This is a genomic window from Vibrio sp. 10N.222.47.A9, assembly GCF_963872585.1.
GTDB classification, from domain to species: domain Bacteria; phylum Pseudomonadota; class Gammaproteobacteria; order Enterobacterales; family Vibrionaceae; genus Vibrio; species Vibrio splendidus.
The window spans coordinates 57,672-115,342 of record NZ_CAWNBB010000034.1; the positions used below are offsets into that span (position 1 = coordinate 57,672).

Sequence of the window (57,671 nt, forward strand, 5' to 3'; positions counted from 1 at the left end):
AACGCATAACATCCTTCATGGATACATCCTCGCGTATCTCACCAAGGTGAGAGTCATAACATCGTTCACGGGATATGTACTTTGCATGGCCCAAAATATAATGGCCGAGTTCATGAGCCAGCGTAAACCGCGCTCTTTCTTTAGTTTCACACTGCTTTACATCAATGCTAATTTCATTTTTGGTAAAGTCGATAGCTCCAAGAACACCTTTTGGTAAGTGGGCGTCTAACACCAATGATAATGCATAATTCTCGCTAACAAATTCGGAAAGTTTATTATCTTGTACGTAACCTCTAAAATAGCCAATAGAATCCAAGAGAAGTTCACTTTGGGATTCTATATGCGAGCTATCCAAATACGGAACTAATGTTTGTAGTTCAGGCTTAACCGTCCGAATAGAACGGGTTGACTCAAGCTGAGGATTGGAAAGGTCAGATATAATGAGCCTATCGAAAAAATCAAACGTTGAGTTTGTATAGGACGAATCAAAAAAATAATAACAATCGAAACCTTTACCAATAAAATCTTGTTGTTGAAGCGCTAGATTTATTGAAGCTCGCTCCGTTGCTTTAATAGTACGTCCTATAGAAGACGGTGAACGGGTCAAAACCCATTCACTATTTCCAGAATCAAAATACCGTAAAAGCCCTATCCCTTTAGACTTAGAATACTTAAAAGATCCCTCTTGGAATGCGTTTGTGGAGGCTACGATCCCCTTGATGTTAGCTCCCGAAACCTGTTGTACTTTCGCGTAAAACTCCTCGACATCATCAACTGGCACACGGTGGTTATAATTTTTACACTCAATTAATACCAGCACCGAATAGGTTTCTTGCCCGGGAAGATAAACCTCAATTGATACATCAAAAATTATATTTTTTTCTCGGTCACGAGAGAAATAACCTTTCTGTGTGAAAATTTTGCAATAGTCTTTGTGTGCCCAAAATTGCCCGTTGGCAATTTCCTTAGAGAACATATCGAAAATAGCGGCTTCTAATTCATCACCCTTTCTAACTGTATTCATTCATCACCATAGAGCTAGACAGTTCTTAGTCCGTTCAATTCTGTAATAGTGGTTATGCCAGCTAATAAACAAGAATAACTGTATTTAACCCTATATGATTGTTAATCATTCTATATTTTTTATCCAACAAGTTACATTGAATTTGCGTGCGCATGATAAGAATTGTCGATAGAAAAAATGTTTGTAACTCTAATAAGAAGAAAGTTAAGGAAGGCTCAAAGCGGACGCTGGATGCACGTCCATTGAGAGTGCTATTCCCTAAACTATACAAGCTTCTTCAAGGTCGATTTCAAAATCAACGGGCGGTAGGTTTACTAAGTGCTTGTTCGTTGTGTTTAGTAGTTCGACTTTCGGGGACCTCCCTACTTCGTTTGTGTAGATGGTCGCTAAGTAAAGCTTGTCTGAACGGTGGAACGCATCGTGAAAGCTCACTTCTTTGTTTAGCAAGCTGGTGAGCAATGGTTTGGTTACCGGAATGTAAGCCCACTTAATGCATTGGCCGTTGTCGTAATCCCCACTCCAATACACCATAAACCTTTGGGTATTTTCATTCTTAACCGTGAGACGTCTTGATACACTTCCAGTAGTTCCAATTTACCTAGCTGTGTGCCTGTTGGGAGTAAGTTCATTGCTCGTTCCTCATCTTTCTAACGTTGCCTATCAAACCTTGCCTATAATTCTATAGCTAAATACTGTTTTTATATACAGTTATTTGGGCGTATTTTGATATGCCGGTTCGAAATCGAAAAGGCGGCAGCAACAATCCATGAGGAAGACGGTGGCTTAGGCGATCTTCCAACCACGAAAACGTTTGTCTCCATTAAGTTCTAAACTATAACGATTAATTACACTTCAGCCCTTGTTTAACCTTTTATTGCCTCCATATTTTCCATACAATCCTAAGCGATTATAAATAAAAACAATTTCAATTTCGGAGTCCTCATGAGCGACGTAAAGCACTGTAATTTATTGATTCTTGGTTCTGGCCCTGCTGGCTATACAGCTGCAGTTTACGCTGCTCGTGCAAACCTAAACCCAGTACTGGTTACCGGTATGCAGCAAGGTGGTCAGCTTACAACCACAACAGAAGTAGAAAACTGGCCGGGTGATCCTGAAGGTTTAACGGGTCCAGCTCTAATGGATCGCATGAAAGAGCACGCAGAGCGCTTTGAAACAGAGATCCTGTTCGACCACATTAACGAAGTCGACCTTTCAAACCGCCCTTTCCGTCTTAAAGGCGATTCAGGCGAGTACACGTGTGATGCGTTGATCATCTCAACGGGCGCATCAGCTAAGTACTTAGGTTTAGAGTCTGAAGAAGCATTCAAAGGCCGTGGCGTTTCTGCTTGTGCTACATGTGATGGTTTCTTCTACCGCAACCAGAAAGTGGCGGTTGTGGGTGGTGGTAACACCGCTGTTGAAGAAGCACTTTACCTGTCTAACATCGCATCTGAAGTTCATCTAGTTCACCGCCGTGACACGTTCCGCGCTGAAAAGATTCTAGTGAAGCGTTTAATGGACAAAGTAGAGAACGGCAACATTGTTCTTCACACTGACCGCACGCTAGACGAAGTTCTAGGCGACGACATGGGCGTAACGGGCGTTCGTATTAAAGATACTCAGTCTGATAAGACAGAAGACATCGAAGTAATGGGCGCATTCATTGCTATCGGTCACCAACCAAACACTGAAATCTTCAAAGGCCAAGTCGACATGAAAGATGATTACATCATTGTTCAGTCAGGTCTTGAAGGTAACGCAACGCAAACCAGCATCCCAGGCGTATTCGCTGCGGGTGACGTAATGGACCATAACTACCGCCAAGCAATCACTTCTGCTGGTACAGGTTGTATGGCTGCACTGGATGCTGAACGCTTCCTAGATGGCCTTAACGATAAGTAAATCTGAGATTGCAGATTTGATTATCGGTGCTCTCGCCTCAGTAGATGCAGGGCGTCATCACATTTTGTTGTAAATCCCTAGAGCCCAGTGGTATATCCACTGGGCTTTCTTTTGTATACTAGCCGCCCTCAACAAATAATAATTATCATTAAGCCTTCATAATGGATAAGAAAAAACAACGCAGCTTGAACAAGTGGCTTAAGCAACAGAGTAAGTTAGCGAAACGCTGGCTTATGATTGCGATTAGCCTTGGCGTACTTTCAAGCGTGTTCTTAATTGCTCAAGCAGCGCTTCTCGCCTCTATTCTTCACCAGCTGATCATCGAGAATGTCGATAAATCTGAACTGGTTGGTCATTTCGCAGGCTTGGCATTATCGGTCGTTGGCCGTGCTGGCTGTACATGGGGACGTGAAATCGCAGGTTATCGCTGTGGTGAACAAATCCGTGTCTACATCAGGCAACTCATCCTAGATAAATTACGTGAGTTAGGACCTGCTTACATTAAGGGTAAACCTGCCGGTACGTGGGCAACGCTGTTGCTAGAACAAGTAGAAGACATGCAAGACTTCTTCTCTCGTTACCTGCCTCAGATGTCTCTGTCGGTAATGATTCCATTCATTATTTTGGTTGTGGTATTCCCAGTAAACTGGGCAGCAGGACTGATCTTCTTGATTACTGCTCCACTGGTGCCGATGTTCATGGCACTTGTTGGCATGAAAGCGGCCGATGCAAACCGTAAAAACTTCAAAGCGCTGCAGCGTCTTTCAGGTCACTTTTACGACCGTTTGCAGTCAATGACAACCATTCGTCTATTTGATCGCACCAACGCTGAAACAGAGGTACTTAAAGGTGCATCTGAAGTGTTCAGAACGCGTACCATGGATGTGTTGAAAATCGCTTTCTTGTCTTCTGCGGTACTTGAGTTCTTCACGTCGATCTCTATCGCGATGACGGCGGTTTACTTTGGTTTCACTTACATCGGTGAGCTTAACTTCGGCCACTACGGTGCAGGCATTACGCTATTCGCTGGTTTGTTTATCCTTATCTTAGCGCCAGAGTTTTACCAACCTCTGCGTGACTTAGGTACTTTCTACCATGCGAAGCAACAAGCGGTTGGCGCAGCCGAAAGTATTGTCGAGTTCCTAGAAACAGACATCACTAAGGTTAAATCAGGCGACACTCAACTCGATCCGGCTCAAGGCATCAATATTGAAGCTACCGACCTAAAAGTGTTAAGCCCTGAAGGTGTTCAATTGGTTGGTCCTATCTCGTTCGCATTGAACACTCGCCAGTCGACTGCGTTAGTTGGCCCAAGTGGTGCGGGTAAAACAAGTTTGATCAACGCCATCCTCGGTTTCATGCCTTATGACGGAAGCTTGAAAATCAATGGTATTGAATTGCGTGACCTCGACTTAGCCTCTTGGCGTAAAACCATTAGCTGGGTTGGTCAAAACCCGTTGCTACTGCACGGCAGTATTCGTGACAACGTCACGCTAGGTAAGCATGATATCGCTGACCAAGTTGTTGAGAATGCACTTGAGCAATCATTTGCCAGCGAATTTGTAAACGAGCACGGCTTGGATTATATGATTTCTGATCGCTCTGGTGGCCTTTCTGTTGGTCAATCTCAGCGTTTGGCTCTGGCTCGCGCAATGATTCAAGACGGTCAGTTCTGGTTATTAGATGAACCAACAGCCAGCCTAGATACTCGTAGCGAACAGTTAGTGATGAAAGGCATCAATAGCAATATTGAAAACCGCACTGCCCTACTTGTGACGCACCAACTCGCTCCTCTTAAATCAGTCGATAATATTCTGGTGATGCGCGATGGTGGTCTGGTTGAACAAGGTCATTACTCTCAGCTTTCGACTGCGGGTGGTTTGTTTGAAGAGATGCTGAACGCGAACTTAGCTCAACAAGATAATAAGGGTAATTTAGATGCGTGATTTACTGCCTTACCTGAAACTCTATAAAAAGCATTGGTTTGGCCTATCGCTAGGCATGCTATTGGCTTTTGCAACTCTGTCGGCTTCTATCGGCTTGCTAACGCTATCAGGCTGGTTCATTTCAGCTTCTGCGGTTGCAGGCCTTACGATTGCACGTGAAACCTTCAACTACATGCTGCCGGGTGGTGGTGTACGTGGTTTGGCAATGAGCCGTACTGCGGGTCGTTGGGGTGAACGTGTTGTCAGCCACAATGCAACATTTAAACTGTTAACTGATTTACGTATCTTCTTCTTCAAGAAGCTGGCTCCGCTGATCCCAGGTCGTATTTCAAACCTTCGTGACGCAGACCTACTCAACCGCTTGGTTGCAGATGTAGACGCCATGGATCACGTGTACTTGCGCTTAGTAAGCCCTGTGACGGTGGGTGTGTTCGGGATCATCTTCCTGACTCTGTTCTTGATGTGGTTCGATAGCTCGCTTGGTTTGATCTTGGGTTCTATCCTTCTGATCATGCTGTTGGTTTGGCCAATCTTGTTCTACAAATTGGGCAAGCGTAACGGTGGTGAACTGACACAGAACAAAGCGGATCTTCGTGTGACTACGCTAGATTGGATTGAAGGCTACAGCGAACTGACTCTGTTCGGTGCTGAAGAGCGTTACCGTAATGCCATTCTAGAAACGCAACGCAAGCTGATGGCTAATCAGTTTGTGAATGCTAACCTAACCGGTATGGCTTCAGCAGCACTAATGCTGTTCAACGGTCTGACGCTTGTTCTTATGCTTTGGCTTGCGGCTGACGGTGTGGGTGGTAATGCACCAGACCCGTTCATCGCGCTAATGGCGTTCGCTACTATGGCAAGTTTTGAACTGCTGATGCCTATCGCAGGCGCGTTCCAGCATTTAGGTCAAACTCTGTCTTCAGCTCGTCGCTTGAACGAAGTGATTCTGTCGGAGCCTGAAGTTCAGTTTGCTGAAGAGAAACTCGACATCAACAAGCCGCTTGATATTACGTTCTCAAACGTGACGTTCAACTACCCTGACTCTGAACGCAGTGTTCTGAACGCTGTAGACCTAACGATTCCTGCCACGCACAAGGTTGCGATTGTTGGTCAAACGGGTTCTGGTAAATCGACTCTGATTCAGCTTCTGACTCGTTACTGGGATCCTAAAAAGGGCTATATCTCAATCGCGGGCATTGAACTGACGCAGTGGAATGAATCGCAACTTCGTGAATCAATCAGTGTAGTAAGCCAGCGTGTCGACATTCTAAATGGTACTTTGCGTGACAACTTGTTGATTGCAAGACCAGAAGCTACCGATGATCACTTAGCGAATATCCTAAAAGACGTTGGCCTAGAAAAGCTGCTTGAGAATAACGCACTTGATAGCTGGTTAGGTGACGGTGGTCGTCAACTGTCTGGTGGTGAGAAGCGCCGTATTGGTATCGCACGCGCGATTCTTCATGATGCCCCTATCCTGCTTCTAGATGAGCCGACAGAAGGCTTAGATAAGCAAACAGAACACAGCATCATGACGCTGTTCGAGAAGCACTTTGAAGGCAAGACGGTTATCTTCATTACGCACCGTTTGATTGGTCTGGAAACGATGGATTCTATCGTTCTGATTGAACAAGGCGAGGTTGTTGAGCACGGTTCTCATGAATCGCTGTTAAACGAAGCAGGACGTTATTTCCAACTTCGTCAGGCAATCTAGCTCCTCATAAGTTATAAAGAAAACCATTCAAAGCCCGAGTTTATACTCGGGCTTTTTTGTGTCTGTGATTCTCCTGAACTACACCCTTATCCAATCAAACTTGGTCAGTCACTTACAATAAGTACTGACCTTGATGCCAGTACCCAAAGAGCTGAAAAGCGACAAGCGAACGACCCTGCGATGGTTAAATTTATGGAGCAGTACTTCCCTACTCGTGCAGCCCTTAAAGCTAAGTTCCCTGGTTACCCGAACAACTAATTTGGGTTCATAACTCTAACTAGCACGCACAAAAAAGCCGAATGTGATAATCACATTCGGCTTTTAAATTACGAGTTAGTGCTTAAAGCTTGAAGCGGCTGATTTCGCTCTCTAGCTCGTGAGACAGTTCAGACAGCTGAGCAGCTTGCTCTGCAGCTTGGTGCGCTTCGTCTGCTAGCTCGTTAGATACGTCACGGATTCCCTCAGTGTTACGAGTAATCTCAGACGTTACTGACGCTTGCTCTTCTGCAGCAGAAGCGATCTGTGTTGCCATGTCGCTAATGCGTTCAACAGCAGCGTGGATTTGCGTTAAGCTTGCAGCCGCTGAGTTCGCGTCATCAACACTGGTTTCAGCAAGACTACGGCTATCGTTCATGATGCTAACCGCTTTGCCTGTTGTACCTTGTAGCAACTCAATAGTTTGCTGAATCTCTTGCGTTGAACCGTGTGTACGTTGGCTCAGAACTCGAACTTCATCCGCTACAACCGCGAAACCACGACCTTGTTCACCGGCACGTGCTGCTTCAATAGCGGCGTTAAGTGCAAGTAAGTTCGTTTGTTCTGCAATACCTTGAATATTAGACAAGATAGCGTTGATGCTATTACCGTGCTCTTCAAGTTCTAGGATCACGTTAGTTGCGATTTGAACTTCTTGAGCAAGGTTTTGGATAGAGCTTTGAGTCTGTGTCACTTGACCAGTACCGTGCTCACACGCGCCAACCGCTTCAGATGAGTTCTGTGCAGTGTGGTCTGCGTTACCCGCGATCTCTTGTGTTGCTGCAGCCATTTCGTTAACGGCTGTTGCTACCATGTTGATCTCGTCTTGTTGCATTTGGATACGAGCACTACGTTCTTCAGCTTGAGAAGCCGTCTGACGTGCTTGGTTACCTAGCGCAGCAGATACTTCGCTTAGCTTGATCACCATGGTGTGCATGTTGCCTACAAAACGGTTGAAGTTTTCAGCAAGCTTACCAATCTCGTCATCGCTCTTAGGCTCAAGACGTTGAGTAAGGTCACCCTCACCTGAAGCAATTTCTTCCAGTGCCGCTGAAACACGGTTTAAATCGCGGAATAGGAAGCTCACTAACCAAGACACTAATACGATTACGATTAACGTAATAATGACCGCCGTTGTGATCAACTGAGTAAGTAGTGTTGAGTGGTTCGCTTCTTCTGTTGCTTTGTCCATCTGAACAGCGAAGACCCAGTTAGTGTTAGGCACCTTCGTGAAGTAAAGCAGCTTCTCTGCGCCGCGCTCTTTGATGATCTCGATGCTACCCGTACGCACTGCGTTCTCGATAATTGGCATAGAGATGTCGTTTGAAAGCTGGCTTACCGGCTTCAAACTTAGTGCTGAATCTGGGTGCGCTAGGAATGTGCCGTCAGAGGCATCAATTAGCATTGCGTTCGCATTGTCACCAACATCAAGGCTGATTACATCGTTCACTAGTTGGTCGATAAGTACGTCTGCACCCACTACACCAACAAGTTTGCCGTTATGACGCACAGGTTCTGCAATTGTTACTAGCAATGCTTTAGTGATTGCATCTTGGTAAGCAGTGGTAATGATTTGCTTACCTGCAGCGTTTGCTTCTTGGTACCAAGGACGTTGACGAGGATCGTAACCAGCGCGATTACGTTCAGGATGTGAACGGTACATTCCGCCTTCTGGAGTACCTAAAAAGATATCGTCAAAGCCACCCGCTACACGAGCTTGCTTAAGGAAAGGAACAACATCATCCTCTCGTGAAAAGTCATTAAATGCTGATGCGATATCGGTGCGGATATCAATCCAGTTTTTAATACCTTCAGATGCTGCTTCTGATACGCTTTCAGCTCGCAGGTATACGCCATTACGAGTCTGTTCAAATAATTGGTTTGCTGATAACCAAGTTAACGCTGTTGCCATAACGACAACAGCAGATAGGCTAGCACCTATTAACTTCTGCTTAAGTGTTAGTTTCATGTCAAAGTTTCACGAGTAGTGGGAAATCTCGCGCATACTACCCAATATCAGTATTAAATTCGAGCGATTTTATAATTTAATAACGTAATATAATTTTAAGCAAACCATTGGCTTATCGAATGTCAATTACTTGGCTAATCGCCAAATTTAAGACGTTATTTTGAAGGTAATCCCATCGAAATATACTGTTCTCTAGACTGTAAAATAGATACAAAAAAGGCAGGAGAGTTTCCTCTTCTGCCTTTCTTTTTATTTTATATTCGACTTCAACCAAATGGAAAGTCGATTAACGATCAGTCTATCGCTTCTCGGTGCGCATACCCATTAGCAAGCTAACACACATCAGTAATAGAATGATGGTGAATGGCAATGCCGTCGATATTGCGCCCGCTTGTAGAGCCTGTACTGCTTCAGTACCACCAACCCACAATAGAGCTACTGCAATCGCACCTTCTAGGAACGCCCAGAACACACGTTGAGGTACAGGCGTATCCACTTTACCACCAGCAGTGATGCTGTCGATAACTAGAGAGCCTGAGTCAGACGATGTAATGAAGAATACTAGAACTAAGATAACCGCAATGATTGATAGCAGCGTACCGAACGGTAGAGCATCAAACATTTGGAACATCGCTAGTGATACATCAGTCAAACCATCTTGACCAAGGATACCAACGTTATTCACGATTTGGTCAATCGCCATACCACCAAATACTGACATCCAAATGATAGTAACAGTCGTTGGAACAATCAGAACCGCTGTGATGAACTCACGAACCGTACGACCTTTAGAAACACGCGCGATAAACATACCTACGAATGGTGACCATGAAATCCACCAAGCCCAGTAGAATACAGTCCAACCGTGCATCCACGCTTCATCTTCACGACCATGAGGGTTACTCAAAGGAATGATGTTTTCAACGTATGCCATAAAGGTTGTTGGGATAGAACCTAAACTCACCGCATAGCCGATTAGAGCCACTAAGATAAGCAGTAGGAAAGCAACCAACATGTTGATGTTACTGATAACTTTAACGCCGCCATCAATACCGCGAAGCACTGACACGACCGCTAATAACGTTACTACAGTTATAACAACAACTTGTAACCCTAAGCCAGCCTCGATTCCGAAGACATGTTGAATACCACTTGCTGCTTGTTGTGCACCTAAGCCCAGCGACGTCGCCAAACCAAACAGCGTTGCAAGAACCGCCAGAATATCAACAATGTGACCAGCCCAACCCCACGCTCTATCACCCAAGATTGGGTAGAAAATAGAACGAATAGAAAGAGGCAATCCCTTGTTGTAAGAGAAAAACGCAAGTGACAGTGCTACTACGCCATAAATCGCCCAAGGGTGTAGACCCCAGTGATACATGGTTGCACCTAGCGCTAACTTAGCAGCTTCTGGTGTATTTGGTTCAACACCTAACGGAGTTTCAAACCAACCCGTGAAGTAAGCCGCTGGCTCAGCCACACTCCAGAACATCAAGCCGATACCCATACCTGCGGCAAACAGCATCGATAGCCAAGAGAAGAATGAGTAATCTGCCGTCGCATCAACACCACCAAGGCGGATTTTACCATACGGAGAAACAATTAAGCCTAAGCAGAAAACAACGAAAACATTACCCGACCAGATGAAAAGCCAATCAAACGAATTGATGATCTGGCCTTTAACGCCATCTAGTGCTGCCTTTGCTGAAGCGGTATCTGTAATCAGAATACCGATCAGGAACAGAGCAATAAGTCCTGCACTGATACCAAATACTGGGTTATGAACATCAAAACCCCATTTTTGGACGTTATCTTGACCGACAGTGTAATCCGTACTGTCGATACTGTATTTATCTATACCTTTAGTCATTATCCCTCTCTACGGAATACTAATAGGGTCTATTGACCTCGTATTCCTTACTTACCTGCGACTTAATCACAAACTCGAACATACAATCCAAGTAGTACAAGCTGTTGTCACAATAATTCAAATACTTGGATGTCTGAAGTTTAGCAGGTTAACTTATTGTTTTCAGTAAACCAGAATCGGTTCGATTAATTTTCCAACAAAATTCACGAAATCACTTAAGTATATGACGAAAAAAAGGCCGACCCCGTCGACCTTTATTCAGAAAATACTTTTAGCTCAAAGCATTTTGCTGGTTAACTAATTGATTTTCAGTTCGTAAACCTAACAATAAGCTTAGGCACATAAGCAATAATATGAACGCAAATGGTAGCGCCATTGATACCGTTCCAGCTTGCAGTGCTTGAATGGATTCCGTACCGCCAACCCACAATAGAACGGCTGCAATCGCACCGCCCATCAACGCCCAAAATACACGTTGAGGAACAGGGGCATCCACTTTACCGCCAGAAGTAATGCTGTCGATAACTAATGAGCCTGAATCTGACGAGGTGATGAAGAACACCATAATCAAACCAATCGATACTACAGAAAGCATAGAACTCATTGGCAGCGCATCATAAGTGTGGAATAGAGAAAGCGTAATATCTTGCAAACCATTCACGCCTATCTCACCCACCTTGTTCGCCACTTGATCAATCGCGATACCACCGAAAATAGCCATCCAGATGATGATTACTGTCGTTGGGATGAACAATACAGCGACGATGAATTCACGAATAGTACGACCTTTAGAGATACGAGCGATGAACATACCAACGAATGGTGACCAAGACATCCACCAAGCCCAGTAGAATACCGTCCAGCCTTGCATCCAGGTTTCATCATCACGACCATGAGGATTACTTAGAGGAATAAAGTTTTCAATGTAGCCCATTAGTGCGGTTGGGATTGCTTTAATACCCGCCATACCACCAGCGATCGTCACAAAGATAAGTAAACCCAAAGCAACCAACATATTGATGTTACTCAGAACCTTTACACCACCGTTAATGCCGCGAATGACTGACATTGTTGCTAAGAAAGTAACCACTGCGATAACAACTAGTTGCATTCCAATACCACCATCGGTACCAAACACATGGTTAATACCACTGGTCGCTTGTTGTGCGCCTAGGCCCAATGATGTTGCAAGGCCAAATAGTGTTGCCAATACCGCCACGATATCAACAATATGACCAAACCAACCCCAAGTTCTATCACCTAATAGTGGGTAAAAGATTGAGCGAATTGAAAGCGGTAAGCCTTTATTGAATGTGAAGAAAGCGAGGGCTAGAGCAACAACAGCGTAAATCGACCAACCGTGAAGACCCCAGTTGTAGATGGTTGCACCTAATGCCAACTTAGCTGCTTCAGGAGAATAAGCTTCAACACCGAGCGGTGTTTCATACCAACCTGTGAAGTAAGCGACGGGTTCAGCTACACCCCAGAACATCAGGCCAATACCCATTCCTGCGGCGAATAACATCGACATCCAAGACAGGTTAGAGTGCTCTGCTTTGGCATCATTGCCATCAATACGTATCTTGCCATACGGGGAGACAATGAGGGCAAAACAGAAGATAACGAAGATGTTAGCTGCCCACATGAAGAAACCATCGAAGTTACCGATGACTTTCCATTTGATTCCATCCAGTGCCGCTTTTGCGGTTTCTGGATCTGCGACTAGAAGTGCAACCAAGAAGACAATGATCGCTCCTGCACTGATTCCAAATACTGGGTTATGAACATCAAAACCCCATTTCTGAACGTTATCTTGTCCTACTGTATAATCGGTATTTTCAATACTATACCTATCTTTTACAGGCTCCATGCTTCCTCTCTAATTGGTAGCGCACAGTTTGCAACATTGCATTCTGCACCTAAATTTCGAAAAGAAGAATATCAACCTGTCGCAAAAATACTAAAAAAACCTCCAAAAAGCAGGGCTAAATTACACATTTAGTAATTAAATTACACATTTAGTGTCATTTAGCGTACGATTACTCCACAAGCCCCGAATTGACAGCGTACTTAGCAAGCTCTGCCGTAGAGTGAATATCCAGTTTATGCTTGATGTTTTGTCTGTGGGTTTCAACCGTTCGGTAACTGATATTCAAACCCTTCGCGATCTCTTTACTGCTCTCCCCTTTTGCGACTAATTTCAATACCGCTTCTTCACGCCTGCTCAATGGATTTTTCACAGATTGCGTGGGAGTAATCGGCTGAGTAAACAAATTCTGCGTCACTTTTTCACAAAAATAGGTCGAGCCTTGATTGACCGTTTTGATCGCTTGCACCATTTTTTCAGCCGAAATCTCTTTCAACATATAGCCGACTGCGCCCGATTGCATCACCTTCATGATGTATTCACGGTTGTTATGCATAGTCAGCATCAACACCTTCGCTTCTGGGTCTTCTTCTTTAATCAGATGGGTCGCATCAATGCCGTTCATGATAGGCATACTGATATCCATCAACACCACATCAGGGCGCAGAGACTTAACGACCTCAACCGCTTCTAATCCATTACTGGCCGTACCTATCACGCTAATATCTGGCTCAAGTTCCAATCTCGCCATAAAGCCATCCAGTACCACTTGGTGATCGTCAGCGATCACAACTCGAATAACTTCACTCATTCATTAATCCCTCTAGTGTCAGTAACACTGTAATTTCCGTTCCAAGGCCAATCTCACTCATCAGCTCAAAATCACCACCAATGAATTCCACTCGCTCTCTCATGTTACGCAGACCGATCCCTCGTTTTTCCATCGCTTTATAGGTGTTGAAACCGACACCGTTGTCTTGGATTAGAAGCTGTAACACGTTGCCAATTTGTTGTGCGATAACCGTTACTTTGGTCGCTTGTGCGTGTTTCTCTATATTATTTAGGGACTCTTGCACCACTCGATATAAGGTCGTCGCGGCCTCTGATTTCAATTTTCCGGGCTGAGTACTAAACAAGGTTTCAACCGTAATGCCCGAGTGCGCCTGAAAATCTAATAACAACGAAGACAGCGCCGCTTCTAAGCCTATATCATCCAAAGAACTTGGGCGAAGTTGATGCGAGATGTGCCTCACCTCTTCGATCGCTCGCATCAATGAATGCTGCGACTTATTCAAATGCGCTTTGAGGTCTTCATTTTGTAACTTATTACCAAGTAGTTCTAAGTGGCAACGACTTGATACTAATAATTGATTAATACCGTCATGTAGCTCTCGCGCTAAATGCTTCTTCTCGTCTTCTTGGAACATCACCGTTTTATGGGCGAGCTCTTTTAAATTATTATCCGCGATTCGATGTTCATGCATGTTAATGGCCAACGTCAGCACGATAATAACCGCCACCGTCACGCTAAGAATCACCACAATAGAGAAGAACGTGGTTTCAATATTCTTGTTGATCGCAGCCTGCATCGAAGCCACTTCTTGGTGCACGTCTTCAATATACAAACCCGTGCCAATCATCCAATCCCAACGCTCTAGCCAAGCGGCGTAACTCAGCTTAGAGACCACTTCCCCAGTCGAGGGCTTTTGCCACAAATACTGGTGGAATCCTCCTCCGGTTTGCGCCTCTCTTAGCAGAGCTTCTATCAGAAAGTCGCCATCTTCATCTTGCAATTGAAGCAGATTTTTTCCAATCAATTCCGGCTGTATTGGATGAACCAAATTGGTTCCGTGGCGATCATATGCGAAGAAATAACCATCAGAGCCATATCTAAGTTTAGACAATATGGTTCGAACTTCTTTTTTGGCTTGGGCTTCTTGGATATTTGGATCGTTATAGATGTGTTCAATGGCGTCGAATGCGAGGTCGACCGTGTCTTTGAGGGCGTTTTCACGCGACTTGATTAAGCTGTCTCTGAAGATCTCAACCTCTTTCGCACCCAACGTCTTGGTTTGGTGTAACGAGATCCAACTTATGCTCGCCGTGACCAGTAGCAACGGGAGTAGCGTCAGCAAAATCAGCTTAGCTTTTAGAGGCATTCCTTTCCCTCACAAAAAACGGCTTACTGAACATCAATAAGCCGTTTTACTTTAGCAATTTATAGATAGCCGTTGAAACATATCATTCACATTCTTGGCTTCACTCACATTCCATAGAAAGAAGGGAAAGCGAGAAGTGATCCAAGTACGAGGATTTGAATCAGAATGAACGGCATCACGCCTCGGTAGATGTCTTTTGTGGTGACGCCTTTCGGTGCAACCCCTTTCAAATAGAACAAACTAAAACCAAATGGCGGCGTTAAGAAGGAGGTTTGTAGGTTCATCGCGATAAGGATAGCGAACCAAGTCATGTTGATGCCCATCAGTTCAGCAACAGGCGCAATGATCGGCACGATGATGAAACAGATTTCTACGAAGTCGATGAAAAAACCCAGAATCAAAATCACCAACATGGTAATGATCAAGAAGCCCCATTTTTCACCCGGCAACTGCAGCATCCACTCTTCAACCAGATAATCACCGCCAGTATAAGTGAACGCCATCGAGAATGCCGTCGCACCAAGCAAGATAGCAAAGACCATTGCCGTGACTTTCACTGTTTCTTTGGACGCTTCATACACCATCGACCAACTGAATTGACCGTACAGCAAAGCAAGTACCAAGGCACCCGCGCCACCTAATGCAGCTGACTCTGTCGGCGTGGCAACACCCGCGAAGATAGAGCCCAATACGACAATGATCAGCGCAAGTGGCGGTACGATAGCTTTCAGTGCATTGATGACTTCTTGTTTACGACTAATTGAGTCATCACGTTCAATCGGTTGAGCCGCTTCTGGGTTAAGTTTTGCGTATATCAAGATATAAACGATATACGCGCCCACCAACATTACGCCCGGCCAAATCGCCGCTTGGAACAAGTCCCCTACTGGCACACCGAGTACATCACCTAATAAGATCAGTACGATAGAAGGCGGAATGATTTGCCCTAACGTGCCAGACGCACAAATGGTACCGCAGGCTAAGCCTTTGTCGTAGTTGTACTTGAGCATAACTGGCAACGAGATAAGACCCATAGCAACCACAGAAGCACCTACTACGCCCGTTGAAGCAGCAAGCAGTGAACCCACAAGTACCGTCGAGATCGCAATACCACCACGAACACCACCAAACAGTCGTCCCATTGACTCAAGCAACTGCTCAGCAAGCTTGGTCTTTTGCAGAACAAGCCCCATGAAAACGAACAATGGAACGGCCATCAGCACCGTATTTTCCATGATCGATTGAATTCGATATGGCATGAAGGCGAACATTTCGATGCCTTCAGCCCAAACACCAAAGATTAACGCGATACCACCAAAGGTGAACGCGACCGGGAAGCCAAGTAAAAGTGCAAACAAGGCTACGAAAAACATTACTATTCCAATCATGTTCAGCCTCTACTTATTCTTTGTGTGAGTATTTTTTGTGTGAGTATTGTTTGCATGCGTGTTATTTGCATGGATAAGGTGCGGATTAAAAATCTTGTTCAGCGAATGCAGAATCAAACCAACGCCACTGACTGCCATCAAGAAAAACGACAGTGGGATCATCGCTTTAATGATCCAACGATACGGCAAACCACCGGGATCGCCCGACGTTTCACCCAGGTTATAACTCTCTTTGGCAACATCGATACCAAACCAAGCCACCAGCAAACAGAAAGGAAGCAGGAAGACAACGGTACCTATTAGGTCAATAATCGCTTGTGCCTTGAAGCTGAGTTGTTCGTAAAAAACATCCACTCGCACGTGGCCACCCGCTTTGATGGCGTAAGGAACACCTAGCAAGAATACGGCTGAGAAAAGGTGCCATTCCATCTCTTGGAAGGCGATAGACACGTCGTTAAAGGCGTATCGCATCACAACGTCATACACAACGTTCGCAACAAGAAGGATAAACAACATACTGGAAAGCCATCCCAGTGCATCACCGATACGATTAAATAGGCGTTCAATATAAATTAGACTTCGCATTCCCGACTCCATGGAATTTGAAAAGACATCGCGTATTAGAGTTAGGGCAACTAAAACAAGTAGCGCTAACAAGATGCACGACGTAGAAAGGGTTCTTGGGATCTTATTACAGGATTTATCCTGCTTAATTATTATGTTTAAAATGAACCCGCCGCTTAGTCACTCTTAGTTACCTAACAAGAACAGCTTTGGGTTCATTTAGCTTCAGTTCAACAACTGTCGATTATTTCGCTTGGCTATTTAGATAAGCTCTGTGTGAAATATCCGTCCATGAGCGCACTTGCTCTAGGTAGCTGGCTTGTGAAGCTTGGATCTCTTTCGCCAACTCATCTTTCTCAGCATGTGCAGCAAGTAGGCGATCGTTCGCTTCTTTCAGTGCCGACATTACTTCTGGCGGGAAATCTTTAACTTGTACATCTGGGTATTCTGTTTTCATTGAAACCCAGTTCTTGCCACTTTCGTGCGTTGCTTGTGTGTACATGTCGTAAGCAGCAGTACGCATTGCAACACGCAAGATTTCTTGCAGGTCTTCAGGCAGCTTGTTCCATGTACGCTTGTTTACTAGGAATTGAAGCTCTGAACCCGGCTCATGCCAACCTGTGTAGTAGTAAGGCGCGATTTTGTGGAAACCCATACGCAGATCAAGTGATGGACCCACCCACTCTAGTGCCTCGATTGTGCGACGCTCTAAAGACGTGTAAAGCTCACCAGGGGCAATATTAGTCGGCTTAGCACCTAGCTCCGCAAGGATCTCACCGGCAAAGCCTGGGATTCGCATTTTCAGACCTTGTAGATCTTCAACGCTGTTGATCTCTTTTTGAAACCAACCACCCATCTGAATATCCGTGTTACCACCTGGGAACGACATTAGGTTGTGTGGAGAGTAAACCTGCTCCATCAACTCCATACCGCCACCGTGATAGAACCACGCGTATTGTTCTGCTGGCGTCATACCGAAAGGCATAGAAGTGAAGTAAAGAGTGTTTGGAACTTTACCTTTCCAGTAGTAAGAGCCTGAGTGACCCATGTCGTATTGACCAGACTTAACCATGTCAAAAACGCCAAGCGGTGCTTTGTGTTTGTTCGCTGAATCGATTCTGATTTGCAGTCGACCATTTGACATCTTCTCAGCCATCGCAGCCATGTTTTTGGTTGCATCACCGAAAACAGGGAAGTTTGGTCCCCATGTTTCAGCAAGCTTCAAGCGATAAACCTTATCAGCAGCTGTGGCGCCAGTTGCGACCAAAGCTAAACAAGCCGCTGCAGTAACCGCAACGTTTTTAAAAACTCGTGTGAGGGAGTTAGAAATGAGACTCATGTTCACGTCCTTTTGTTGGATTAACACTCTTTCTGTGAGTATTTTTTATGGTTCAACATAAGAGTGCACCTTGATGAGGCAACTAGATATCAGGGAGAGCACGCACGACCGGCGCACACAAACTGCGCATTAGACCAAAGGATTACGTAGAACTACGTAGGAGATAATTGAGTCACGTCGGTTTTAAAGGACTTACTCTATTCATCAGGGGAATGCTTATTGATAAGTACCTAAGTATTAATAATTAAATACCGTTAACAATTGATTGCCATTTCGTGATGAGGCTCTATTCACACCACAGATCAAATACGCACCTAAATGCATTAAACCCATGAGAATCAAGATTTCACAGAATCAGGCGCCCTACTTTGGTGCTTACTGATTCGAAACATGGGACACACGACAGATAGATGAATAACGGAAGAGATCCGCCGATTGGAAATAAGGCTTCTGGGGCTAGGTTTGAATATGAATATGGGTTTAGGGGTTTGGGGTTTTGGTTTTGGTTTTGGTTTTGGTTTTGGTTTTGGTTTTGGTTTTGGTTTTGAGATTAACATGATCCGTCAGATACAAAAAAGCCTCGAAAATCGAGGCTTAAAAACTTAACGAAGCGAATGTAATCACACAGGATTAGATAGCTTTGTAGATAACCTTGTTACCTGCAAGTTGCTCTTTCGCTACTAGGTTTTCTTCAAGAAGTTTTTTCAATGCGCCTGTTGCCCATGAAGCTGCTTTCGCGTCTTCTTGACCAGCTGCTAGGCCGATACCTTTAGGGTTAATGCCTTCAGCATTGCTAACAACGATGTCTAGAACTTGTTGTTGCTTAGGAGTCAGTGCTACTGCAACTTCTTTAGTTGCTGCTACTGCTTTCTCTACCGCTGGTTTTGCTGCTACAGTTTTTTCTGCTACAACTTTCTCTGCGACAGGCTTCGCTTTTTTCGGCGTTGCCACTGCTTTAACTACAGCCGCTTTAGTGCGTTTCTGCAGTTTAGCCTGCACCTTACGCTTATGAGCAAGTCTCATTGAATATTTCTCCAGTTCACTGCTCTTTTCGCAGTGGTGAAAATTTGAAGCGCGATTTATACCAAAAAACAGGAGCTATTTGTAGAGTGAAGCGCCGAAAGTCGACGAAAAATACCGATATTGTCTACTAGCGTCTATTATTTAATCATCGACTTATCAATTCAGGGTCATATACACTGGTTATCCATCCAGACAAAAATATGAAAACTTGGTGTTGCCTATGGACACTCGTCACCTTACAAATTTCTCTTTGCCTTCGTTCACACGTTCGTACCGTATTCTGGCCGTTGTTTTAGGCTTCGTTTGCTTGATCGTTGCTCTGTACAGTGACAATCCAAAGTTACTGATCGTGGGTGCATTTTGCATTATTGCCCTACTCGGAACTGGCTATTATTTAATGTTGCGCAGCAGAGTGATGTTCACTCTCACACCAACTCATTTTCAGCAGCATTTTTATAAAGGTGGGTGGGTTTTAAAGTGGAGCAATATTGAAAAGATTGGCCTGTGTACTTACGAACAAGATGGGTGGCATCAACCTCTTCCTTGGGTTGGTATCAAGGTTAAAGATTACTCGCCCTACCTCGATTCAATTTGCCCTAAAATCACTTGCGAGTTATTGCTGAGCCAGCGAGCACTTTTGTATCTGGGCGCTAAGCAAGCGGGTAAAGAGTCAAACTTTGAAGATATGGTTCTCGACTCATCGCATTACCATGCTCGCTGCACTGAGAGCGGTTGTGTGGAACTGAACAGATATAAAGAGTCACAAAATACTGACGAGGTTATCTTCAACGATAGCCAAACACAGACTAGCCCAAGTTCATCCCATGAATCGAAATCCCATAAATCGAATGCGCAAAACGCAGTGATTAAAGACTATTCAGGATTGCAGGCGATGCTTGCGAACAGGATGAAATATCAGAGGGGTTTCCACGGTTACGATATTTTCATATCAACTCAAGATTTGAATATGAGTGGAGAAGAGTTTATTGGACTTGCTCGACGCTACTTGGCGGCTGCCGAGCGTCTTTCTGATTAAAATTAAACAGGTTTAAAAATAAACTCGCACGCAATAAAAAAGCTTAGCTTTCATAGGAAAAGCTAAGCTTCATTTTCAATCGTTCTTCTATTAAATCAAAGGCCTAGTACAGAGGCATTTCATCTGCTACGAACGGGTTTGATGCGCGTTCGCGGCCAAATGTCGATTCAGGGCCATGACCCGGAACGAATGTTACGTCGCTGCCTAGTGGCCAAAGCTTAGTCTTGATTGAAGCAATCAGCGTGTTGAAATCGCCTTGTGGGAAATCCGTACGACCAATAGCACCGTTAAATAAAACATCACCAACAAACGCCATGCGCGCTTGCTCGCTGAACAGTACAACGTGACCAGGTGTGTGGCCCGGAGTATGAATAACATCAATCACTTGGTTACCAAAAGTCACTTTGTCGCCCTCTTCCAACCATGTGTTTGGTTCAAAAGCTTTGCACAGTGGGAAACCAAACATCTGGCTTTGATTCTCTAAACCTTGAAGCCAAAAGTTGTCTGCCTTATGTGGGCCAACAATGTTCACGTTCAAGATCTCAGCAAGCGGTACAGTGCCGCCCACATGGTCTAAGTGACCGTGCGTCAGTACCAAGTTCACCACTTTAACACCTAGCTCTTCAATGATCGCAGCCAGCTGTTGAACGTCACCGCCCGGATCGACAACGATGCCTTCCATTGTCTCATCACACCACACAATTGAGCAGTTTTGAGAGAAAGAGGTAACAGGGACAACTTGATACTTGAGAGACATATACAAACCTTAAAGGGCAAACTGAAATTTGGGCAAACTATGACATTGGATGTCTACTTTGACAAGTCCCTACCGTTTCGCTCGCAATCTAAGCCTAGCGCTACCAGCTGCGAACTGGGCCAGTATCGATATGGATAAAGTTGCTACGTGCATAATAACCTACACCACCCGCATTCAGGCTTTTGGCTACGTCTCTTAATTCTTTTAGGTTGACGCCATCAATACGGAAATCAATCGCTTTACCCAACATGTGGTAGCTCTTCTTGGCTACGCCACTCGACTTAGAGCGCAATGCTTCATTGGTCGCAGGAGAACGGTAACCAGAGATGATTTGAACTTCTTTTTGAATACCTAAGACATTTTGAATCTGAGTGATCTGATCAAACAGGTTCTTATCCATTGGATGAATTTCATTACGGCGGAAATCGCGACATAGCTTGCTGAGGCGTGCCATCTCGTCACCAACATAGTTAGTGCCATCGAAATAACAGGTCTCTAATCGTTCACCAGTGTGAAGATTGTTCATGCTAATCGTTCTTGGTTGATCAGGGTATGAAGCAAAAGCGATAGAAGGAGTAATTGAGGCGACAACAGCGGTACCACCAGCGTAAGTCAGAAACTGACGGCGTGAAAATAAACTTTGAGACATACAGCAAAAAAACCAATTAGATCGAACGAAAAATGCACGATACATAATGGTAATTGCTGCGTCAACGTACAAAAACCGCCCAAAAGGTTAGTATTTGTAACCTTTGCACGGTTAGTTATTGATCCACATTATAATTTTATCAATAGAAGCTTAGTTGTCATTTTTTGGTCAAGATCACCCTTATTGGCTTCATTGATAATTAACCACCCTCTTTATCATATTGATAGATGTCACCACGATATTGTATGCCCCCTTCTTCAAACAATACGGTTTGATAAATGATATGCACGGGGATTCGCTTCTTGAGTCGCACCTTAGTATTCGGAGCAAGGTCATCACTTTGGTTCGGTATTTTCCTTACCTGGGTAGCAAACAACAACTCAGCCAATTCCTCTGCATGTTCAACACGTATGCAGCCGGAACTATAAGCACGGAAGTCGTCATTAAACAAACCTTTGCTTGGCGTATCGTGCAGATAGATCGCTCGCTTGTTAGGCGTATTGAACTTGTACAAACCTAATGCATTACGCGAGCCCGCTTGCTGACGCATGCGATATGGGAAAGAATTGAAATTAATGGTCTGCCAATCGATCTCTGTGGTGTCGACCGTCTCCATAGTGCGCCAACCATCAATCACTTGGAAGTTGTGTGTATCTAGATAGCTTTCGTCCGCTTTCACCTTAGGCAAGATGTCTTTGACCATGATTTTCCATGGCACATTCCAAGTCGGGTTTAGGATGACCGAATCGAGATTTATCTCTAAAAGTGGTGTTTTTCGCGACTTTCTGCCCACCACGACTTTGGACTCAAAGACCTCTTCGCCATCTTCCCAATACTTCATATCAAAACTAGGCACGTTGACCACGATGAGAGAGTCTCTGTCTCTTGGCCACAAACGAACACGTTCGGCATTCAGAGCCAATGAAGTCAATCGATCATCAAAGCTCATGTTGATCCATTTGATCGTATCTGGCCCGACGACCCCATCGTCTGTAAGGCCGTGCATTCGCTGAAAAGATTTAATCGCCGTTTGCAGATCTCGATCGAACTCGGGAAAATCGACCGCGATCATCGAGGTATCAACACCAACCAAGGCAATGTGCTCAACAAGAACCGTTTTGTCTGAAAGCTCGTCACCCAAGCGCTTCAAACCTTTCTGTCTATATCGTTCAATATTGAGTTCAGAGGCGGTTTCTAACACCGAATAGGTCGCTTTGAATTGGTCAAAATCCCCAACAGGCGGCGCGTAAGACAACACCATCTCCAATAAGTAATCATTGGCAACGCTGCTTTTTAATCTCATCAGAATATGCGGAGAAGGCGCAGGTAATTTGGAATGCAGCTTGCCCGAGAAGTACCACTCTTTACCGGCAAGCGGCGCATTTTCAACGTAGCTCAGGTAGTAGATAAAAGTATCGGTGAGTAATATGTCCAACTCTTGCCATTGAGCATGGGATTGATAGTGACGAATTTGCTTGAGTTGTCGATCGAAGAGTGGTGCCATTTGAGCTTGTTCGAGAAGCGACAATTGAAATTCAAACGCCTTAACAAGTTCAGGTGAGTCCCAAAGAATAGGCAGAGATGAGTCTTGATAAATACTCTGGGTAAGCTCTGGATAAATCAGCATAAAAGAGAGCTCTGAATCAGCCGGAATAAATCGGCTCTCGTCAGAACTCGTATAGCTCCATGCGTGCACAGAAACTAGAACTAATAATCCACAGAAGTATTTTGCGAACATGCTTAACTCCATCACCAACCATCTCATAAGTATGGCAAAGAAATGGGAGTAAGCATGTTATTTTTAAGAGGCTTTATAAATCAGATTGAACTCCAATGGTTATCCCACTGGACCGATGATTGCTGAGTTGATTTCTCATAAGGCTTGCTCTGGCTTACCACACTTCCCGCCCCAGAGCTTAATCGAAACTCACCATCAAGCAGCACAGCACCAGAAGCGTCAGATAATGCAGACAGTTCTACTAATTCTTTGGTTTCTTTAGACCAAATACCGTAGCAGTTGCCTCTTGGCGAAGTCGCAATAATCCAATCATCTGACGCCGCAATACTGGCGATATAGTGATTGAACCTTGCCCATTGCTCTGGCTCTGCGTTAAGTGATTCAAACTGGCCTCCTTTAGTATGCATCGCCAATAGCGAAGGATACTCATCTGGTTCGCCACGATATTGCTGGCCACAAAGCACGGTTTCAGCACCATCATGGGCTAAGTGTCGAATGCTCAGCTTCTTATCCAACAATTCAACCTGATCAAGTAACACACCTTCAGGAGAAACATAACTCAAGCTCGGCTGCATCGAATCGAGGTTTTTCGGTGTTCTACCATCAGTATGAACGCCACCAACGCCGATCGCGAGATTACCATCCGGCATGATGATCACTTCATGAGGCCCAATACCAAAACCGCTGAACTCTTCGACCTTACGATAGCCTTGCGCGACATCGTAAACGCCAATCACACCTTGGCTGCTGTCCGTTTTCCCTTCAGTGGCATACAGTAACTTGCCATCTAATGAGTAAACGCCATGACCATAGAAGTGACGGTTGTTACCTTTCACGACCATTTTGATCTGCTGACCGTTTTTATAGTCAAACACCATAAAATAGTCACCAGGACGACGAGCAAAAACCACCGCATGTGATGAGGTTGGGCAAATCGCGACGCCATGACCACGATCTGGGATCGGCAGTTGACTCAATGGCATCCCATATTCGTCAGCCACAACCGCTGAATATTGACCTCGCCCATTCAGCGCACAACCGATTAATTGAGGCTCACTAGATGAGCTCACAGCACCAGAGCGACTAGCGCAGCCAAACGGAAGCAATGGAACAGCTGCACAACCCAGTGCAGCCTTGAGTAGCGTTCTTCGCGTAGTATTAGTCACCATCGGTAGCATTAAATCCTATTACCACGCCAAGCTCTATCGCCACTTCTTCATGAATGAGGTACTTCAAACGTTCTAGTTTGTTGTATTGAGTCAGCACATCTCTATAGCCCTCTTTGCTCTGCAATAACTCAAACAAGCTTGAGTCTGTAGGCCAAGTATCTAGCGTCAATGTGAACTGGTCAGCAACGCGATCAGCTAGGTCGTTTAAGCCCTTCTCTCTCAACAAGCCGTCTAGGCCATTGCCATCGGCAAGGTACAAATTCTGAAGTGCTGCTACATTCGCTTTTAGTTGAGTCATCGAGGTTTGTGCACGCCATGATTCTGAGAAGTAAGGACGCGGATGACCAATTTTCGCCATCGGGCGACTCAGCTTTTTCATGCTGTAATCAAGTTGGTTGGTCAATAAAGCGATGTATTCAGACTCCCAGCGAGTCTCGTCTAGCGCTAACCAAGGGTTAACCTGCCATGCCTGTGCAATCGAAGATGACTTAATCGCCAAGTTTTCAGTAATCGCTTGTGATGATTGGCAACCTAGCGCTTTGTCTTGAAGCAGTGGCGATTGCTCGTCATAAAGCGACCATTCCAACGCCCCTAGCCCTTGCACTGTCACACTCTGCTGAGCAATTTCGTCTTGAGTCCAAGCTTTGTTTTGCTGAGTTAACTGACGCATCTTAAGACCCGTCGTGTTCTTTTTGTCTGGCCAGAATTGAACATTCCAGCTCTCTTCAAGCGCTGCTGTTGGGCCTCTTTCTTGGCCTTGTAGTGCCATCCAGCTGTTCATGGTGAGCTGCCACTGACTTTTCAAAGCACCTAACTCAACATCATTAGTTTGGCAGTAACCCTGCATCAAGACTTCTAGCTCGTTGGCTTGCTTGGCGAATAGGACTGCAGAATCAAACTCTTGTTGATAGACACTGCGACTGATGTGGTCGGTCGTGTCTGCTTGATAAGACACACCGTTAACCTCAGATGAAGCGGCTTGCTCACCCGATGATTGGCAGCCTGCCATGATTAATACCGACAAAGGCATTAACAAAAATTTATGTGTCATGCTGTTACCTTACTTCCTAATTTTTCTTTTAATTATATGAGTTCATTAAATACGAAACGACCGCTGGCCTCGTATTCCTACAAGTTCAGCGGTGCTAAGTGGTTTGATAGCGGCTTTCTTAAGTCATTAGCCGTTAACTAAACTGAATTCAACTAAGCCTATAACGAGTTTAAGAACGCCAATAACGCTTCACGCTCGCTGCTACTAAGAGCTAAAACGTTTTCTTTCGCCATTTCTGCTTCACCGCCATGCCAAAGCACAGCTTCCATAACATTTCTCGCACGACCATCATGAAGTAAGAACGTGTGACCATTCACTTCTTTGGTATAGCCTAATCCCCATAAAGGTGTTGTGCGCCATTCTTGGCCATTCGCAAGATACTCAGGACGGTTATCCGCTAAGCCTTCACCCATATCGTGCAGCAACATATCGGTATATGGGCTAATTAACTGCTTAGACAGTGCCGGTAAGCCTTCACGCTCTGCCGTGCGGAATTCAGCTTGGTGACAACTTTGACAACCCGCGTCTTTAAACAGCTTTTTACCCTGAACAACGACTGGATTGTCGACATCACGACGAATAGGTACCGCTAGATGCTGCGAATAGAACTCAACAAAATCTAAGATGTTGTCGCTGACTTCTGGTTTGCCACCATTTGGAAAATCATCACAAGTTGATTGCGCTGATGTGCAGTTTTCATTCGGGAATAAGCGACTCGTTAAGCCTAAATCACCATTAAACGCCGCCGCATTTTGCTGCATTAGGTTTGGCTGTCCAGCTTTCCAACCAAAACGACCTAGAGCCATTTCGTTGGTTTGAACATCGAGAACATAGTTAGCTTTACCTGAAATACCTTGTTTGTCGGCCAATTGCTGATCAGCAAATCCAAGAATCGTTTCTTTTGAAATGCTCTCCAGCAGACCAAGGCCAATCATTGGCGGCGCAACGCGCGCAGAAAACTCTGTTTTAGAGTGCATCTCGCCAAAAGCAAGATCAGTAATCTTTAGGGTTGGTTTACGCAGAGTCACGACAGTGCCGTCTTTGAACTCAACTGGAACATCTGTGTAGCTGATGTTCACTTTACCCTCTGGTTTCACACCTTGAAGCGCGAAATCTTGTAACTGGCCGCCGTAAGTCGGTTCTGGAATACCACCATCACGAATGAAAGCTTGCCTCTGCTCTGGCGTTTCGGCTGGGATACTTAAGCGAACCAACATTGAAACCGCGTTCTCATCGTCTTTTTCAGGCGCATGACCACGACCATCTTTAATATGGCAGTTTTGACAACCGTTGGTGTTGAATAGTGGGCCTAACCCATCACGCGCATCGGTTGATGAGGGTGCAGGTACCCAAGGATTTCTAAAGAAGCTGTTACCAACACTGAAATCCAAGCGTTTGCTCATTGGTAAGTTGGCTGCAGGAAGAGAAAAAGCATTCGCTCCCTCTTTCTTCACAGTCGTTTTACCACCAGAGTAAGTTTCATGGGCATGTAATGGCGATAAGAAAAACAGTGCGGTTAATAGTGAGGCTGATAGATACGACTTCATACATTGCCTTGCGGTGTTTTTGATTTTAGTTTTTATGTGGGAGTAACTTTTTTGAATAACAAACAATTAAGGGCTCAATGAGAGCCCTTAATTGTTTTCGTCTCGGGTTCTTAGAACTCGTGATCAGCCGTGTCTGGGTTAAGGCTATCAATACCAATAACACCAGCGGCACGCTCAATCGCAGCGGTTTGAGACACTAGAGCAACAATTGTTTTGTTTACTAGTGCATTACCTGCAGCGTTGTCAGCAGCAATTAGCTGATCGAAGTGCTGGTTATTTTTCTCTGCAGAAACAACAAGCTGACCAACTTGTGCACGTGCTAGATCAAACTGCTTTTGAATCTCTTTCGCAGCTTGCTCGTCTTTTTGTTCAACTAGGTCAAACAGGCTAGGGCCTGAAAGTAGAGAACCATCTTCACGCTTGTACAAGCCAGTGTAAACGTTGTAGATGCCTTGCTCGTTGTAGTAGTGAGAGTTGTGCGTGTTATCAGAGAAACAATCGTGCTCGTCTTCAGTAGAGTTTGCTTCTAGTGCAACCTTCATACGCTCACCCGCTAGTTCACCTAGAGACAGTGAACCCATGCCAAATAGCATTTTACGTAAGCCGTTGTCGCTAGATTCAGAAAGAAGCTCTTGACGGTAGTTTCCTTTCTCGCCTTCAGCCCACTGTTTTTCCATCCATTCTAGATCTTGGATAAGCAATTCAGCTGATGCTTTTAGGTATGCGCCACGACGGTCACAGTTACCATTAGTACACTCAGCGCCAACAACGAAGTCAGTGTAAGCACGCTCACCTGCACCGCTGTTTGTGCCGTTTAAATCTTGACCCCAAAGTAGGAATTCAATCGCGTGGTAGCCAGACGCTACGTTTGCTTCAGAGCCACCGATCTCGTTGAGATCTGCAATTAGTTCTGGAGTAATGTTGGTTGCGTCTACCGTTGTCTGACCAATTTGGAAAGTTTTATTAGCAACGATGTTTGCGCTAGCGCCTTCGTTACCAAGCTCATATTGGTAATCAGTCGAAACGTAATCGATTAGGCCTTCATCAAGTGGCCATGCGTTCAATTGGCCTTCCCAATCGTCAACAACAACGTTACCAAAGCGGAATACTTCTGACTGTTGGTAAGGTACGCGAGACTCAAGCCAAGCTTGTTTTACTTGTTCGAAATTGCCAGCAGAAGGAGAAGCTAAGAAGGTATCAATAGAAGAGTTCAACGCTTTTGCTGTAATTACTGAATCTGCAAACACGGCATGAGCAATATCTGCGTAATGTTCTACAACTTGATCTTGAGTTACTGCTGCGAAAGAAGAAGCAGAGGCAAAAAGGAGTGACGAAGTTACGGCTTTTGTCACTAAAGATTTAATAGTCATGAAGCATCCTTGTTGAGCTTTAAATTATTATTCGTAGTAATAGTGCAAACCATTATCATTTGCACTACGGATTGGAATAATACAAACTTACAATTTTATTGCAAGATAAATACAAAAAAACCTCACATATGTGAGGTCTTTAAACATTTTTATGTTAAGCGCAACAAAGAGGCTAATCAGATATCCAGATTATGCTTACCGTGTGAGACTTTTGCTTTCAGGTAGCTTTCATTACCCGACTTAACATGAGCAGAGGTGTTCACCACTTCTTCAATCTCAATACCAAAAGATTTCAGCTCATTGATTTTCTTTGGGTTGTTAGTGACTAGGCGAATTTTTGTGGTTCCTAAAGCACGAAGCATTTCTGCCGCTTCAGTAAAATCACGCAAATCGTCACCGAAACCTAGATGGTTATTGGCTTCGTAAGTGTTCATACCTTCACTTTGCAGGCGGTATGCATCGATTTTATTGTATAAACCAATACCACGACCTTCTTGGCGTAAGTAAAGAATCACTCCACCCGTCTCACCCATAATTCTAATGGTTTCGTCTAGCTGCTCGCCACAGTCACAGCGAGAGGAATGGAAAACATCACCAGTCAGGCACTCAGAGTGCATACGAACAAGAGGTATGTCTTGTGTCTTGTCTGCTGATTTAAATATCACAGCAACATGCTCTTTATCTGTTTTCAATCCATGAAAAGAAAGAAGTTCAGCATCAATACTGCTTGTTACCCCTACTTTGAAATCTATTCTGGCACGCACTTCCGCCATAGCTATACTCACTTGAAAATTCGATGTATTTAACAACACTACATTATATGTCTAGGCAATATTTTGTAGCTAACTATCTAATGATAGACACTATGAGGCTGTTAACAATTTTTTTCAAGGTCGACCATGCACTAATTGTTATATTATAACAATAATTTTTCAGGTAACAAAAAACCCCACATTGGAATGACCAACATGGGGTTATAAATTAATCAGTTGCGGCTAAGGCTACGATTTTTTACAGAACGATCAACTTACTTGAGTTTGCTTCCAGATGACAAGCTGAACCCAAGCGTTCTCTAATTCGTTTAACTCTTCTTGAGTAAGCGTAGAAATGCTCGACTTTGCACTGTATTTTTCTGCCCATTTGTCAGATCGGACACGAGTATGGAACTCTTTCTTTAAATTTGAGATTACGTTATCCACAGATACATCCTTATATAACAGTGCTTAGCCTTTATAATCCTTTAATGTTACAAAATACAGGTCAATTGGTAAACAGTAATACATAATTTTTATGAGCTCTTTCTAACACTTTTTACTGATAGATATATAAATAAGAGAAATAATACGCTCGGAAGTAGCCAAAGTAATAAGTTTGAAACACTCATTGCTGGTTTATAGAGCACAAACTCACCGAACCTTTCCGTCATATATTGAGTAATTTCATTATTACTCTTCCCTGCTTTCACCATATTGAATACAACGAGGCGTAAGTCTTTTGCAATTGGAGAGTTCGACTCAATCAGGTTTTGATTCTGGCATTGCGGGCAACGTAGGGTTTTTGCCAATGTAATAGCGCGCTGCTGTTGTTCTGGGTTTTCAAACTCAAACAGTTCAACTTGAATACTCGTGTCCTTATTACTGGCTGTAAACAGATCTTCTGCCAAAATCGGAAAACTAATAACCATAAGCGTAGACAGCACAACGAGTGCTTGTATTAAAGGCTTCATCATCCATTCGCACCATCAAAATACATCGCAAGTTCTTCTTGCCACACTGATTCGTTGATCACGCCCAGTAACTTCTTAATGATTTGGCCGTCAGCGTCGACCAGATACGTTTCAGGAGTACCGATTACGCCGAGTTCTAACGCTAGCTTACCTTGAGGATCACTGATCACCGTTGAGTACGGATTGCCATCGCTCGATAACACATTGATCGCTGCCCCGGAGTTATCTCGATAATTGAGCCCAACAATTGGAATACCTTTATCATGAAGTTTGAGCAAAAAAGCGTGCTCAGTTTTACATATACCGCACCACGAAGCCCATACATTAACCAGTTGATAAGGATGCTGAGTGACATCAGCCAACGTAATTTCCTGTTTACTACTGATGCCTTCACTATTCGCTAACGCAGTAGATATGAATTCTGGGAATGCCCTTTTTTGCTCTGACACAATCGTCGATTGCTGCTTATTATTGAGCGCAAAGGCAAAACCCAACACCACCATTAATGCCAAGATAATTAACGTGATGAGCTTGTTACGAACGCTGGTATGCATACTGTGACGCCTTAACGGTTTTCTTTTTACGATGAGTCAATGAGAGTAAAGCGCCAAGAATGGAGAACAACCCACCAAACCAGATCCAGCGTGCATACGCCTTGTATTGCACTCGAAATGCATAAGCGGTGGAATCGACTTTCTCGCCCATGGTGATATAAACATCGCCATGCCAGAACCACTTCATTGCAGGCTCACTCATGTTCATGACTCGAACTTGGTAGTGTCTTCTTTCTGGCGCGATGGTAAAGCTTTTATCGTCGGCATCTAAGTTTAGTATCGCCTTCTCTGCGGTAAAATTTGAGGCGACATAAAGCTCAGTATCACGATGAGAAAGCGTCCAATCCATGAACTCTACTTGTGCGCCCGGGCTTAGTTTATAGCTGCGCTCAAATGAGTGATAGCTATTCATTGCAGCACCTACAGCGAGTACTGCAACCCCGACATGAGCAAAGGTCATCACCCAGACTTTGCGTTGGAACTTAGAACTTCGGGTAACCACTAAGCCGTAAATATGCGTCAGTAACACCCAGAATGCGAGGCCCCAAGTCAGCAGTGCCATCACTTGTAGTTGTACCTGTTCTACTTGCCAAGAATAACAAGCATAACCAAGTACCGATGACGCCACAGCTAGCGATGAAATAACACCTTTAGTCGCTTGAGGTTTAATACTCAGTAAAGGGGCTAAGCCGACGACGGCCAACGCAAGCAAAGCCAAAGGAGCAATCAACAGATTAAAGTAAGGCGCACCTACAGATATGTTCCCCAACCCAAGCAGTTCAAAGACCATTGGATAAAACGTACCAAACACCACAACAGCGGTCGCCAGTACAAAAATGAGTACCGCAACTAAGCTCAAAAAGCTTTTGCTGGCGAAGCTGGTAATCGGATTAGATTCAAAAGATTCTCCTCTGATGATAAGCAGAGAAAATGAGCTCACAAGTACCAACACTAATATAAGTAGCAGTGCGATACCTTTGGTTGGGTCAACAGCAAAAGCATGCACCGACGTTAATACGCCAGAACGAACAATAAAGGTGCCTAAGATACTCAAACAAAACGTAATGAAAGCAAGGCTGAGAGACCACTTCAGAAGCTGTTGTTTGCCCTTAGCAACGCCTAAGCTGTGCAGTAAAGCTGTTGAAGTAAGCCACGGCAACAAGCTGGCATTTTCAACAGGATCCCAGAACCACCAGCCGCCCCAGCCTAATTCGTAATACGCCCACCAAGAGCCAAGAATGATCCCTGCGGTTAAAAAGATCCAAGCGACTAGACACCAACTGCGACAATGGGCAACCCAATCAAACTCAATAGGATCAACCAGCAAAGCGGCAACTGCAAATGCCAGCACCACAGAAAAGCCGACATAGCCAAGGTAAAGTAATGGCGGGTGAAAGATCAGGCCGACATCTTGCAACATTGGGTTAAGGTCACGCCCTTCTAGCGGCAAGATCGAGTTCATTTCAAACGGATTTGATGCGAATAACGTGAACCAAGCAAATATCGCGAGCAGTAGATTCATTACCCACAACACACGGCTTTGGTATTCATTCGAATAGTGTTTTTGTAAGGCAATAACGCCAGACCAGACGCTGATCGTCAGTACCCAAAATAACAAGGAACCTTCATGGCCTGCCCATACGGCTGCGAGCTTAAAAAATGAGGGTAATTGAGTATTTGAATGTTCAGCGACATAGAGAATAGAGAAGTCATCACTGACAAAGGCATAGCCAAGCAATGCGACAGAAGTGAGAGAAAACAATGCACTTGAAAGAGAGAAACTGCGGATTAAACCTATATTTTGCGTCCGTTTGTTTAGCATTTGATAAAACGAATGCACACCAATAATGCTACTGAGTACAGCAACCAACACTAAACTAAACAGCCCCAAAGAACCGACCATATCACCTCAATAAGGCTCCGCTTGAGCAGAGCCAATCTGAACACGCATCTCATGTTTATTTAAAGCATGTTCATTAATAAGCAGATATTTAGTATCCAACATCTGCTCACTAATAAACTTGAGCAAAATTAAGCTATCGTTAACTGCCCTGCATAAAGAACAAAAGTTCGTAGCATCAATACGCCCATTAGGCTTAGCGAAGTCACGGAGAAAATATACACCGAGCTATGGCGGATTGAGGTTGGTGTAACGGCATTCAGCAGCAACGGTAAAACCATACCGACACCGATGACACCATACCAGAACCAACTCGCCCAGAAACCACTACCAATTGCATTCCATACTGCTTGTTCACTTTGACCACCAGCGAAGATCAGCCCAGTAAAGAAAGTAATTAGAACAAACAACTCAAACATCACGACTGGACGTTCGAATCCGTGAATCCATGAAATAGTCAGGCTATGAGGTGATTCTTTAAAGACCAGCACACCAAATAAAATACACGCCGCCGCTCCCGAAGATAAGCTCGAGAATAAGAACAAAATCGGCAGCACTGGGTTATTCAATAGTGGGAAAGTATTTAAAGCTGAAAGCAAGAATCCGGTATAAGCGGCAAGCATCAGAGCAAGAACAGCTAAGAATATTTCCAGAGCATTCTCAAACACTTCTAATTTGCCAATCCAATTACCGACAAAATCAAGTCGGCCTTTTAGCCATGCTTGATCATTCAAGAACACGACTATTTGATCTCTAAATATAATGCCGATCCAAAGGAATAAGATCACCATATATACTTGGAATAAGATCACACCCATCGACATCACAGACGTTGGATTATAGAAGATCATGATCTTCCAAAAGGATAACGGTTTTGTCAGGTGGAAAACCAAGATAAGCAGACCTGAAATGATCCCAAATGGCGCAAGAAAAGCCGTGGCCTTTAACACACCATTATGAGCAGGATCGCCTTCAATAACCTTACGCTTTAGGTAAATGGAGATCATTACGGCACCCGCCGACATCCCCGCGAGAAATAGATAGATTGCTATAATCCAGTCCCATACCACGGTACCAGACTGAAAAGCTGCGTCCCATGCACTCATAATCAAATCTCCCCTTTTTGGTGTGGCACTTTATAGAGTTTTGGCTGAGTACCTAGATAAGCTTTATCTCTGTAAACCACCTCAGATTGAAGCACCTGGTTTATCTCACTCTCAGGGTCATTTAGATCGCCAAAGACCAGCGCATTGGTCGGGCAAGATTCGACACAAGCAGGCAACTTCCCTTGTGCAAGATTGGTATCACGGCAGAAGTTACATTTATCTGCGGACTTGTTCTCAGGATGGAAAAAGCGCACTTGATATGGGCAAGCCAATAGACAATAACCACAACCGACACACTTCTCTTGATGAACGTCGACAATGCCGGTTTTTTCATCTTTGTAGGCCGCGCCTGTTGGGCAAACCATCACACAAGGTGCGTTATCACAATGCTGGCAAGAGTTACGAGTAAAACGGTAATCAACATTGGGATATTCGCCTTGGGGCTCACTCTTAATAATTTCTAAGCGCGATACACCTTCAGGTACTTTATTTACTTCACGACATGCTTCGGTACAGGCGGTACAACCAATACAAGCGGTTTCGTCATGAATCATTCCATAACGTTTAGTGCCATCTTCTTGAACATTGGCTAGCGTCTTGCGACTTGTTACCGCCGCAGTTCCCGCTACACCTGTGGTAAAAATAACGGCACCAGCGCCTGCTAAAAAGTTTCTTCTTGAGCAGCTCATAGATTACTCCTCTTCTTTCTTCTGGTTGAAGTCTGAATGGCAATCCACACACAGCTTGATGGTTTGCTTCTTATCTAAGCCCAACACCTTTGCTTCAGTCGCATGAACATCATGGCAGTTTGAACACGTTAAGTTTTGCGCGTGAACATCGTGAGTCCAACTCGCTTCACGCAGATCATCAGGCTTGTGACAATCGATACATTGGCTATTGGCATCTAAAATTAAGCTAGGGTCTAGGAAAACCTTTTCAGTTCCCGGTTGTGATTGAGCCTCGCGATACTTCACCACTTCAGGCGCACCTTCACGGTGATCGGGGCTAATAGAACTATGACAGTCGGTACAATTTACTTCGCGGCCAAGCAAAGCGTGTGCACTTTCACCATGTGAACCCAATACCGTTTCTTTTGAATCTTTATGGCATTGAACACACTTGTAGTCTTTGTCGCGGATTAATTCGACTTCATGTCTTGTTGATTCTCCTACTGGCGTAACAGCAGGCTCAGCAACAGCATGAATGGAATAACCATAGAGGCAGAATGCTAGAAGGGATTTAAGCATTATGACTATGGCCAATTTAATATTGCCCATTTTATCCTTTCCTTATACCGGCATTATTTAACTCTCAACTAAATAATATTCCGGTTAAACAAAAGTACCCTTAAACGATATTATTACCGCTTAAATGATATCAATTCTTATTTTGGATAAGCCACAACGCTTTCTATAGTTAGAATATACCTCTAATTGGGTAATACGAAATTTGGATGGGTTAATCTGTGAACGCAATCACCCTATTTATATCGTGGTCAATTTAGGTAATTGATTGTTATATATGATAATAATTCTCAATTAAATTTTAATAATACTGCCAACCAATACCCCTTTAGGGGTATATAAACTTCAACGTGATTGAAGTCACTACCATTAATTGATCTAAGACAAGCTATATCCAACACGTAACAAAATGTGTTTGTTTATGAATTAATATAAACAGGAATTCTCCAGTTCTTAATTTGAATAGCAAACTCACAACGCTTGGTATAAGAATCAGTATATTGGAGATATCACTGTGAAAAAGCATTGGATACGTAATTCGGTCACAGCACTATTAATGGTTAGCGCATCACTAGCAAGCGCGACCAGTTTTGCTGCGTCTGAACAAAAAGAAATTGGCGATCCTCGTAACGACCAGTTCGAGCAAAACCACCCAGATCAATATCATTCATGGAGACAGACTTCAGAAAGCGAAGTTATTGAAGATGCACTAAAAGAAGATCCCAACATGGTTATCATGTGGGCTGGCTACGGCTTCGCAAAAGATTACAACAAGGCACGTGGTCACTTTTATGCGATTGACGATGTACGACAAACGCTTCGTACTGGCGGCCCAACGGACGAAAGCTCAGGCCCAATGCCAATGGCATGTTGGAGCTGTAAGAGCCCAGATGTAGCACGTGTTATTGAAGAACGTGGCGAAGATGGTTACTTCGAAGGTAAGTGGGCGCGTCTTGGCAACGAGATCATTAACCCTATCGGCTGTTCAGACTGTCACGATACCAAAAGCGAAGGCTTTAAAAATGGTGAACCAGCACTTAAGGTGACTCGTCCTTACGTTGAACGTGCATTTGAAACGATTGGTAAAAAGTTTGATGAACAAAGCCGCTTAGACCAACAAGCTTCTGTTTGTGCTCAGTGCCACGTGGAATACTACTTCACAGGGCCAACCAAAGGTGTGAAATTCCCTTGGGACCAAGGTACAACCGTTGGCGACATGGAACGCTACTATGATGCAATCAACTTTAAAGATTGGACGCATAAAGTATCGAAAGCACCAATGCTGAAAGCACAACACCCAGGTTTTGAAACATGGCGCGAAGGCATCCATGGTAAGAACAAAGTCGTTTGTGCTGACTGTCATATGCCGAAAGTGACCAAAGAAGATGGCACTGTTTATACCGACCATAAAGTGGGTAACCCATTCGACCGCTTCGAAGATACGTGTGCAAACTGTCACACTCAATCGAAAGAAACCATGCGTAACATCGTTTCAAGCCGTAAAGCGCAAGTTCTGAACATGAAGCTGACTGCTGAGAAACAAATCGTAGCCGCTCACTTTGAAGCAGGCGCGGCATGGGAAGCGGGTGCGACAGAGCAAGAGATGGAGCCTATCCTACTGGATATCCGTCACGCTCAATGGCGTTGGGACTACGCTATTGCGTCTCACGGCATTCATATGCATGCACCTGAAATCGCTCTAGAAGTGCTAGGTACTGCCGTTGACCGCGCTGCGGATGCTCGTACTAAAATTGTTCGTCTACTGGCGAAGAAAGGCATCACCGATCCAATCGAAATTCCAGATATCTCGACAAAAGAAGCGGCTCAAAAAGCGCTTGGAATGGACATGGATAAGATGAACGCTGAGAAACAACACTTCTTAGACACGGTTGTTCCTAAATGGGAAGAGCAAGCTGAAAAGCGTGAAGCCAACTACGAATACTAGTTTCTTCAATTAGACCATTAAGTAAAAACCAGTCACACTATTGTTGTGTGGCTGGTTTTTTTAGGTTTTGGGGGAATACACATCAATATCGAACCCCGATCCACTCGCCAATTCAAGGAATAAACAATGAAAATCTTACTTTCGCTTTCGGCATTATGTATTGCACTAATCAGTTCAGGCGTTCACGCATCTGAGCGTGCTGAGACTGGGTGGGAATTAATAGAGGAAGGCGCATTAGTGGTTGATGTCAGAACACCTGCAGAGTTCGAACAAGGGCATCTAGACAACGCCATCAACTACCCTCTTTCTGAAGTGGCTACTCACTTTGCTAAGATAGATAAAGACCAGCCCATCGTGTTGTATTGCCGCAGTGGCAATCGTTCAGGGCAAGCTTATCAATTCTTGCACGCTCAAGGGTTTACTCAAATCCACAATGCTGGTGGCTTAATCGAAATGCAGGAAAACCAATAGTCTTCGAAATGAGATCTTAAGTAAGATCGCCTCTTTAGCAATTAGCCAAGCTTAACGGATCATCTGTTTGGCTTGGTTGATCGAATGGATAATAGAGACACGATCAATGCCCTTTTGATTGGAATCTAAGATTTGAGTCCACGCATCAATCGCTTGTTGATAGCGCATGCTGATGAAGTGATCGGTCGCAATCAACATCAATGCCGTACGATCATTGGGATCAAGCTGCATTGAGTGCTCCAGCAACGCATTAACATCATCACTCATCGCTTGAGAGCTCAGATAATAAAGTGCGGTTGCTTTGGCAGCATAGAGGCCAGAAGGCGCTTGAGGGTCTAATCGAATCGCGTAGTCGTAACAGGTAAACGCAGCATCAAACTCCCCTTTCTGCATATACACGCCACCAAGCTTAAACCACAAATCGGATTGATTCGGATCTTGCTCAAGGCTTTGCTGAAGTTCATCTTCGAAATCTGTTGCCGTGTAGTTATTGCTCTCATCCAAAGGCAGTTGAGGTCTTTCTTGTTTCAGTTGAGACCAGACAAGCACACTCAAAGCCACAGCAGTAAGTGAAATCATCACATTGCCTTTTAGATGACTGCCATTGTTGTTCGCGGCAATAACGATCACAATCAAAAACAGGCTCATTAGTACCAACGCAACCAACAACCAGATATCCATTTCACACTCCTTTTTTATTCCCCTCTACTCTATCGTTTTCATCTCCTCGCTATATTGATCAAGGTTTAGCTATCGATATTTTGACGATCACAGTTCAACGATAAAGTCAGAGCAAGATCCACACATAGCAGGCAATAAAAAACCGAGCACTTAGGCTCGGTTTTTTCATTGGTAAGCTAAATTACTTAACGTAATCGAGATTACTCAGTGTCTTGCTCGCTATCACTTTCAGAGTCAGAAGCAGCTGATGCTTGCTCTTCACTTGATTCAGAAACGACCGTTCCTTCTGCATTAACTGTTTCTGCGTTTACTGCGTCAGCATTTGCTTCTTCAGTTTCTTCGCCTTCAACAATCTCAGCTTCTTCTACTTCGTCGATACGTTGTAGACCTACAACATTCTCGTCTTCAGCAGTACGAATCAGTGTCACACCTTGAGTGTTACGACCAACTTGGCTTACTTCCGCTACGCGAGTACGTACTAGTGTACCTGCGTCGGTGATCATCATCATTTCATCGCCTTCTTCAACCTGAACAGCACCAACAACTGGGCCATTACGATCAGAGACTTTGATAGATACTACACCTTGCGTTGCACGGCCTTTCGTTGGGTATTCAGCCAACTCAGTACGCTTACCGTAACCGTTTTGAGTCACAGTTAGGATATCGCCTTCGTTTGAAGGAACAATCAGTGAAACCACTTGATCGTCTTCTGGGAGCTTCATACCACGAACACCAGAGGCAGTACGACCCATTGGACGTACTTTGTCCTCGTTAAAGCGAACAACTTTGCCCGATTTAGAGAACAGCATGATGTCGCTATTACCATCAGTAATATCAACGCCAATCAGTGAATCATCGTCACGTAGGTTAACTGCGATTAGGCCGTTAGCACGTACGTTTGCGAATTGATCCAGTGATGTCTTCTTAACTGTACCGTCGCCTGTTGCCATGAAGATGAATTTCTCGTTTGAGAATTCAGAAACAGGCAGGATAGCCGTAATACGCTCACCTTCTTCTAGAGGAAGAATGTTAACGATAGGCTTACCACGAGCTGTACGGCTCGCTTGCGGCAATTGGTAAACTTTCAGGCGGTACGTTTTACCACGAGTAGAGAAACATAAGATGTTATCGTGAGTATTAGCAACAAGCAGACGCTCAATGTAATCCTCATCTTTCATCTTAGTTGCACTCTTACCTTTACCACCACGACGCTGAGCTTCGTAGTCGCTTAGGATTTGGTACTTAACGTAACCTGCGTTAGAAAGCGTTACTACAACGTCTTCTTGAGCAATTAGCTCTTCCATGTCGATGTCATGAACCGCTGCTGTGATTTCTGTACGACGCTCGTCGCCATAGATATCACGTACCGCTTCAAGTTCTTCACGGATCACTTCCATCAAACGCTCAGTGCTTGCAAGAATATGCATTAGCTCAGCGATCTCTTCTAGAAGTGCTTTGTACTCGTCTAGAATCTTCTCGTGCTCAAGGCCAGTTAGGCGGTGAAGACGAAGTTCTAGAATAGCTTGCGCTTGAGTTTCCGTTAGGAAGTATTGACCATCACGGATACCGTATTGGTCTTCAAGCCAATCTGGACGAGCTGCATCAGTACCAGCACGTTCAAGCATTGATGCAACGTTACCAAGATCCCAACCACGAGATACTAGACCAACTTTAGCTTCTGCTGGTGTTGGTGCGTTCTTGATCAGTTCAATGATTTCATCAATGTTTGCAAGCGCTAAAGATAGAGCTTCCAAGATATGTGCACGGTCGCGCGCTTTCTTCAATTCGAAGATAGTACGACGTGTCACAACTTCACGACGGTGATCAACAAAACACTTCAACATATCTTTAATGTTGAAAAGTTGTGGTTGGCCATTGTTCAGAGCAACCATGTTGATGCCGAAAGTTGTCTGCAGTTGAGTCTGTGAGTAAAGGTTGTTTAGTACAACTTCACCGACAGCATCACGCTTACATTCAATAACAATACGCATACCATCTTTATCAGATTCGTCACGCAGTGCACTGATGCCTTCAACTTTCTTGTCTTTTACAAGTTCTGCAATCTTCTCGATCAGACGAGCTTTGTTCACTTGATATGGAATTTCAGTAACGATAATTGTTTCTTTACCGTTCTTTTCCATTTCAATGTTCGCGCGCGAGCGCATGTAAACTTTGCCACGACCAGTCTTATATGCATCAACAATGCCCTTACGGCCACTGATTAATGCTGCTGTCGGGAAGTCTGGACCCGGGATGTAGTCCATTAGCTCATCAATAGTGATGTCTTCATTATTGATAAATGCTAAACAGCCATCAACAACTTCGCCAAGGTTATGTGGCGGGATGTTGGTAGCCATACCTACTGCGATACCAGAAGCACCGTTAACCAATAGGTTTGGTATTTTTGTTGGTAAAACTGCTGGTATTTGCTCGGTTCCATCATAGTTAGGAACGAAGTCAACCGTATCTTTATCAAGATCCGTTAATAGCTCACCAGCTATTTTTGACATACGAACTTCGGTATAACGCATTGCCGCAGCTGAATCGCCGTCAACCGAACCAAAGTTACCTTGGCCATCGACTAACATATAGCGTAGTGAAAACGGCTGAGCCATACGAACAATTGACTCGTATACCGCACTATCACCGTGTGGGTGATATTTACCGATTACATCGCCTACTACACGAGCAGACTTTTTATATGCTTTGTTCCAATCATTACCTAGTACATTCATCGCGAACAAAACGCGGCGGTGTACTGGTTTTAGGCCATCACGCACATCTGGAAGGGCACGACCAACGATGACGGACATCGCGTAGTCTAGGTATGAACCTCTAAGCTCATCTTCAATATTTACGGGCGTGATCTCTTTCGCTAGATCGCTCATAGAGCCATTTTCCCTCTATAGTCAGATCGTATTTTTGAATACGTATAAGACCGAAAAATATAACACAAATTTACCTACGGAGGCATCACTTTCCCTCTCCTTTTACCATCTTGTGACCCTTGTAGCCAATCTATTGATGAGAAATTGCACCTCAGCGTCATATCTTGCTGAAACATGGTCACTTTACACCCAATAAACTAGCAAAATTGTAGATCTTCTGGTCAGCAGGAAAAGGCAAGTTATAATGCCTGCAATTTCATGGATGCATTATTTAACTTGGAAATGCCGATTATGACTAAATCACAGAACGTAGACCCAGCAGAAATCAAAAAATTCGAAGACATGGCGTCGCGCTGGTGGGATCTAGAAGGCGAGTTTAAGCCACTACATCAAATCAATCCGTTGCGCTTAAATTACGTGCTAGAGAAAACCGAAGGCCTTTTTGGTAAGAAAGTTCTCGATGTTGGCTGCGGCGGCGGTATTCTGGCTGAAAGCATGGCTGTAGAGGGTGCGGTAGTCACCGGACTAGATATGGGTAAAGAACCGCTAGAAGTCGCTCGTCTGCACGCATTAGAAACTGGCACCAAGCTCGATTACATCCAAAGCACCATTGAAGACCATGCAGAGCAAAACCCACACACTTACGATGTGGTGACGTGCATGGAAATGTTAGAGCACGTTCCTGACCCACAGTCGGTTATCTCAGCTTGTTCAAAATTAGTGAAACCGGGCGGCCATGTGTTCTTCTCAACATTGAACCGTAACTTTAAGTCTTACCTGTTCGCGATTGTTGGTGCAGAGAAGTTACTTAAGATAGTGCCAGAAGGTACTCACGACCACGAAAAGTTCATTCGCCCTGCTGAACTTATCAAAATGGTTGATAACACTCCACTTCAAGAACTAGGGATTACAGGACTGCACTATAACCCGTTAACGAACACCTACCGTTTAGGCCAAAAAGTCGATGTGAACTACATCGTTCACACTCAAAACTTGGGCTAAAAAATATCGGTAGCCCTACCGTAAAATATTTTGTAAAAAAGACGAATGAAAAGAGTTGCAATTACCATAAGTTTGCGACTTTTTTCAGTCTAAATTTCGTGCGCTAGCTTCCATTTTGACCACCTCGATTTAAATTTAATCGTCCAAAATCCATTGCCTATTTTGCCCAAAGATCAAGGGATTTTTTTTTATGGGCGTGCAAAAATAAAGCATCCTTAAAAGGCGACTTTTGTACAATCAAGTCTCGTCTAACGTCATCAGTTAGTGGTCACTTACAGTTTTTTTTCAATCCACCACTTATCCACAAGCAACCCCATTTCTTTACCTTGAAAAATATCAGTTGTAGCACTATCTTGTAACCCAACAAACAAATGACCCCTATATGTTGTGTTTGAACTACAATATATGGGTAGACCAAGATCACAAAGCCGAAACGTAATTTACAAAAATTACACAGAAATACACAAAAACACGGCCTTGTTCAGTTTTGTTAGGGAAATTAAGCAGAATGAACCAACAACTTACTGTTACCAAGCGTAACGGGCGCAAAGAAACGATCGATTTAGAGAAAATCCATCGAGTGATCACATGGGCAGCTGAAGGCTTGCACAATGTTTCTGTATCACAAGTAGAATTGAAAGCTCACATTCAGTTTTACGATGGCATTACCACGACTGACATTCATGAGACAATCATCAAGTCAGCAGCGGATTTAATCTCTGAAGATACTCCTGATTACCAATATCTAGCAGCACGTCTGTCAGTGTTCCACCTACGTAAAAAAGCGTACGGTGAATACGAGCCGCCTGCACTTTATGACCACGTTGCAAAACTGGTTGATATGGGTAAATACGATAGCCACTTAATGGAAGACTACACGAAAGCTGAATTCGAAGAGCTTGACGCGTACATCGACCACAAGCGTGACTTGAACTTTTCTTACGCGGCGGTTAAGCAGCTTGAAGGTAAATACTTCGTGCAGAACCGTGTAACAAAAGAAATCTACGAGAGTGCTCAGTTCCTTTACATTTTAGTTGCTGCGTGTTTATTCGGTAAATACCCGAAATCGACTCGTCTTGACTACATCAAACGTTTTTACGACGCCTCGTCTACGTTTAAGATTTCTCTGCCTACACCAATTATGTCTGGTGTACGTACGCCTACTCGTCAATTCAGTTCATGTGTACTGATTGAGTGTGGTGACAGCCTTGATTCTATCAACGCAACAGCAAGCTCTATTGTTCGTTACGTATCTCAACGTGCTGGTATTGGTATCAACGCAGGTCGTATCCGTGCGCTTGGTTCTGAAATCCGTAATGGTGAAGCGTTCCACACTGGCTGTATCCCTTTCTACAAATACTTCCAAACAGCAGTAAAATGTTGTTCTCAAGGTGGTGTTCGTGGCGGCGCAGCAACAGTGTTCTACCCACTATGGCACGGTGAAGTTCAGTCTCTATTAGTACTGAAAAACAACCGCGGCGTTGAAGAGAACCGTGTTCGTCACATGGATTACGGCGTACAGCTGAATAAGCTTATGTACTCTCGTCTTGTTCAAGGTGGCAACATCAGCCTGTTCTCACCTTCTGACGTACCTGGCCTTTACGACGCGTTCTTCGAAAACCAAGAGCGTTTTGAAGCGCTTTACGTGAAGTACGAAAACGATCCTTCAGTGAAGCGTGAAACGGTTAAAGCCGTTGAGCTTTTCTCTCTGCTAATGCAAGAGCGTGCTTCTACTGGTCGTATCTACATTCAGAACGTTGACCACTGTAATACACACAGCCCGTTTGATTCTGAAGTAGCACCTGTTCGTCAATCGAACCTATGTCTAGAAATCGCGCTACCAACTAAGCCGCTTTCTAACGTAGAAGATGACGAAGGTGAGATTGCACTATGTACGCTTTCGGCGTTCAACCTAGGCGCAATCAACGAGCTAGACGATCTGGCTGAACTTTCTGAACTGGTTGTTCGTGCTCTAGATGCACTACTTGATTACCAAGACTACCCGCTTCCAGCAGCTCGTAAGTCGACAATGAACCGTCGTACTCTAGGTGTGGGTGTAATCAACTACGCATACTACCTAGCGAAGAATGGTGTTAAGTACTCTGATGGCAGTGCAAATGGCCTGACTCACCGTACTTTTGAAGCAATTCAATACCACTTGCTAAAAGCGTCTGTTGAACTAGCGAAAGAGCAAGGCCGTTGCCCATCTTTCCACGAGACCAACTACGCGAAAGGCCTACTGCCAATCGATACTTACAAAAAAGATATCGACTTAGTATGTGAAGAGCCGCTGCACTACGATTGGGACAAGCTACGTGAAGAGATCATGGAGCACGGTCTGCGTAACTCTACGCTAACAGCGCTTATGCCTTCTGAGACTTCGTCTCAAATCTCGAACGCGACTAACGGTATCGAGCCACCACGTGGTTATGTATCAGTTAAAGCATCGAAAGACGGTATCCTGAAGCAGGTTGTTCCAGATTTCTTAAATCTTAAAGACAACTACGAGCTACTTTGGAACATTGGTACTAACGATGGTTACCTGCACTTAGTGGGTATCATGCAAAAATTCGTTGACCAAGCTATCTCTGCAAACACTAACTATGATCCAAGTGTTTACGACAGCGGTAAGGTACCAATGAAGCAGCTGCTTAAAGACTTGCTAACAGCGTACAAGTACGGTGTTAAGACGCTTTACTACCATAACACTCGTGATGGTGCTAAAGACGACCAAGGCGATGCAGTTCAAGTGCCGGAAGAAGATTGTGAAGGCGGCGGTTGTAAGATCTAAACCGCAATAAACATTAAGACCCCAGAGAAGTTATCTTCTCTGGGTTTAAAGCATTAACAGGGTCCGTTTTATTGCGGGTCTTTAAAGGATTTGAGGCATTTATGGCTTACAGTACTTTTTCTCAACAAAAAAATGACCAACTAAAAGAACCAATGTTCTTGGGTCAGTCGGTAAACGTTGCACGTTACGACCAACAGAAATTCGAAATCTTCGAAAAGTTGATCGAAAAGCAGCTTTCTTTCTTCTGGCGTCCAGAAGAAGTAGACGTGTCTAGCGACCGTATCGATTACAACAAGCTTCCAGAGCATGAAAAGCACATCTTCATCTCTAACCTGAAGTACCAAACGCTTCTAGATTCTATCCAAGGCCGCAGCCCTAACGTTGCCCTACTTCCTTTGGTATCACTACCAGAAGTTGAAACTTGGATTGAGACTTGGTCATTCTCTGAAACGATTCACTCTCGTTCATACACGCACATCATCCGTAACATCGTGAATGATCCAGGCGTAGTATTTGACGACATCGTTGAAAACGAAGAGATCCTGAAACGTGCGAAAGACATCGCGTTTTACTACGATGATTTGATCAAGCTGACGGCTGACTACCACCGCTACGGTGAAGGCAACCACAACATCAACGGCGAAGACGTTAAGATTTCACTTCACGACCTGAAGAAGAAGCTTTACGTATGTCTAATGTCTGTAAATGCACTGGAAGCGATTCGTTTCTACGTAAGTTTCGCATGTTCATTCGCATTCGCTGAGCGTGAGTTAATGGAAGGTAACGCGAAGATCATCAAGCTAATCGCTCGTGATGAAGCACTTCACCTTACTGGTACACAGCACATGATCAACTTGCTACGTAATGGCCAAGATGACTTCGAATTCATGCAGATCGCTGAAGAGTGTAAGCAAGAGTGTTTCGACCTATTCAAAGAAGCGGCTGAGCAAGAAAAAGAATGGGCAGAATACCTATTCAAAGATGGTTCGATGATTGGTCTAAACAAAGATATTCTTTGCCAATACGTTGAGTACATCACTAACATCCGTATGCAGGCTGTTGGTCTAGGTACCGCTTACCCAGAAGCAACGTCGAACCCAATTCCATGGATCAACGCTTGGTTGTCTTCAGATAACGTTCAAGTTGCTCCACAAGAAGCTGAAATCAGTTCTTACCTAGTTGGCCAAATCGACAACGAAGTAAAAGCTGACGACTTTGAAGGGTTTGAGCTGTAATGCCAACAATCAAAATCAACAAGCTGACTTCTATTGAATCTAACCCTTCAAATACTCTATTGGAAACAATGGAACAAGCAGGGTTAGAGCCAGAATACAACTGCCGAGATGGCCACTGTGGCGCTTGCCGCTGTACGTTGGATTCTGGTGAAGTCGAGTACGTTGGTTTTGCTATGGCTTACACACAAGCCAATGAAATTTTGCCATGCATCTGCAAAGCAAAAACTGAATTATCGCTGAGTAACGTTCTTCATCGAAGTAAACAGAAACGTGCATAGGCTGTTTTTCTTTAACGCATTTTTTCTTTAAGTTCTTCTTATTTAAAGAATATAAGAACTAAAAAGGGTCCGCTTCCTCTAGGAATACGGACCCTTTTCTATTCATGTCTTTAGGTATCTGAGACGACTCGCCTCTCACTCAACCAAAGCCTTTCTGCTAACTTGCTGCCACAAAGCCAAACCAGACGTTTACTACTGAATAAGGTTCAAAGTCACTGAGCCAATGTAACAAGCGCTTCGGCACTCTCCGCAGCCGTTACACTTATCTTTGTCCACCGTAGGCAACTCCCCTGCTTCGATTTGAATCGCACTTGCTAAACAAGCGATTTGGCACGCATTACAATCCATTTGCATGTAGTTGTTACAGCTATCCGCAAAGCTAGGCTTGAGGTCTATATAAGGCGTGACCGTTGGATGAAGCGCACCAGTCGGACACACTTCAGTGCATTTGTTACACATAGAACAACTGTTGTAATCCAAATTCAGCAGCGCACTGCCCTCTAGCATCTCAATAACGCTATTCGGACACGCTTGCTCACACAATCCACAACCGTCGCAAAGACGCTCAAACAGCACCTCATCGACCGCTCTTGGCGGCCTTGCATGCGAGCGTTGTGACTTCTCTTCATAATTCGCGGCGGCTTTAACCGGTTTAGAAAGTCGAGTTAAGAAACCGCGTCTATTTGAATTTATTTGTTCAGACATTAGTCGATATATAACTTTTTAGGAACAACGTTTATTTTATATTCAGATGTTAGGTATTTAAGCCAATCTATTACATCAGTTGATAGCTTCTTATAAAAAGATAGTTCTGATTCTGTATTTAATTTTTCCAAATAAACAGGAGACCAAGTTAATAAATGGAACCCCAATAATTCACACGCTGAATCAATATTATTATTCTCTAACAAATACGCATGGGCGAATAACATTAAACCAAATTGATCTTCTGGTTCTCTTAAGCCCGTGTCTAATTCAATCTGATTCAATTCTAAAAACTGTCGATACTCTACAGTAGAAGCACCGAACACAACGCGGTCTTTATCTAGGTAAACAGACCCCCAAGGCGGAGCTGGCATGTCGTCAACGCCTTCAAACAGGCGGCTAAACTCCGCCGAGAGTGCATCTTCGTCTTCACTTCTCAATGCGAGCAAGCATTCTTCGGAGAGCACTTTACTCTCCACCAAAGCTTCGACAATGGTGATCAACTGTTCTTTACTTGTCGCTTGATAAAATAGCGAACCCAATAATTTATGCGTATCGATAATCATTATTATTTATACCGTTATAGGTTTAAAGATAATTATATTAATAAATACATTTCATTCTTTGATCCATTTTATACATTCGATTCATAACATTTAAATTTCGCTCTTATTTGATGCCAATCAATCAATATTTAAAAATTAAAAGACAAAAACAAAACTACCTATAAAGTGCTAGGCATCAATAACAATAGGCATCTTAGAATGACGAATAAGAAAGAATCTGGGGTAATGAATCTTACTCGAAGAGGCTTCATGAAGGCTTCTTCTGCAGTAGGCAGCGCAGCTGCACTCGCAGGCGGTATTGCGTTACCTTTCAAATCCAAACCCGTAGCGGCTGCGGTTGCTGAGAATGTGGATGAGAAAATCGTATGGAGTGCATGTACAGTAAACTGTGGCTCTCGCTGCCCATTACGTATGCATGTACAAAACGGTGAAATCAAATACGTAGAAACAGACAACACAGGTACTGACGAATACGGTCATCACCAAGTTCGTGCGTGTCTACGTGGTCGCTCTATGCGTCGCCGTGTTTACAACCCAGATCGCCTGAAATACCCAATGAAACGCGTGGGTAAACGTGGTGAAGGTAAGTTCAAGCGTATTAGCTGGGAAGAAGCTTACGATGAAGTCGCTGGCACCATGCAACGTCTTATCAAAGACTACGGTAACGACACCATCTACCTAAACTACGGTACAGGTACGCTGGGCGGTACGGTAACTAAATCTTGGCCACCAGCTCAAACGCTGATTGCTCGTCTAATGAACTTAAGTGGTGGTTACCTAAACCATTACGGTGACTACTCAACAGCGCAAATCGCGAAAGGCTTGAGCTACACCTACGGTGGTTGGGCAAACAACAACTCTTTCTCTGACCTAGAGAACACCAAGCTTAACATCCAATTTGGTAACAATCCTGCAGAGACACGCATGTCTGGTGGCGGTCTGATCCACCACTATGTAGAAAGCAAAAACAAGTCGAACGCAAGAACAATCATCATCGACCCTCGCTACACCGATACTGCCGGTGGCCGTGAAGATCAATGGATCCCAATCCGTCCTTCTACAGATGCGGCATTGGTTGCTGGTCTTGCGCACGTGATGATCACTGAAGACCTTGTCGACCAACCGTTCCTAGACAAATACTGCGTAGGTTACGACGAGAAGACACTGCCGGCATCGGCGCCTAAAAACAGCGACTACAAATCTTACATCCTAGGTTTAGGTGAAGATGGCGTAGAGAAGACACCAGAATGGGCTTCTAAGATCACCGGTATTCCCGTTGATACTATCGTCAAGCTTGGCCGTGAAATGGGCACAGCAAAACCGTGCGCAATCCACCAAGGCTGGGGCCTGCAACGTACTGCGAACGGTGAGCTAGCGTGTCGTGCAATCGCAATGCTGTCATTACTCACCGGTTCTGTGGGTGTGTCTGGCGGTTCAACAGGCGCTCGTGAAAGTGACATCAACATTCCGTTTGTTCGCTTCCCTACTGTGCCAAACCCAGTTGAAACGTCTATTTCTATGTTCATGTGGACAGACGCAATTTACCGTCACCATGAAATGACCGACATCACTGACGGTGTTCGCGGTGCAGAGCGCCTTAAGAACCCAATCAAGATGATCTGGAACTACGCAGGTAACTGCATCATCAACCAACACTCAGACATCAACAAGACTCACGCGATTCTTCAAGATGAAAGTGCATGTGAAATGATTGTCGTGGTTGATAACCATATGACTTCTTCAGCGAAATACGCCGATATCATCCTGCCAGACTTAACAACGTCTGAGCAAGACGACTGGTGTATGGATGGTAAAGCAGCGAATATGCCTTACTTCATCTACGCGCAGAAAGCGATCGAACCTCAATTCGAAGCGAAATCTATCTATGAAATGTGCTCTCAGTTGGCTAAGCGTATGGGCGTCGAAAAAGAGTTCACAGAAGGCCGAACTCAAGAGCAATGGATTGAGCATCTTTACGCTGAAACTCGTAAGAACGATCCAACACTGCCAACCTTCGAAGAGATGAAAGATCTAGGTATCTACAAACGTAGCTACGACCACCACTACATTGCTTACGAAGACTTCCGCAAAGATCCAGAAGCGAACCCACTGACCACACCAAGTGGCAAGATCGAGATCTACTCGGAGCAATTGGCTGATATCGCGAAGACTTGGAAGCTGAAAGAAGACGAAGTGATTCACCCACTTCCGATTTACACGGACTCTTTTGAAGGTCATAACGATCCACTAGCAGAGAAGTACCCACTTCAGCTAACCGGTTTCCACTATAAGGCTCGTACTCACTCGACTTACGGCAACGTTGCTGAAATCAAAGCAGCAGCACCGCAAGAATTGTGGATCAACCCGATTGATGCTCAAGAGCGCGGTATTAAAAATGGCGACATGGTGAGTATTTTCAACGACCGTGGCGAAGTTCATATTCCAGCGAAAGTGACACCAAGGATTCTTCCTCGAGTTGTCGCACTAGGCGAAGGTGCATGGTACGCACCAGATGGTCAGAAGATCGACCATGCAGGCTCTATCAACGTGCTGACGACTCAGCGCCCGAGCCCACTTGCTAAGGGTAACCCTCAGCATACAAACCTAGTTCAAATCAAAACGCTAAACAAAGCATAAGGTAGGTTGGAATGAAACAATACGGCTTTTACATTGATTCAAGTAAATGCACGGGTTGTAAAACCTGTCAGCTTGCTTGTAAAGATTATAACGATCTAGACATCAAAACGAACTACCGTCGCGTATATGAATACGCAGGTGGTGGCTTCACTCAAGATGGCGATACTTGGGTTCAGAAAGATGTCTTTTCTTACTACCTATCTATCGCTTGTAACCACTGTACTAACCCAGCGTGTGTGAAAGTGTGTCCTTCGGGCGCGATGCACAAACGTGATGAAGACGGTTTGGTTGTGGTTGATGAGAGCGTATGTATTGGTTGTCAGCACTGTAGCAATGCCTGTCCTTACGGCGCACCACAATACAATGCTAAGAAAGGTCACATGACTAAATGCGATGGTTGTTACCAACGTGTTTCTGAAGGCAAACAGCCTATCTGTGTTGAGTCTTGCCCACTTCGTGCATTGGAGTTTGGCGAAATCAATACACTTCGCGAGAAGTACGGCTCTGGTGCGGATGTGGCTCCACTGCCATCTTCAACAGAAACGCTACCGAACATCGTGATTAAGCTGAACAAAAACGCGAAGCCGACTGGCGATACCAGTGGTCACCTAGCAAACCCGAAGGAGGTGTAAGATGATTTTTCATGAGTGGTCTTTAATCTTCTTTACAGTGCTAGCGCAAACTGCGGTTGGTGGTTACTTATTGATTGGCACACGTGCACTGGTACTTGGTCATGACGAAGAGAAGCTGAACAGCTACAAGGTTCCAATGTTCATTCTATGGGCACTAATGGGGCTTGGCTTCATGTTCTCGACAACGCACCTTGGTTCTCCACTGCGCGCGTTTAATGCCTTTAACCAATTAGGCTCAGCTTGGTTGTCTAACGAAGTGTTCTTCGGTGCAGCATTCTTCGCTGTCGGCGGCCTGCAATGGCTACTGTCTGTGGTTAAGAAAGGTGGCGTTGCTATCCAGAAAGCACTGATGGTCGGCGCTATGGTGCTGGGTGTTATCTTCATGTACGCGATGATTAACGTATACATGATCAATACAGTACCAACGTGGGACAACATCTACACACCATTGAGCTTCATCATGACGATGGTTGTGGGCGGCTTGCTGCTGTCTCAGTTTGTGATTGTATTCGCAAACGACAGCCGCTTTACGGTTGACCGTAACATCACCATGCTGGCTGTTATGGCAGTTGCTATCAGCTTGCTTGTGACCGTAGGAAAACTGAACCTAATCGGTGACATTCAAACTTCAGCGGCAAAAGCGTCTGAGTTAGTCGATGGTTTAGGTAGCTATGTGATTCTTCAAGTGGCACTGCTAATGGCAAGCTTGTTGATTTGGATTCTACCTATGCTGAACAAAGCAAAAGTGAACCCAGTAAACCTTGGCTTAGCACTAGTATTGTTCTTGGCTTCAGAGTTAATCGGCCGTGGTTTGTTCTATAGTCTACATATGACAAGCGGTTTGTAATCAAGTTCTTACAGACATGAGTTACGTGTAAACATAGCTGCTTATTTGGTTATCTAGAAGGCTAGATAAACTAAAGGCCTAACACCTATTTAGATGTTGGGCCTTTTTATTTCGTTTTTTCTCGCGTTTTTAGTACAGACTTGGTTAGCTCGCCTAAATACTTACTTAATAATAGCCGCTGGAATAAACATGTCTTTCAATCGCTTAACCGAAGAGTAAGTACCAAACATCGGTTTGTTGTCTAGGTGTCTTCTCAGCATATCGGCGGCAACGGTCTTGATCACGTTACGTTGGTCTTCGCGTGAGTACTGACGATAAAATTCAAGCACCTGGCCCCACTCTCCCGCTTCGGTCGACAATGCAACGCTGAATGTGTTGCCTTCTAACTTGCCAGTCACCAAAGCTAGCTCAGTACCGCACTTCTCTCTTGTTGCACCAGCCAGAGCAAAGGTTGCAGCTAATGGATCGCTCTTCTCAAGTTCACTCTCTTTTGGCTCAGCCATCACCCACGAATGCCCGAAGCAATCTTCAACCTGCTCATTCAATTGCAGCCACGCTGACAATGCGCCTTTGGTCGACACTTCAGACACAGATAACGTCTTCTTTTTCTCAGCCATGATGTGTCCAATATGATCAATCATAGGCTCATCAACACTGACGACATTACTTTCTAGCAACTTGTAAACCATTTGCAGCAACTTAACGCGAGTTTCTAAGTCTGCCTTAGGACCAAACAGTTTGACCTCAATGAACGGCAGATAAGAACGATAACCCAACTCATAACCTTCTGGCAGCTTTAATTGGTCCAAAACATCGGAGATACCGGATTCAGACAAACCAAACGTAAACAGTCGACTGCATTCAGAGGCAACCACTTGAGGGTAAGTACGCGACAAATCAGGAATAATCTCAAACGTCACCATGCGTTTGAATTCACTCGGGACACCCGGAGTGAAATAGAAAGTCGCATCGTTGATTTTCAGTTTGAAGCCGCAAGCCGTGCCCACAGGGTTATCGACAATCTCTGAACTCGCTGGCAACAAAGCTTGTTTAAGGTTGCTGTCCGGCATCGGCATACCACGTCCAGAAAACATCTCTTCCATACGAGTTAGCCATTCAGGGAACATGACGAGTTTCTGCTCTGAAGCCGTCGCAGCCGCAGCCGCACTCATATCATCAGTTGTCGGTCCTAAACCACCATTAACGATAACCACATCATAGTTAAAACTCAGCATCAACAGTTCTTCAACTAGAGCATTCATTTGGTCACCCACAGTCGAACGTTTCGCTAGGGCAAAACCGTGCTGATAAAACTCAGCAGACATCCAAGCTGCGTTTGTGTCTACAATGTCCCCATGAAGAACTTCTTCACCAGTGCTTAACATTGCGATTTTCGTCATATTTCTATCCTTTGTAGTCATAAAAAGACACTGCATTATTTACAAACTGGTCTATGGTTGAGTTTGAGACATTTCATCTTTTCACAAATATTAATAATGTTAAATCTAAGGTTTTCTTAGGAAAAGCAATAAATTATTAGTTCCCTAAATCAGGCATTTAATAGATAATTGTGACTCTGATCAATTCTTAACTTCTCATGGAGACCCTTGTGGCCAAATCACCGTTACTAACGAAGGTTACTGCTGCATTTTCAATGCTAATGTCAGTTAACTCGGTTGCAAGCCAATACGACTTCGACCAGCCAATCAACCTTTCTTACTCGGATGAATGTGCTCAAGATTACTGTGTTAATGAAAGCTTGTACACCTACAAGCCTAGCAAGAACTATGCACTAAGCGAATCAAGTGATCAGTACGATCTAACGATCGATAAGCAACCAATCTACCTTACTGTCAGCGATGGCAAAGATTGGGATTACTTAATGGGTCAAACCTACACAATTCTTGGCCTAAGTGTCGCAACCGTTGGTCTAATGACTCTTTTACCTGAAAGTATCACTAAGTGGGATGATGACCAACGTGATATCAGCGCACTAGGTAAAAAATGGAAAGATAACGTTTCTGAAGGCCCAGTATGGGACCGTGACGAACACTTCCTAAACTACGTGATGCACCCTTATTTCGGTGGTGTTTACTATACGGCAGCTCGACATGCTGGTTACGACGAGTTTGAGTCTTTCATGTACTCTTGGACAATGTCGACCTTCTTCTGGGAATACGGCGTAGAAGCGTTTGCTGAAGTACCTTCATGGCAAGATCTCTTCATCACACCTTTCTTCGGTGCCGTTGTCGGTGAAATGATGCTAGAAGCAGAACAAGACATCGTTGCTTCAGGTGGCGAAGTGATGGGTTCTCAAACCATGGGTGATGTTTCGTTATTCTTCCTTAACCCTGTTGGCCATATCCACTACTGGGTAAGTGATGCATGGGGTGGTGACGCAGAAGTTAATCTGAATACTAACCCTTGGTGGGATAACCAAGACGCCGCTCGATTCGCCTACGATGCTGGCGCACGATACGATTCTCAATTTGTTGGTATGAACTTTAAAGTAACGTTCTAAATCGTCTTTCAGCCTATGCATTTCAAGTTACTGCATTCCTAATAAAAGCGACAACTCTCCTAAAAAGCGGCTCTCTAGCCGCTTTTTTTGTGCCCTACTCTCCATTCTCTTTTTTTAAATCACAGCTTAGTTTCAAAAATTGACATAGGTCAAACATTGTTCGATGTAAACTTCTACACTGAAATTAAAGAACTTTATCGCGTGATATCAAACATTTAATTAGCAACGAATCATTGAAACTTTGGGGGCTGATATGAACAGTACATTTATCGTAAACTTTATCGGAAAAGCATCACCAGCAACAATCAAACAACTTGCTGCGGTTACTCACGAAAACGACGGCAAATGGCTCATCAGTAAAGTGAATTTTATTGAAGACCAAGTCGCAGGCGTACTTAAGGTTCAACTTCCAGCCATCAACGAATCGATTGTCAAAGAAGCTTTCAGCGCCAATCCAGATCTCATCGTACAGTTTGTCGATTCAGATCATACGCACAATGCTCAAGACACAATCCATCACCTAAGACTCGACTCTAACGACAGAGCCGGTATCGTCAACGAAGTGACACATGTACTGGACAGACAAGGGATCAGCATTCTTGATATGGATTGCCACCGAGTCTTTATCGCCGGTGGCGGCGGTGTTAGCTCAAGCTTATTTACTTCCAAGATTGCCGTTAAGCTACCAATCGAAGTTTTGATTGATGACGTAGTGAATGAACTAGAAACACTCAGCGAAGATACTCGAGTGATGATTGAGAGCTAACGGATAGCACTTCACTTCTATCCTTACTCTTTTCTCTGGTAACAGTTATCTAAAAACAAAAAGAGCAGCTCACCGGCTGCTCTTTTTATTGTTCTGAAGCTTATGACTCAGTTACTTAACCGACCACTGTGACAGAGAACGTTTAAAGTCTTCATAGCCAAACTCATTCAGCTTTTGAACGTCGCCATTGCTGCGCTCGCAGTAGATTGAAGGCATTTTAAGGCCGTTAAACCAGTTCAGTTTCACCATAGTGTAACCAGCACTGTCCAACAGATGCAGCTTTTGACCAATTTTCAGCGGCTCATCAAAACTCGCTTCGCAGAACTGGTCGCCAGCCAAGCATGAACATGAACCAATCACATAGTCATGACTACCATTTTCAGACGCTTCTAATACCGATGCTGGTTCATTATAGATAAGCGTATCAAGGCGGTGTGCCTCGGTAGCTGAATCCACAATAGCGGTTTTCTTCACGTTCTCTACGATATCAACTACTGTCACAACCAAGTCAGTTGTTTTAGTGATGATCGCTTCACCCGGCTCAAGGTACATCTGCACGCCGTGTTTCTCAGAGAAGGCTTTTAGCGCAAGACCAAGCTTTTCAATGTCATAGTCCGGCCATGTGAAGAACACACCACCGCCCATGCTCACCCAGTCCAATTTATCTAAATGCTCACCAAACTGTTCTGAGATTGAATCAAGTAGGCCGATAAACGCATCAACGTCTTTGTTCTCACAGTTCATGTGGAACATTACACCATTAATCTCATCGAAGATTTCTGGTTTGATGTGGTCAGCTTGCACACCCAAACGCGAGAATTGACGCGCAGGGTTTGCCAAATCTTGCCCTGCGTAGCTCACTCCTGGATTTAAACGTAAACCCAGCGAAGCCTTACCTTCAACGATATGACGGTACGCTGCGAACTGGCTTTGTGAGTTGAAGATCATCTTGTCGCAGATATCCGCAACTTCTCTCACGTCATCTTCGCTGTAACCCACACTGTAAGCGTGCGTTTCACCACCGAAAGTTTCATGACCAAGCTTCACTTCGTATGGACCAGAGCTTGTCGTGCCATCGAGGTAAGGTTTGATGATGTCAAACACACCCCATGTCGAGAAACACTTGAGTGCCAATACCAACTTCACACCTGAAATTTCTTTCAGCTGCTTGGCTATCTCTAAATTCGCAATCAACTTCTCTTCGTTGATCATGAAATAAGGCGTTTTTAGTTCGTTGTTTTGCATGTTAATACCTTGCGGCCCTCGAGTTCACGAAGGCACATGATAATCGAACAAAGCCGACGCAACAGCATCGGCTTGTAATTATACGTTCTCGTCAATCATATGACTTTGAATGGAATTCGCAGAGCTTTGACCTTGTCGCTAGGACATCGCGCGGAGTTTACGAACGTAAATGAGCACGATGGACAACGCGACAAGGGCAAAGAGCAAGAATTACTTCAAAGTATGGATCAGAGGTAAGCCAGCTTTAGGCTCTAACTCTTGAACGTGCCAATCTAGACCGATTTCAGGCATGGTTGCTAGGAACGGGTCTGGGTTTAACTGTTCCATGTTGAACACGCCTTTGTCAGCCCATTCACCACGGAAGAACTGAAGTGCAGCGGTAATTGCTGGAACACCTGTTGTGTAAGAGATCGCTTGGTGCTCTACGTCTTCGTAAGCCACTTCGTGGTCTGCGTTATTGTAGATGAATACGCTGCGCTCTTTACCGTCTTTCTTGCCTTGAACCCAAGTGCCGATACACGTTAAACCTGTGTAACCCGGAGCTAGAGATGTTGGATCTGGTAGCAGCGCTTTAAGAACATGTAGAGGCTGAACCACAGTACCGTCGTGCAGTGTTAGCGGATCTGGGCTAAGAAGGCCGATATCACGCATGCAGTTGAAGTAATTTAGGTATGCATCGCCGAAGCCCATCCAGAATTCGATACGCTTAGCTGGGATGAACTCTTTCATCGAACGAACTTCATCGTGCGCCATTGAGTACACTTTATGAGAACCACAGTTAGGGAATTCAAACTCAAGCATACGAGAGTGGCAAGGTACTTGTTTCCACTCTTCATTTTCCCAGTAGAAAGAATCGCCTTGGATCTCAAGCATGTTGGTTTCTGGGTCAAAGTTTGTCGCAAACTTCTTGCCGTGATCGCCAGCATTTACATCCATTACATCAATTGAGTCAATCTCATCGAACAAGTGCTTAACCGCGTACGCTGCAAAGATTGATACCACACCTGGATCAAAACCAGCACCAAGAATACCTGTGATGCCCGCTTCAGCGAACTTCTCACGGTAGCCCCACTGCCAATCGTAAGCTTGTGGTACTTGTTGACCTTCAGAACATAGGTCAACCGCTACCGATGTATCTAAGTAAGATACTTTAGATTGGTAACACGCTTCCATGATCGCCATGTTTACCCAAGGAGGACCAGCGTTGATCACTAGATCCGGCTTAACTTCTTTAATCAAAGCAACAAGCGCATCAACATCGTCAGCGTCTACTGAACGTGCTTCTAGTTTCTTAGCTGAATCTTTAAGGTTGTTTTTACCCTTGATAGATTCGATGATTTTTTCACACTTCGCGATTGTGCGAGAAGCGATCGTGATATCACCCAGCACTTCGTTATTTTGTGCTGCTTTATGTGCAACAACCCAACCGACGCCGCCTGCACCAATTTGTAGAATAGCCATAGTTTTAATTACCCTTGTTGTTCTGCTAACTCAATAGCTAAAGTTTGAATTTTGTTAATTAGAGATTTGAAATCTGATGTCGTTAAGCACGGATTCAAGATAGTGAATTTCAGCGCACTTTTACCATCAACGA

The 57,671-nt window shown here is 44.3% G+C and carries 49 protein-coding genes and 1 pseudogene (2 of these 50 cut by a window edge); 16 read left to right on the forward strand and 34 right to left on the reverse strand.

The window, feature by feature from the left end:
- Both AACT19_RS10320 and AACT19_RS10325 read right to left on the reverse strand, forming a co-directional pair.
- A protein-coding gene (locus AACT19_RS10320; RefSeq protein WP_076646181.1) for an ImmA/IrrE family metallo-endopeptidase crosses the window boundary here: on the reverse strand, positions 1 to 1,024 show its 5' portion. Its footprint begins 263 nt before the window's first position; 1,024 of the gene's 1,287 nt are visible here — the first part of the coding sequence; it begins with the start codon at positions 1,022 to 1,024; the stop codon falls past the left edge of the window.
- A 258-nt stretch (positions 1,025 to 1,282) separates the two neighbouring features.
- A pseudogene (locus AACT19_RS10325) lies at positions 1,283 to 1,653 on the reverse strand (DUF6575 domain-containing protein).
- A 313-nt stretch (positions 1,654 to 1,966) separates the two neighbouring features.
- Between AACT19_RS10325 and trxB the strand changes: the two are divergent.
- The 3 genes from trxB to cydC all read left to right on the forward strand — a co-directional run bounded on the left by trxB (position 1,967) and on the right by cydC (position 6,586).
- Complete coding sequence (gene trxB / locus AACT19_RS10330) at positions 1,967 to 2,926, forward strand: thioredoxin-disulfide reductase (RefSeq protein WP_061021606.1); 960 nt, start codon at positions 1,967 to 1,969, stop codon at positions 2,924 to 2,926.
- Between the two features lie 161 nt (positions 2,927 to 3,087).
- Positions 3,088 to 4,872 (forward strand): heme ABC transporter permease/ATP-binding protein CydD, encoded by a 1,785-nt coding sequence (gene cydD, locus AACT19_RS10335; protein ID WP_076646185.1) that lies wholly within the window; start codon positions 3,088 to 3,090, stop codon positions 4,870 to 4,872.
- Positions 4,865 to 6,586, forward strand: a complete 1,722-nt coding sequence (gene cydC, locus AACT19_RS10340) for a heme ABC transporter ATP-binding protein/permease CydC (protein WP_076646187.1) — start codon at positions 4,865 to 4,867, stop codon at positions 6,584 to 6,586. The genes cydD and cydC overlap by 8 nt, the downstream gene beginning before the upstream one ends.
- 340 nt (positions 6,587 to 6,926) lie before the next feature.
- Here the strand turns inward: cydC and AACT19_RS10345 are convergent, their stop codons facing one another.
- The 8 genes from AACT19_RS10345 to AACT19_RS10380 all read right to left on the reverse strand — a co-directional run bounded on the left by AACT19_RS10345 (position 6,927) and on the right by AACT19_RS10380 (position 17,997).
- Positions 6,927 to 8,810: a methyl-accepting chemotaxis protein gene (locus tag AACT19_RS10345; protein WP_076646189.1), complete on the reverse strand. Its 1,884-nt coding sequence runs from the start codon at positions 8,808 to 8,810 to the stop codon at positions 6,927 to 6,929.
- A 298-nt stretch (positions 8,811 to 9,108) separates the two neighbouring features.
- Entirely contained in the window at positions 9,109 to 10,680 is a 1,572-nt protein-coding gene (locus AACT19_RS10350; protein WP_004733395.1) for a BCCT family transporter, read from the reverse strand.
- 271 nt (positions 10,681 to 10,951) lie between these two features.
- A complete protein-coding gene (locus AACT19_RS10355; protein ID WP_076646191.1) occupies positions 10,952 to 12,550 on the reverse strand; it encodes a BCCT family transporter in 1,599 nt (532 codons plus the stop codon).
- Positions 12,551 to 12,719: 169 nt separating this feature from the next.
- A complete protein-coding gene (locus AACT19_RS10360) occupies positions 12,720 to 13,358 on the reverse strand; it encodes a response regulator transcription factor (protein ID WP_004733393.1) in 639 nt (212 codons plus the stop codon).
- Positions 13,351 to 14,706, reverse strand: coding sequence for a cache domain-containing protein (locus tag AACT19_RS10365; RefSeq protein WP_076646193.1), 1,356 nt, complete (start codon positions 14,704 to 14,706; stop codon positions 13,351 to 13,353). Before AACT19_RS10365 ends, AACT19_RS10360 begins: the two co-directional genes overlap by 8 nt.
- Before the next feature lie 104 nt (positions 14,707 to 14,810).
- A complete protein-coding gene (locus AACT19_RS10370) occupies positions 14,811 to 16,094 on the reverse strand; it encodes a TRAP transporter large permease (RefSeq protein ID WP_017083881.1) in 1,284 nt (427 codons plus the stop codon).
- 9 nt (positions 16,095 to 16,103) lie between these two features.
- Complete coding sequence (locus AACT19_RS10375) at positions 16,104 to 16,691, reverse strand: TRAP transporter small permease subunit (protein WP_076646195.1); 588 nt, start codon at positions 16,689 to 16,691, stop codon at positions 16,104 to 16,106.
- Between the two features lie 211 nt (positions 16,692 to 16,902).
- A complete protein-coding gene (locus tag AACT19_RS10380; RefSeq protein WP_076646197.1) occupies positions 16,903 to 17,997 on the reverse strand; it encodes a TRAP transporter substrate-binding protein in 1,095 nt (364 codons plus the stop codon).
- Between the two features lie 468 nt (positions 17,998 to 18,465).
- Here AACT19_RS10380 and AACT19_RS10385 point away from each other — a divergent pair, with 468 nt between their 5' ends.
- Positions 18,466 to 18,603, forward strand: a complete 138-nt coding sequence (locus tag AACT19_RS10385; RefSeq protein WP_165689844.1) for a hypothetical protein — start codon at positions 18,466 to 18,468, stop codon at positions 18,601 to 18,603.
- A 24-nt stretch (positions 18,604 to 18,627) separates the two neighbouring features.
- Here AACT19_RS10385 and AACT19_RS10390 read toward each other — a convergent pair whose 3' ends face one another.
- Complete coding sequence (locus AACT19_RS10390) at positions 18,628 to 19,020, reverse strand: hypothetical protein (protein ID WP_004733388.1); 393 nt, start codon at positions 19,018 to 19,020, stop codon at positions 18,628 to 18,630.
- 220 nt (positions 19,021 to 19,240) lie between these two features.
- Between AACT19_RS10390 and AACT19_RS10395 the strand changes: the two genes are divergently transcribed.
- Positions 19,241 to 20,056: a DUF2982 domain-containing protein gene (locus tag AACT19_RS10395; RefSeq protein ID WP_076646201.1), complete on the forward strand. Its 816-nt coding sequence runs from the start codon at positions 19,241 to 19,243 to the stop codon at positions 20,054 to 20,056.
- A gap of 103 nt (positions 20,057 to 20,159) precedes the next feature.
- On the opposite strand, the gene AACT19_RS10400 is transcribed toward AACT19_RS10395, so the two are convergent.
- The 15 genes from AACT19_RS10400 to nrfB form a co-directional block, all read right to left on the reverse strand.
- Positions 20,160 to 20,813 carry an MBL fold metallo-hydrolase gene (locus AACT19_RS10400; RefSeq protein WP_004733386.1) on the reverse strand — a complete coding sequence of 218 codons (654 nt, stop codon included), beginning with the start codon at positions 20,811 to 20,813 and terminating at the stop codon, positions 20,160 to 20,162.
- Positions 20,814 to 20,913: 100 nt separating this feature from the next.
- A complete protein-coding gene (locus AACT19_RS10405; RefSeq protein WP_004733385.1) occupies positions 20,914 to 21,462 on the reverse strand; it encodes a YcbK family protein in 549 nt (182 codons plus the stop codon).
- Positions 21,463 to 21,661: 199 nt separating this feature from the next.
- Positions 21,662 to 23,200, reverse strand: a complete 1,539-nt coding sequence (locus tag AACT19_RS10410) for a L,D-transpeptidase family protein (RefSeq protein ID WP_076646203.1) — start codon at positions 23,198 to 23,200, stop codon at positions 21,662 to 21,664.
- Between the two features lie 80 nt (positions 23,201 to 23,280).
- Positions 23,281 to 24,369, reverse strand: coding sequence for a DUF1513 domain-containing protein (locus AACT19_RS10415; protein ID WP_065607121.1), 1,089 nt, complete (start codon positions 24,367 to 24,369; stop codon positions 23,281 to 23,283).
- Complete coding sequence (locus AACT19_RS10420; protein ID WP_017083886.1) at positions 24,359 to 25,420, reverse strand: imelysin family protein; 1,062 nt, start codon at positions 25,418 to 25,420, stop codon at positions 24,359 to 24,361. The genes AACT19_RS10415 and AACT19_RS10420 overlap by 11 nt, the downstream gene beginning before the upstream one ends.
- Before the next feature lie 158 nt (positions 25,421 to 25,578).
- Positions 25,579 to 26,967, reverse strand: a complete 1,389-nt coding sequence (locus AACT19_RS10425; RefSeq protein ID WP_076646205.1) for a di-heme oxidoreductase family protein — start codon at positions 26,965 to 26,967, stop codon at positions 25,579 to 25,581.
- A gap of 110 nt (positions 26,968 to 27,077) precedes the next feature.
- Positions 27,078 to 28,337, reverse strand: a complete 1,260-nt coding sequence (locus tag AACT19_RS10430) for an imelysin family protein (protein WP_017083887.1) — start codon at positions 28,335 to 28,337, stop codon at positions 27,078 to 27,080.
- A gap of 176 nt (positions 28,338 to 28,513) precedes the next feature.
- Positions 28,514 to 29,110 (reverse strand): GTP cyclohydrolase II, encoded by a 597-nt coding sequence (locus tag AACT19_RS10435; RefSeq protein WP_004733379.1) that lies wholly within the window; start codon positions 29,108 to 29,110, stop codon positions 28,514 to 28,516.
- A 249-nt stretch (positions 29,111 to 29,359) separates the two neighbouring features.
- A complete protein-coding gene (locus tag AACT19_RS10440) occupies positions 29,360 to 29,536 on the reverse strand; it encodes a hypothetical protein (RefSeq protein ID WP_004733378.1) in 177 nt (58 codons plus the stop codon).
- Between the two features lie 89 nt (positions 29,537 to 29,625).
- Positions 29,626 to 30,066, reverse strand: coding sequence for a heme lyase NrfEFG subunit NrfF (gene nrfF, locus AACT19_RS10445; RefSeq protein ID WP_061021629.1), 441 nt, complete (start codon positions 30,064 to 30,066; stop codon positions 29,626 to 29,628).
- Positions 30,063 to 30,617, reverse strand: coding sequence for a DsbE family thiol:disulfide interchange protein (locus AACT19_RS10450; RefSeq protein WP_004733376.1), 555 nt, complete (start codon positions 30,615 to 30,617; stop codon positions 30,063 to 30,065). Before AACT19_RS10450 ends, nrfF begins: the two co-directional genes overlap by 4 nt.
- Positions 30,598 to 32,520 carry a heme lyase CcmF/NrfE family subunit gene (locus AACT19_RS10455; RefSeq protein ID WP_076646207.1) on the reverse strand — a complete coding sequence of 641 codons (1,923 nt, stop codon included), beginning with the start codon at positions 32,518 to 32,520 and terminating at the stop codon, positions 30,598 to 30,600. Before AACT19_RS10455 ends, AACT19_RS10450 begins: the two co-directional genes overlap by 20 nt.
- A gap of 128 nt (positions 32,521 to 32,648) precedes the next feature.
- The gene (gene nrfD / locus AACT19_RS10460) at positions 32,649 to 33,623 is read right to left on the reverse strand and encodes a cytochrome c nitrite reductase subunit NrfD (protein ID WP_065681530.1); all 975 of its coding nucleotides are present in this window, start codon (positions 33,621 to 33,623) and stop codon (positions 32,649 to 32,651) included.
- A 2-nt stretch (positions 33,624 to 33,625) separates the two neighbouring features.
- Positions 33,626 to 34,312, reverse strand: a complete 687-nt coding sequence (nrfC, locus tag AACT19_RS10465) for a cytochrome c nitrite reductase Fe-S protein (protein ID WP_004733373.1) — start codon at positions 34,310 to 34,312, stop codon at positions 33,626 to 33,628.
- A gap of 3 nt (positions 34,313 to 34,315) precedes the next feature.
- A complete protein-coding gene (gene nrfB / locus AACT19_RS10470; RefSeq protein WP_004733372.1) occupies positions 34,316 to 34,900 on the reverse strand; it encodes a cytochrome c nitrite reductase pentaheme subunit in 585 nt (194 codons plus the stop codon).
- Positions 34,901 to 35,381: 481 nt separating this feature from the next.
- On the opposite strand from nrfB, the gene nrfA reads away from it, so the two are divergent.
- Both nrfA and AACT19_RS10480 read left to right on the forward strand, forming a co-directional pair.
- Positions 35,382 to 36,812 (forward strand): ammonia-forming nitrite reductase cytochrome c552 subunit, encoded by a 1,431-nt coding sequence (nrfA, locus tag AACT19_RS10475; protein ID WP_017091593.1) that lies wholly within the window; start codon positions 35,382 to 35,384, stop codon positions 36,810 to 36,812.
- 126 nt (positions 36,813 to 36,938) lie between these two features.
- Positions 36,939 to 37,283 (forward strand): rhodanese-like domain-containing protein, encoded by a 345-nt coding sequence (locus tag AACT19_RS10480; RefSeq protein WP_076646209.1) that lies wholly within the window; start codon positions 36,939 to 36,941, stop codon positions 37,281 to 37,283.
- Between the two features lie 51 nt (positions 37,284 to 37,334).
- Here AACT19_RS10480 and AACT19_RS10485 read toward each other — a convergent pair whose 3' ends face one another.
- Positions 37,335 to 37,964, reverse strand: coding sequence for a TPR domain-containing protein (locus AACT19_RS10485; RefSeq protein WP_076646211.1), 630 nt, complete (start codon positions 37,962 to 37,964; stop codon positions 37,335 to 37,337).
- 200 nt (positions 37,965 to 38,164) lie between these two features.
- Positions 38,165 to 40,852, reverse strand: a complete 2,688-nt coding sequence (gene gyrA, locus AACT19_RS10490; RefSeq protein WP_076646213.1) for a DNA topoisomerase (ATP-hydrolyzing) subunit A — start codon at positions 40,850 to 40,852, stop codon at positions 38,165 to 38,167.
- Positions 40,853 to 41,110: 258 nt separating this feature from the next.
- Here gyrA and ubiG point away from each other — a divergent pair, with 258 nt between their 5' ends.
- From ubiG to yfaE, 4 genes are all read left to right on the forward strand, one after another.
- Positions 41,111 to 41,854 (forward strand): bifunctional 2-polyprenyl-6-hydroxyphenol methylase/3-demethylubiquinol 3-O-methyltransferase UbiG, encoded by a 744-nt coding sequence (gene ubiG, locus AACT19_RS10495; RefSeq protein ID WP_017078713.1) that lies wholly within the window; start codon positions 41,111 to 41,113, stop codon positions 41,852 to 41,854.
- 508 nt (positions 41,855 to 42,362) lie between these two features.
- Complete coding sequence (gene nrdA / locus AACT19_RS10500; RefSeq protein WP_076646217.1) at positions 42,363 to 44,645, forward strand: class 1a ribonucleoside-diphosphate reductase subunit alpha; 2,283 nt, start codon at positions 42,363 to 42,365, stop codon at positions 44,643 to 44,645.
- Positions 44,646 to 44,746: 101 nt separating this feature from the next.
- Positions 44,747 to 45,880: a class Ia ribonucleoside-diphosphate reductase subunit beta gene (gene nrdB, locus AACT19_RS10505; protein ID WP_004733365.1), complete on the forward strand. Its 1,134-nt coding sequence runs from the start codon at positions 44,747 to 44,749 to the stop codon at positions 45,878 to 45,880.
- A complete protein-coding gene (gene yfaE, locus AACT19_RS10510) occupies positions 45,880 to 46,158 on the forward strand; it encodes a class I ribonucleotide reductase maintenance protein YfaE (protein ID WP_017078714.1) in 279 nt (92 codons plus the stop codon). The genes nrdB and yfaE overlap by 1 nt, the downstream gene beginning before the upstream one ends.
- A 192-nt stretch (positions 46,159 to 46,350) precedes the next feature.
- Here the strand turns inward: yfaE and napF are convergent, their stop codons facing one another.
- Together napF and AACT19_RS10520 are read right to left on the reverse strand one after the other, a co-directional pair.
- Positions 46,351 to 46,863, reverse strand: coding sequence for a ferredoxin-type protein NapF (gene napF, locus AACT19_RS10515; RefSeq protein WP_076646219.1), 513 nt, complete (start codon positions 46,861 to 46,863; stop codon positions 46,351 to 46,353).
- On the reverse strand, positions 46,863 to 47,429 hold the full coding sequence (locus AACT19_RS10520; RefSeq protein WP_076646221.1) for a TorD/DmsD family molecular chaperone: 567 nt from the start codon (positions 47,427 to 47,429) through the stop codon (positions 46,863 to 46,865). Before AACT19_RS10520 ends, napF begins: the two co-directional genes overlap by 1 nt.
- Positions 47,430 to 47,627: 198 nt before the next feature.
- Here AACT19_RS10520 and AACT19_RS10525 point away from each other — a divergent pair, with 198 nt between their 5' ends.
- The 3 genes from AACT19_RS10525 to AACT19_RS10535 are packed head-to-tail and all read left to right on the forward strand — an operon-like array spanning position 47,628 to position 51,545.
- Positions 47,628 to 50,066 carry a DmsA/YnfE/YnfF family dimethyl sulfoxide reductase gene (locus AACT19_RS10525; RefSeq protein ID WP_076646222.1) on the forward strand — a complete coding sequence of 813 codons (2,439 nt, stop codon included), beginning with the start codon at positions 47,628 to 47,630 and terminating at the stop codon, positions 50,064 to 50,066.
- An 11-nt stretch (positions 50,067 to 50,077) separates the two neighbouring features.
- Positions 50,078 to 50,698: a DMSO/selenate family reductase complex B subunit gene (locus AACT19_RS10530; RefSeq protein WP_004733360.1), complete on the forward strand. Its 621-nt coding sequence runs from the start codon at positions 50,078 to 50,080 to the stop codon at positions 50,696 to 50,698.
- A 1-nt stretch (position 50,699) separates the two neighbouring features.
- A complete protein-coding gene (locus tag AACT19_RS10535; protein ID WP_076646224.1) occupies positions 50,700 to 51,545 on the forward strand; it encodes a dimethyl sulfoxide reductase anchor subunit family protein in 846 nt (281 codons plus the stop codon).
- A gap of 161 nt (positions 51,546 to 51,706) precedes the next feature.
- Here the strand turns inward: AACT19_RS10535 and AACT19_RS10540 are convergent, their stop codons facing one another.
- On the reverse strand, positions 51,707 to 52,945 hold the full coding sequence (locus AACT19_RS10540; protein WP_065681536.1) for a CinA family nicotinamide mononucleotide deamidase-related protein: 1,239 nt from the start codon (positions 52,943 to 52,945) through the stop codon (positions 51,707 to 51,709).
- Between the two features lie 209 nt (positions 52,946 to 53,154).
- Between AACT19_RS10540 and AACT19_RS10545 the strand changes: the two genes are divergently transcribed.
- A complete protein-coding gene (locus AACT19_RS10545; RefSeq protein WP_076646226.1) occupies positions 53,155 to 54,066 on the forward strand; it encodes a DUF3943 domain-containing protein in 912 nt (303 codons plus the stop codon).
- 253 nt (positions 54,067 to 54,319) lie between these two features.
- Positions 54,320 to 54,832, forward strand: a complete 513-nt coding sequence (locus AACT19_RS10550) for a glycine cleavage system protein R (RefSeq protein WP_004733356.1) — start codon at positions 54,320 to 54,322, stop codon at positions 54,830 to 54,832.
- Positions 54,833 to 54,943: 111 nt separating this feature from the next.
- Here the strand turns inward: AACT19_RS10550 and nspC are convergent, their stop codons facing one another.
- The 3 genes from nspC to AACT19_RS10565 all read right to left on the reverse strand — a co-directional run.
- The gene (gene nspC / locus AACT19_RS10555; RefSeq protein WP_076646228.1) at positions 54,944 to 56,077 is read right to left on the reverse strand and encodes a carboxynorspermidine decarboxylase; all 1,134 of its coding nucleotides are present in this window, start codon (positions 56,075 to 56,077) and stop codon (positions 54,944 to 54,946) included.
- Between the two features lie 210 nt (positions 56,078 to 56,287).
- On the reverse strand, positions 56,288 to 57,538 hold the full coding sequence (locus AACT19_RS10560) for a carboxynorspermidine synthase (protein WP_076646230.1): 1,251 nt from the start codon (positions 57,536 to 57,538) through the stop codon (positions 56,288 to 56,290).
- An 8-nt stretch (positions 57,539 to 57,546) separates the two neighbouring features.
- A protein-coding gene (locus AACT19_RS10565; RefSeq protein ID WP_207551962.1) for a pyridoxal phosphate-dependent class III aminotransferase crosses the window boundary here: on the reverse strand, positions 57,547 to 57,671 show its end. 2,827 nt of this gene lie beyond the right edge of the window; 125 of the gene's 2,952 nt are visible here — the last part of the coding sequence; its start codon lies beyond the right edge, outside the window; its stop codon occupies positions 57,547 to 57,549.

Bases quoted from the DNA above. Each gene is read 5' to 3' on its own strand.
- trxB (WP_061021606.1), top strand. From the start codon at position 1,967: ATGAGCGACGTAAAGCACTGTAATTTATTGATTCTTGGTTCTGGCCCT.
- cydD (WP_076646185.1), top strand. From the start codon at position 3,088: ATGGATAAGAAAAAACAACGCAGCTTGAACAAGTGGCTTAAGCAACAG.
- cydC (WP_076646187.1), top strand. From the start codon at position 4,865: ATGCGTGATTTACTGCCTTACCTGAAACTCTATAAAAAGCATTGGTTT.
- AACT19_RS10345 (WP_076646189.1), bottom strand. From the start codon at position 8,810: ATGAAACTAACACTTAAGCAGAAGTTAATAGGTGCTAGCCTATCTGCT.
- AACT19_RS10350 (WP_004733395.1), bottom strand. From the start codon at position 10,680: ATGACTAAAGGTATAGATAAATACAGTATCGACAGTACGGATTACACT.
- AACT19_RS10355 (WP_076646191.1), bottom strand. From the start codon at position 12,550: ATGGAGCCTGTAAAAGATAGGTATAGTATTGAAAATACCGATTATACA.
- AACT19_RS10360 (WP_004733393.1), bottom strand. From the start codon at position 13,358: ATGAGTGAAGTTATTCGAGTTGTGATCGCTGACGATCACCAAGTGGTA.
- AACT19_RS10365 (WP_076646193.1), bottom strand. From the start codon at position 14,706: ATGCCTCTAAAAGCTAAGCTGATTTTGCTGACGCTACTCCCGTTGCTA.
- AACT19_RS10370 (WP_017083881.1), bottom strand. From the start codon at position 16,094: ATGATTGGAATAGTAATGTTTTTCGTAGCCTTGTTTGCACTTTTACTT.
- AACT19_RS10375 (WP_076646195.1), bottom strand. From the start codon at position 16,691: ATGGAGTCGGGAATGCGAAGTCTAATTTATATTGAACGCCTATTTAAT.
- AACT19_RS10380 (WP_076646197.1), bottom strand. From the start codon at position 17,997: ATGAGTCTCATTTCTAACTCCCTCACACGAGTTTTTAAAAACGTTGCG.
- AACT19_RS10385 (WP_165689844.1), top strand. From the start codon at position 18,466: ATGAATATGGGTTTAGGGGTTTGGGGTTTTGGTTTTGGTTTTGGTTTT.
- AACT19_RS10390 (WP_004733388.1), bottom strand. From the start codon at position 19,020: ATGAGACTTGCTCATAAGCGTAAGGTGCAGGCTAAACTGCAGAAACGC.
- AACT19_RS10395 (WP_076646201.1), top strand. From the start codon at position 19,241: ATGGACACTCGTCACCTTACAAATTTCTCTTTGCCTTCGTTCACACGT.
- AACT19_RS10400 (WP_004733386.1), bottom strand. From the start codon at position 20,813: ATGTCTCTCAAGTATCAAGTTGTCCCTGTTACCTCTTTCTCTCAAAAC.
- AACT19_RS10405 (WP_004733385.1), bottom strand. From the start codon at position 21,462: ATGTCTCAAAGTTTATTTTCACGCCGTCAGTTTCTGACTTACGCTGGT.
- AACT19_RS10410 (WP_076646203.1), bottom strand. From the start codon at position 23,200: ATGTTCGCAAAATACTTCTGTGGATTATTAGTTCTAGTTTCTGTGCAC.
- AACT19_RS10415 (WP_065607121.1), bottom strand. From the start codon at position 24,369: ATGGTGACTAATACTACGCGAAGAACGCTACTCAAGGCTGCACTGGGT.
- AACT19_RS10420 (WP_017083886.1), bottom strand. From the start codon at position 25,420: ATGACACATAAATTTTTGTTAATGCCTTTGTCGGTATTAATCATGGCA.
- AACT19_RS10425 (WP_076646205.1), bottom strand. From the start codon at position 26,967: ATGAAGTCGTATCTATCAGCCTCACTATTAACCGCACTGTTTTTCTTA.
- AACT19_RS10430 (WP_017083887.1), bottom strand. From the start codon at position 28,337: ATGACTATTAAATCTTTAGTGACAAAAGCCGTAACTTCGTCACTCCTT.
- AACT19_RS10435 (WP_004733379.1), bottom strand. From the start codon at position 29,110: ATGGCGGAAGTGCGTGCCAGAATAGATTTCAAAGTAGGGGTAACAAGC.
- nrfF (WP_061021629.1), bottom strand. From the start codon at position 30,066: ATGATGAAGCCTTTAATACAAGCACTCGTTGTGCTGTCTACGCTTATG.
- AACT19_RS10450 (WP_004733376.1), bottom strand. From the start codon at position 30,617: ATGCATACCAGCGTTCGTAACAAGCTCATCACGTTAATTATCTTGGCA.
- AACT19_RS10455 (WP_076646207.1), bottom strand. From the start codon at position 32,520: ATGGTCGGTTCTTTGGGGCTGTTTAGTTTAGTGTTGGTTGCTGTACTC.
- nrfD (WP_065681530.1), bottom strand. From the start codon at position 33,623: ATGAGTGCATGGGACGCAGCTTTTCAGTCTGGTACCGTGGTATGGGAC.
- nrfC (WP_004733373.1), bottom strand. From the start codon at position 34,312: ATGAGCTGCTCAAGAAGAAACTTTTTAGCAGGCGCTGGTGCCGTTATT.
- nrfB (WP_004733372.1), bottom strand. From the start codon at position 34,900: ATGGGCAATATTAAATTGGCCATAGTCATAATGCTTAAATCCCTTCTA.
- AACT19_RS10480 (WP_076646209.1), top strand. From the start codon at position 36,939: ATGAAAATCTTACTTTCGCTTTCGGCATTATGTATTGCACTAATCAGT.
- AACT19_RS10485 (WP_076646211.1), bottom strand. From the start codon at position 37,964: ATGGATATCTGGTTGTTGGTTGCGTTGGTACTAATGAGCCTGTTTTTG.
- gyrA (WP_076646213.1), bottom strand. From the start codon at position 40,852: ATGAGCGATCTAGCGAAAGAGATCACGCCCGTAAATATTGAAGATGAG.
- ubiG (WP_017078713.1), top strand. From the start codon at position 41,111: ATGGATGCATTATTTAACTTGGAAATGCCGATTATGACTAAATCACAG.
- nrdA (WP_076646217.1), top strand. From the start codon at position 42,363: ATGAACCAACAACTTACTGTTACCAAGCGTAACGGGCGCAAAGAAACG.
- nrdB (WP_004733365.1), top strand. From the start codon at position 44,747: ATGGCTTACAGTACTTTTTCTCAACAAAAAAATGACCAACTAAAAGAA.
- yfaE (WP_017078714.1), top strand. From the start codon at position 45,880: ATGCCAACAATCAAAATCAACAAGCTGACTTCTATTGAATCTAACCCT.
- napF (WP_076646219.1), bottom strand. From the start codon at position 46,863: ATGTCTGAACAAATAAATTCAAATAGACGCGGTTTCTTAACTCGACTT.
- AACT19_RS10520 (WP_076646221.1), bottom strand. From the start codon at position 47,429: ATGATTATCGATACGCATAAATTATTGGGTTCGCTATTTTATCAAGCG.
- AACT19_RS10525 (WP_076646222.1), top strand. From the start codon at position 47,628: ATGACGAATAAGAAAGAATCTGGGGTAATGAATCTTACTCGAAGAGGC.
- AACT19_RS10530 (WP_004733360.1), top strand. From the start codon at position 50,078: ATGAAACAATACGGCTTTTACATTGATTCAAGTAAATGCACGGGTTGT.
- AACT19_RS10535 (WP_076646224.1), top strand. From the start codon at position 50,700: ATGATTTTTCATGAGTGGTCTTTAATCTTCTTTACAGTGCTAGCGCAA.
- AACT19_RS10540 (WP_065681536.1), bottom strand. From the start codon at position 52,945: ATGACGAAAATCGCAATGTTAAGCACTGGTGAAGAAGTTCTTCATGGG.
- AACT19_RS10550 (WP_004733356.1), top strand. From the start codon at position 54,320: ATGAACAGTACATTTATCGTAAACTTTATCGGAAAAGCATCACCAGCA.
- nspC (WP_076646228.1), bottom strand. From the start codon at position 56,077: ATGCAAAACAACGAACTAAAAACGCCTTATTTCATGATCAACGAAGAG.
- AACT19_RS10560 (WP_076646230.1), bottom strand. From the start codon at position 57,538: ATGGCTATTCTACAAATTGGTGCAGGCGGCGTCGGTTGGGTTGTTGCA.